Source organism: Candidatus Symbiopectobacterium sp. 'North America', from assembly GCF_015762685.1.
Classification (GTDB): domain Bacteria; phylum Pseudomonadota; class Gammaproteobacteria; order Enterobacterales; family Enterobacteriaceae; genus Symbiopectobacterium.
The window spans coordinates 1-57,671 of record NZ_PEHF01000059.1; the positions used below are offsets into that span (position 1 = coordinate 1).

The 57,671-nt window shown below is 51.3% G+C and carries 43 protein-coding genes and 13 pseudogenes (1 of these 56 running past the window's edge); 18 read left to right on the forward strand and 38 right to left on the reverse strand.

Annotated elements, in window-relative coordinates; genetic code table 11:
* Window positions 1-102: transposase (locus CS369_RS13220; RefSeq protein ID WP_139594303.1), on the reverse strand; the 102-nt coding region annotated here is incomplete at its 3' end.
* Window positions 103-354: 252 nt separating this feature from the next.
* Between CS369_RS13220 and CS369_RS13225 the strand changes: the two genes are divergently transcribed.
* The 8 genes from CS369_RS13225 (at window position 355) to CS369_RS13255 (ending at window position 6,932) form a co-directional block, all read left to right on the forward strand.
* Window positions 355-903 carry a fimbrial protein gene (locus tag CS369_RS13225; protein ID WP_196907458.1) on the forward strand — a complete coding sequence of 183 codons (549 nt, stop codon included), beginning with the start codon at window positions 355-357 and terminating at the stop codon, window positions 901-903.
* A 314-nt stretch (window positions 904-1,217) separates the two neighbouring features.
* Window positions 1,218-1,373, forward strand: coding sequence for a hypothetical protein (locus tag CS369_RS13230; protein ID WP_196907459.1), 156 nt, complete (start codon window positions 1,218-1,220; stop codon window positions 1,371-1,373).
* A 176-nt stretch (window positions 1,374-1,549) separates the two neighbouring features.
* Complete coding sequence (locus CS369_RS13235) at window positions 1,550-4,045, forward strand: fimbria/pilus outer membrane usher protein (RefSeq protein WP_196907460.1); 2,496 nt, start codon at window positions 1,550-1,552, stop codon at window positions 4,043-4,045.
* Window positions 3,982-4,833 carry a molecular chaperone gene (locus tag CS369_RS13240; protein ID WP_244664990.1) on the forward strand — a complete coding sequence of 284 codons (852 nt, stop codon included), beginning with the start codon at window positions 3,982-3,984 and terminating at the stop codon, window positions 4,831-4,833. The genes CS369_RS13235 and CS369_RS13240 overlap by 64 nt, the downstream gene beginning before the upstream one ends.
* A gap of 135 nt (window positions 4,834-4,968) precedes the next feature.
* On the forward strand, window positions 4,969-5,529 hold the full coding sequence (locus CS369_RS23680) for a hypothetical protein (protein ID WP_244664991.1): 561 nt from the start codon (window positions 4,969-4,971) through the stop codon (window positions 5,527-5,529).
* Complete coding sequence (locus CS369_RS23685) at window positions 5,526-5,954, forward strand: hypothetical protein (RefSeq protein WP_244664992.1); 429 nt, start codon at window positions 5,526-5,528, stop codon at window positions 5,952-5,954. Before CS369_RS23680 ends, CS369_RS23685 begins: the two co-directional genes overlap by 4 nt.
* A 115-nt stretch (window positions 5,955-6,069) precedes the next feature.
* The gene (locus CS369_RS13250; protein WP_196907461.1) at window positions 6,070-6,546 is read left to right on the forward strand and encodes a fimbrial protein; all 477 of its coding nucleotides are present in this window, start codon (window positions 6,070-6,072) and stop codon (window positions 6,544-6,546) included.
* A gap of 200 nt (window positions 6,547-6,746) precedes the next feature.
* Window positions 6,747-6,932 (forward strand): hypothetical protein, encoded by a 186-nt coding sequence (locus CS369_RS13255; protein ID WP_196907462.1) that lies wholly within the window; start codon window positions 6,747-6,749, stop codon window positions 6,930-6,932.
* A 192-nt stretch (window positions 6,933-7,124) separates the two neighbouring features.
* Here the strand turns inward: CS369_RS13255 and CS369_RS13260 are convergent, their stop codons facing one another.
* The 9 genes and pseudogenes from CS369_RS13260 to CS369_RS13300 all read right to left on the reverse strand — a co-directional run bounded on the left by CS369_RS13260 (window position 7,125) and on the right by CS369_RS13300 (window position 15,068).
* Window positions 7,125-7,595: a DUF2501 domain-containing protein gene (locus CS369_RS13260; RefSeq protein ID WP_196907505.1), complete on the reverse strand. Its 471-nt coding sequence runs from the start codon at window positions 7,593-7,595 to the stop codon at window positions 7,125-7,127.
* Window positions 7,596-7,721: 126 nt separating this feature from the next.
* Window positions 7,722-9,023 (reverse strand): anaerobic C4-dicarboxylate transporter, encoded by a 1,302-nt coding sequence (locus CS369_RS13265; protein WP_196907463.1) that lies wholly within the window; start codon window positions 9,021-9,023, stop codon window positions 7,722-7,724.
* A gap of 117 nt (window positions 9,024-9,140) precedes the next feature.
* Window positions 9,141-10,574, reverse strand: coding sequence for an aspartate ammonia-lyase (aspA, locus tag CS369_RS13270; RefSeq protein WP_196907464.1), 1,434 nt, complete (start codon window positions 10,572-10,574; stop codon window positions 9,141-9,143).
* A gap of 310 nt (window positions 10,575-10,884) precedes the next feature.
* A complete protein-coding gene (locus CS369_RS13275; protein ID WP_196907465.1) occupies window positions 10,885-11,883 on the reverse strand; it encodes a LysR family transcriptional regulator in 999 nt (332 codons plus the stop codon).
* A gap of 467 nt (window positions 11,884-12,350) precedes the next feature.
* Window positions 12,351-12,779 (reverse strand): TraR/DksA C4-type zinc finger protein, encoded by a 429-nt coding sequence (locus tag CS369_RS13280; RefSeq protein ID WP_244664993.1) that lies wholly within the window; start codon window positions 12,777-12,779, stop codon window positions 12,351-12,353.
* A gap of 211 nt (window positions 12,780-12,990) precedes the next feature.
* Complete coding sequence (locus CS369_RS13285; protein WP_196907466.1) at window positions 12,991-13,845, reverse strand: alpha/beta hydrolase; 855 nt, start codon at window positions 13,843-13,845, stop codon at window positions 12,991-12,993.
* A gap of 62 nt (window positions 13,846-13,907) precedes the next feature.
* Window positions 13,908-14,344: pseudogene (locus CS369_RS25230) on the reverse strand (chorismate-binding protein).
* On the reverse strand, window positions 14,229-14,678 hold the full coding sequence (locus CS369_RS25235) for a chorismate-binding protein (protein WP_374191066.1): 450 nt from the start codon (window positions 14,676-14,678) through the stop codon (window positions 14,229-14,231). Before CS369_RS25235 ends, CS369_RS25230 begins: the two are co-directional and overlap by 116 nt.
* A 6-nt stretch (window positions 14,679-14,684) precedes the next feature.
* Complete coding sequence (locus CS369_RS13300; RefSeq protein WP_196907469.1) at window positions 14,685-15,068, reverse strand: hypothetical protein; 384 nt, start codon at window positions 15,066-15,068, stop codon at window positions 14,685-14,687.
* A gap of 704 nt (window positions 15,069-15,772) precedes the next feature.
* Between CS369_RS13300 and CS369_RS13305 the strand changes: the two genes are divergently transcribed.
* The 3 genes from CS369_RS13305 (at window position 15,773) to CS369_RS13315 (ending at window position 17,993) form a co-directional block, all read left to right on the forward strand.
* Window positions 15,773-17,164 (forward strand): hypothetical protein, encoded by a 1,392-nt coding sequence (locus CS369_RS13305; protein ID WP_196907470.1) that lies wholly within the window; start codon window positions 15,773-15,775, stop codon window positions 17,162-17,164.
* Between the two features lie 123 nt (window positions 17,165-17,287).
* Window positions 17,288-17,662, forward strand: coding sequence for a YidH family protein (locus tag CS369_RS13310; protein WP_196907507.1), 375 nt, complete (start codon window positions 17,288-17,290; stop codon window positions 17,660-17,662).
* Complete coding sequence (locus CS369_RS13315; protein WP_244664995.1) at window positions 17,655-17,993, forward strand: DUF202 domain-containing protein; 339 nt, start codon at window positions 17,655-17,657, stop codon at window positions 17,991-17,993. Before CS369_RS13310 ends, CS369_RS13315 begins: the two co-directional genes overlap by 8 nt.
* 47 nt (window positions 17,994-18,040) lie before the next feature.
* On the opposite strand, the pseudogene fdhE reads toward CS369_RS13315, so the two are convergent.
* The 9 genes and pseudogenes from fdhE to hutW all read right to left on the reverse strand — a co-directional run bounded on the left by fdhE (window position 18,041) and on the right by hutW (window position 27,987).
* Window positions 18,041-18,973: pseudogene (fdhE, locus tag CS369_RS13320) on the reverse strand (formate dehydrogenase accessory protein FdhE).
* Window positions 18,974-18,994: 21 nt separating this feature from the next.
* Window positions 18,995-19,632, reverse strand: a pseudogene (fdoI, locus tag CS369_RS13325) (formate dehydrogenase cytochrome b556 subunit).
* Complete coding sequence (gene fdxH / locus CS369_RS13330) at window positions 19,589-20,536, reverse strand: formate dehydrogenase subunit beta (protein ID WP_196907471.1); 948 nt, start codon at window positions 20,534-20,536, stop codon at window positions 19,589-19,591. The pseudogene fdoI and the gene fdxH overlap by 44 nt, the downstream one beginning before the upstream one ends.
* 12 nt (window positions 20,537-20,548) lie before the next feature.
* Window positions 20,549-23,593 carry a formate dehydrogenase-N subunit alpha gene (gene fdnG / locus CS369_RS13335; protein ID WP_196907472.1) on the reverse strand — a complete coding sequence of 1,015 codons (3,045 nt, stop codon included), beginning with the start codon at window positions 23,591-23,593 and terminating at the stop codon, window positions 20,549-20,551.
* Between the two features lie 477 nt (window positions 23,594-24,070).
* Entirely contained in the window at window positions 24,071-24,817 is a 747-nt protein-coding gene (locus CS369_RS13340) for a glutamine amidotransferase (RefSeq protein WP_196907473.1), read from the reverse strand.
* A gap of 96 nt (window positions 24,818-24,913) precedes the next feature.
* Complete coding sequence (locus CS369_RS13345) at window positions 24,914-25,396, reverse strand: YlaC family protein (protein WP_196907474.1); 483 nt, start codon at window positions 25,394-25,396, stop codon at window positions 24,914-24,916.
* A gap of 246 nt (window positions 25,397-25,642) precedes the next feature.
* Window positions 25,643-26,128, reverse strand: coding sequence for an NAD(P)H-binding protein (locus CS369_RS13350; protein WP_280514790.1), 486 nt, complete (start codon window positions 26,126-26,128; stop codon window positions 25,643-25,645).
* 33 nt (window positions 26,129-26,161) lie between these two features.
* Complete coding sequence (gene hutX / locus CS369_RS13355; protein WP_196907475.1) at window positions 26,162-26,656, reverse strand: heme utilization cystosolic carrier protein HutX; 495 nt, start codon at window positions 26,654-26,656, stop codon at window positions 26,162-26,164.
* 12 nt (window positions 26,657-26,668) lie between these two features.
* Window positions 26,669-27,987 (reverse strand): annotated as a pseudogene (gene hutW, locus CS369_RS13360) (heme anaerobic degradation radical SAM methyltransferase ChuW/HutW).
* Window positions 27,988-28,399: 412 nt separating this feature from the next.
* Between hutW and CS369_RS13365 the strand changes: the two are divergent.
* The gene (locus tag CS369_RS13365) at window positions 28,400-30,565 is read left to right on the forward strand and encodes a TonB-dependent siderophore receptor (protein ID WP_196907476.1); all 2,166 of its coding nucleotides are present in this window, start codon (window positions 28,400-28,402) and stop codon (window positions 30,563-30,565) included.
* A gap of 10 nt (window positions 30,566-30,575) precedes the next feature.
* Window positions 30,576-31,342 (forward strand): annotated as a pseudogene (locus tag CS369_RS13370) (hemin ABC transporter substrate-binding protein).
* A 132-nt stretch (window positions 31,343-31,474) separates the two neighbouring features.
* Here CS369_RS13370 and CS369_RS13375 read toward each other — a convergent pair.
* The 17 genes and pseudogenes from CS369_RS13375 to CS369_RS25240 form a co-directional block, all read right to left on the reverse strand.
* On the reverse strand, window positions 31,475-32,716 hold the full coding sequence (locus CS369_RS13375; protein WP_196907477.1) for an Ig-like domain-containing protein: 1,242 nt from the start codon (window positions 32,714-32,716) through the stop codon (window positions 31,475-31,477).
* Window positions 32,709-33,389 (reverse strand): Ig-like domain-containing protein, encoded by a 681-nt coding sequence (locus CS369_RS13380; RefSeq protein WP_244665000.1) that lies wholly within the window; start codon window positions 33,387-33,389, stop codon window positions 32,709-32,711. Before CS369_RS13380 ends, CS369_RS13375 begins: the two co-directional genes overlap by 8 nt.
* A 9-nt stretch (window positions 33,390-33,398) precedes the next feature.
* Entirely contained in the window at window positions 33,399-33,869 is a 471-nt protein-coding gene (locus tag CS369_RS13385) for an inverse autotransporter beta domain-containing protein (RefSeq protein WP_196907479.1), read from the reverse strand.
* A gap of 4 nt (window positions 33,870-33,873) precedes the next feature.
* The gene (locus CS369_RS13390) at window positions 33,874-34,806 is read right to left on the reverse strand and encodes an inverse autotransporter beta domain-containing protein (protein WP_196907480.1); all 933 of its coding nucleotides are present in this window, start codon (window positions 34,804-34,806) and stop codon (window positions 33,874-33,876) included.
* Window positions 34,807-35,102: 296 nt separating this feature from the next.
* Window positions 35,103-37,367: pseudogene (hypF, locus tag CS369_RS13395) on the reverse strand (carbamoyltransferase HypF).
* Window positions 37,368-37,630: 263 nt separating this feature from the next.
* Window positions 37,631-38,589, reverse strand: a pseudogene (hypE, locus tag CS369_RS13400) (hydrogenase expression/formation protein HypE).
* 67 nt (window positions 38,590-38,656) lie between these two features.
* Window positions 38,657-39,875 (reverse strand): annotated as a pseudogene (hypD, locus tag CS369_RS13405) (hydrogenase formation protein HypD).
* On the reverse strand, window positions 39,769-40,056 hold the full coding sequence (gene hybG, locus CS369_RS13410) for a hydrogenase maturation factor HybG (protein ID WP_196907481.1): 288 nt from the start codon (window positions 40,054-40,056) through the stop codon (window positions 39,769-39,771). The pseudogene hypD and the gene hybG overlap by 107 nt, the downstream one beginning before the upstream one ends.
* A pseudogene (gene hypB, locus CS369_RS13415) lies at window positions 40,047-41,128 on the reverse strand (hydrogenase nickel incorporation protein HypB). Before hypB ends, hybG begins: the two are co-directional and overlap by 10 nt.
* Before the next feature lie 31 nt (window positions 41,129-41,159).
* Entirely contained in the window at window positions 41,160-41,489 is a 330-nt protein-coding gene (gene hypA / locus CS369_RS13425; RefSeq protein WP_196907483.1) for a hydrogenase maturation nickel metallochaperone HypA, read from the reverse strand.
* A gap of 1 nt (window position 41,490) precedes the next feature.
* Entirely contained in the window at window positions 41,491-41,901 is a 411-nt protein-coding gene (hybE, locus tag CS369_RS13430) for a hydrogenase-2 assembly chaperone (RefSeq protein WP_244665001.1), read from the reverse strand.
* 3 nt (window positions 41,902-41,904) lie between these two features.
* Window positions 41,905-43,516, reverse strand: a pseudogene (hybC, locus tag CS369_RS13435) (hydrogenase 2 large subunit); the annotation flags it as partial.
* On the reverse strand, window positions 43,494-44,693 hold the full coding sequence (hybB, locus tag CS369_RS13440) for a Ni/Fe-hydrogenase cytochrome b subunit (protein ID WP_196907485.1): 1,200 nt from the start codon (window positions 44,691-44,693) through the stop codon (window positions 43,494-43,496). The gene hybB and the pseudogene hybC, both read right to left, overlap by 23 nt.
* Complete coding sequence (hybA, locus tag CS369_RS13445) at window positions 44,680-45,726, reverse strand: hydrogenase 2 operon protein HybA (RefSeq protein ID WP_196907486.1); 1,047 nt, start codon at window positions 45,724-45,726, stop codon at window positions 44,680-44,682. Before hybA ends, hybB begins: the two co-directional genes overlap by 14 nt.
* 3 nt (window positions 45,727-45,729) lie before the next feature.
* The gene (hybO, locus tag CS369_RS13450; RefSeq protein ID WP_196907487.1) at window positions 45,730-46,857 is read right to left on the reverse strand and encodes a hydrogenase 2 small subunit; all 1,128 of its coding nucleotides are present in this window, start codon (window positions 46,855-46,857) and stop codon (window positions 45,730-45,732) included.
* An 838-nt stretch (window positions 46,858-47,695) separates the two neighbouring features.
* On the reverse strand, window positions 47,696-49,288 hold the full coding sequence (locus tag CS369_RS13455; protein ID WP_196907488.1) for an ABC-F family ATPase: 1,593 nt from the start codon (window positions 49,286-49,288) through the stop codon (window positions 47,696-47,698).
* 119 nt (window positions 49,289-49,407) lie between these two features.
* Window positions 49,408-50,198, reverse strand: a pseudogene (locus CS369_RS25240) (ParB/Srx family N-terminal domain-containing protein).
* A 266-nt stretch (window positions 50,199-50,464) separates the two neighbouring features.
* Between CS369_RS25240 and CS369_RS23700 the strand changes: the two are divergent.
* The 5 genes and pseudogenes from CS369_RS23700 to CS369_RS13485 all read left to right on the forward strand — a co-directional run bounded on the left by CS369_RS23700 (window position 50,465) and on the right by CS369_RS13485 (window position 55,910).
* The gene (locus CS369_RS23700; RefSeq protein WP_244664998.1) at window positions 50,465-50,752 is read left to right on the forward strand and encodes a hypothetical protein; all 288 of its coding nucleotides are present in this window, start codon (window positions 50,465-50,467) and stop codon (window positions 50,750-50,752) included.
* 12 nt (window positions 50,753-50,764) lie between these two features.
* Window positions 50,765-51,010 carry a GNAT family N-acetyltransferase gene (locus tag CS369_RS23705; RefSeq protein ID WP_244664999.1) on the forward strand — a complete coding sequence of 82 codons (246 nt, stop codon included), beginning with the start codon at window positions 50,765-50,767 and terminating at the stop codon, window positions 51,008-51,010.
* 447 nt (window positions 51,011-51,457) lie between these two features.
* Window positions 51,458-52,876, forward strand: a pseudogene (gene treB / locus CS369_RS13475) (PTS trehalose transporter subunit IIBC).
* Between the two features lie 156 nt (window positions 52,877-53,032).
* Window positions 53,033-54,450, forward strand: a pseudogene (gene treB / locus CS369_RS13480) (PTS trehalose transporter subunit IIBC).
* A gap of 47 nt (window positions 54,451-54,497) precedes the next feature.
* The gene (locus CS369_RS13485; RefSeq protein WP_196907490.1) at window positions 54,498-55,910 is read left to right on the forward strand and encodes an alpha,alpha-phosphotrehalase; all 1,413 of its coding nucleotides are present in this window, start codon (window positions 54,498-54,500) and stop codon (window positions 55,908-55,910) included.
* Window positions 55,911-56,172: 262 nt separating this feature from the next.
* On the opposite strand, the gene elaB is transcribed toward CS369_RS13485, so the two are convergent.
* Together elaB and nuoN are read right to left on the reverse strand one after the other, a co-directional pair.
* Window positions 56,173-56,484, reverse strand: a complete 312-nt coding sequence (elaB, locus tag CS369_RS13490; RefSeq protein ID WP_196907491.1) for a stress response protein ElaB — start codon at window positions 56,482-56,484, stop codon at window positions 56,173-56,175.
* 197 nt (window positions 56,485-56,681) lie between these two features.
* Window positions 56,682-57,671, reverse strand: the 3' portion of a protein-coding gene (gene nuoN / locus CS369_RS13495; RefSeq protein WP_196907492.1) for an NADH-quinone oxidoreductase subunit NuoN. It continues 468 nt past the right edge of the window; 990 of the gene's 1,458 nt are visible here — the last part of the coding sequence; the start codon falls outside the window, past its right edge; the stop codon is at window positions 56,682-56,684.

Genomic DNA, 57,671 nt, shown 5'->3' on the forward strand with positions numbered 1-57,671 from the left:
AGATATTCCCGCTTCGCGGCAAACGTCTTTGACGGTACGTCCAGCTTCAACAGACTTCAAAACGGCGATGATCTGGTGTTCGGTGAACCGGGCTTTACGCATGGCGATCTCCTCAACAGGACATAATCAGTATGTCAGAAGATCTCTAAAAGTGAATGGTTCGATTTACCAGGATACTTACAAGAACACTATCTATATTTAACTAAAATAGTTATTATGTTGTACTTATCAAAGAACTAACCCTATTATTGGTACCGTCATTTTAGCTTTGCTGCACAAACGGTTTTTCTGACAACGTGATTTATTATTGTGTTCGTTAAACCCAAACATATTAACAAGGTATGGAAATAACTTATGAAATTAACTAAAGCCGCACTGGCCTCAGCCATCGCCATGACTTTTATTCTTAGCGCCAATGCTGCCGACACACATAATGGCACTGTGACATTTAATGGAACAATCATTGATACGCCATGCTTTGTCGATCAGGATGATTTACATCAGACCGTAGAGTTTGGTAAAATCAGCAAAGCTGTTTTGGAGAATGGTGGCATTTCTGACATTAAATCCTTTGATATTGTATTAAAAGATTGCAGCCTTGATACAGCCACAACGGCAAAAATCGTTTTTAATGGTGGTACCGCTGCGGGCACCAACAGTGAATTACTGGCATTGAACGGCGCTGCATCTGGTACTGGTATTGCCGTTAAATATTCTGGAAGCAAGATCAAGTTTGATGGTGTCACTCCGGTAGTCAATGCTTCCCCGCTGTCAAACGGTGATAATACGTTCTCTTTCTCTACCTATGTAGAGAAGCTCCCTACGCCGCAATCTGGCACCGCTGTTGATATCACTACCGGTGAATTTACCAGTACAGCAAACTTTGTTGTGTCTTATCAGTAACGGTAAGTAATTAGGGAAACAATGGCACGGACGCCGCTTTAAACAATGTCATTGTGGAGAAATAGGGTGAAAAGATTTTTTTATACCGTGTGATTTATTTCATTCTATTTTACGTCCCTGTTTATTCCCATGCCGAATGGGATGAGCAAAGAGGTGATGTGACTTTTGGGGGCAGCATTACGGCAACCCCTTGTTTTCTCTATAATGAATCTATTTATCAACGCATTGATTTTGGACAGATCAATACCAGTTCTCTGATCCCCTCATTCTCAGCAAAGAGAATGATTGAAATAAAACTGTTAGTCTGATCCCTCGTGGCAGAAAAAGATATCAATAAAGCAGGAAGCAGTGCAAAAATTACTTTTTTCGGTCAAAAGAGTCAACAAAACCCACAATTATGGGCTGTTTCTGGTGAAGCGTCTGGTATTGCATTACAACTTTTGACAGAGACAAATACACCTATTCCTTAGGGTAGTGAAGGCAGCGACTTTCAATTAATTGAGGGTGATAATACGCTTCGCTTTGCTGTAAAACTTATTGCCAGTATGGACCAGATAACCGTCGGTGAGTTTTACTCCATTATCAACTTCACAATTTCTTATCACTGATATTTCGCATGTCTTATCAAATTACCGGTCTAACGATTATGTTAAGAATACTGTTCAGCAGAGAAAAGAAGCGGATTCTATTACGTTTTGGCATTTCTATTTTTTCGTTGAGTGTTTCAGCGTTGCATGCAACAGAATTTAATATTAACGTGTTGGATGTGGATGAGCGTCAAAAAATCGATCTCAGCCACTTTTCCGATCCGGATTATGTCACGCCGGGGGAATACCTGCTGTCCATCAGAATCAATGCCCGAAAAATTCAGCAAAGTAAGGTACAATTTCTGCCGTCGGGGCCAAATAATAACAAACCGACAGCCTGTATCACACCTGAAATTGCTAACAAACTGGCCTTAACAAAAGAAGCCAGTCGCATGATCGTTTTATGGAACAACAATGAATGTGCCGATCTAACGCCGATTTCTGGCGTAAAAATATCTAATCGTATCGGGATGGGCGATTTGGATATCACCATTCCACAAGCCTGGCTACGGTACAGTGACACCAATTGGACACCACCTGAACAATGGGATGAGGGCATCAATGGTGCATTGCTAGACTATAATCTGGTCGGTACGGCGCGGCGTAATATCAATAATATGGGCTCAGATCGTTATCTGAGCAGCTATGGTACGGCAGGCTTCAACCTGGGAGCCTGGCGATATCGCGCTGACTATCGCTATTTCCGGCAGCAATCTCGAACAACCGAACGCGATCAGTTCTTTTGGGATCAATTTTACGCATACCGCCCACTGCCGATGATATCCGCGGACTTGCGGCTGGGCGAAATGTTTTCGGGCAGTAACCTGTTCGATAGCTATCGCTTTACCGGGATTGCGTTAGAAAACAACGAAAACATGCTGCCACCGGCAATGCGTGGCTATGCGCCTGAAATTCGCGGGGTTGCTCGTTCCAACGCCCGCGTCACCGTCACCCAGAATGGGCGCGTAATTCATGAGACCACCGTACCGGCCGGTCCTTTCGCGATCCAGAGCCTAAGAAGCGGTATCAGCGGCACGCTGAATGTTGAAGTCACAGAGGAAGATGGCTCGGTTTCACGTTTTCAAACGGAAGCCGCCAACCTGCCCTACCTGACGCGACCGGGCCATGTGCAATACAAACTGTCAGCCGGGCGGCCATCGAATAACGATCACCATTTCGAGGGTCCGGCGTTCTCTTCCGCAGAGGCCTCATGGGGTCTGAGCAGTTCCTGGTCAGTGTACGGCGGTACGCTGCTTTCTGACAGCTATCAATCCTGGGCAGCAGGCGTGGGGAAAAACCTCTATTTGCTGGGCGCACTCACGGCGGATGTCACACAGTCACGCACCACGCTGGAACAAGCACCCTCGAGGCTGATGGGACACTCTTTTTCTCTGAACTGGTCAAAATTCTTTGACAGCATCGAGAGTCAGGTCAGCTTTGCTGGCTATCGTTTTTCTGAAAGAACGTTTATGAGCATGCCGCAGTTCTTGTCAGCACTGAATTATGACAACGCACTGTACAGTGAAAAAAAGCGCTATAGCATAACGGTATCAAAAAACTTTTCCTCAGAGAATACCAAATCCCTGCTGAGTGGTATGTCCACCTACCTAACCTATACCCACAGCACATTTTGGAATGCTGCTGAGCAGGACCGCTATGGCGTTTCGTTAAATAAATATTTTGATTTCGGAGAAATAAAAGGTATTTCCGCCAACCTTTCTGCTTATAAAACCACGTATAACCAGCGTACTGATGACAGTATTTATCTGAGCCTTTCGATCCCTTTACGGGACAAAGAACGCGTGAGTTATAGCGCAGGCAGTTTCAACAGCGATGTAAACCAAACCCTGACGTACACCAACAACCGTGCGCCGGACAGTAACTGGAATATGAGCACGCGCTATAACGACCAGGAAAACACCTACCTTAGCGGAAATTACAACTACCTGGCCTCGACCACCGATGCCAGCGTCAGCGCGGCCTGGCAGCAAAATCGCTACACCTTCCTGAGTGGTTCATTGCGCGGCGGGATCACGGCAACCCAACACGGTGTTGCTGCGCATCCGAAGGGGAACAATGGCGGAACCCGTATCATGGTGGATACGAACGGGCAGCCCGATGTGCCCTTTGCCCAAAGCCGAGTCACCACTAACCGAGCTGGACTGGCGGTCATCGCCAATACCAGTAGCTATTATGACGTGTCCACGCGCATCGATGTGCAAAAATTGCCAAAAAATGTCGAAGCAACCACCAACGTAGTGCAAGGCACGCTCACCGAAGGAGCCATTGGCTACAGAAAATTCACCTTAGTCAGCGGCGCGAAAATTCTCGCCAGCATTATGTTGGAAAATGGCAAATCGCCCCCCTTCGCCGCTCGCGTTAAAAACAGCAAAGGCCGCGATGTCGCTATGGTATCCGATCAAGGTCAAGCCTATATCACCGGCGTCTCTGAGAATGAAACACTCTCTGTTTTTTGGGAGGGTAAAGCCCAGTGTCAGGTAACATTACCGAGCACCCTCAGTTATTTAGATCAATTATTACTGCCCTGCAAATAAAACAAGCACAGCTATTCATTTGCGTTTTTTGGAGAACAAACATGAAGATATTTTCCCCCTTTCGTATCATAGGGTTGTTTATCAGCACGATGCTGGCAGCGCCCATCGCTAACAGTGCTATTAACCTTGATCGCACCAGGGTGATTTTTAACGAAAATGAGCAATCAACTACGGTAATGCTCTCGAACCAGAATGTAGAGAATCCTTTTCTGGCACAATCCTGGTTAACGGATGAGAATCGCAACAAGATTTCTACACCATTATTAGTGCTTCCGGCATTACAACGTATCGAGCCCAAAGGACACAGTTTGATCAGTCTGGTAAAAATCGGCCAATTGGCGCATTTACCGAAGGACAGAGAGTCGCTGTTTTATTTAAATGTGCGGGAAATCCCCCCAAAACCAGAAAAAGCGAACGTATTGCAAATTGCAATTCAGTCGGAAATAAAAGTTTTTTTCCGCCCGCAACAGATCACCCCGGCAAAAGGTGAAGTCTGGCAAAACAAACTGAGAATTACCAAGTCCGGCAAACAACTCAGGATTGAGAATCCTACGCCCTATTACATCACGGTCAGCAATATTTTACAGCAGTCCAAAAATACGCATCAGAACCCGACGCGCCTGTTGGCAGGCAATGCTTTTATGGTTTCTCCGAGAGGCAGTATTGATGTAGACGTAACGGACAACAGGGCGAATCAATTTTTCCTGTATTACGTTAACGACTTCGGTGGTCATATTGAATTGCCTTTTACCTGTACACAAAACCGGTGTCAGCCTGTCACGTTGTGATGTTGTTAGTAATGAACGTCGTCTGTGCATTATTCACCGATGATACCCCGCTTAATTCGAAAGCTATAAACAGAGGACTGGCATATGCCTTTTCTACCCACCAATAACCTCCGTGCACTTATTTTAAGCGGAGGTTTGCTTCTGCTCAGCACATTCTCATTCGACGCTAATGCGCTAGAGTGCAGTTTAGGCACCACGACAGGTCCGGTAAACTACTACGAAAACGTAGGAACATTAAAAATTTCCGCCACCTTGCCAGTAGGTAGTCGCCTGTGGACGTCGCAAAATTATACCCGCAACCTGGCCTGCTGGTCTTATAAAATTGTGGAAAATAACGGTGAAATGTCTTACTTCTACCCTAACCCTGAAGGGAAAGTCATTGGTGAAGGTATCGGTATCGGGATTATCTATAACGGCCAGGACCTCGGTATTATCACCAATGGCGGTACTAGCGCTTCACGCATCTCCACCGGAAGCTGGATCGCCCCGGGGCCGTCCGAAACCCTTCCGCCCGCCAATCCCACCATGCTAAACGTGACGGTACAACTCTATCTGGAAAAAACCGGGAATATTACTGACTCTACCGCTGGCGTTGATAGATTAAAGGTCTTTCAGATTGATGGCGTGGGGGGATCAATAATAAACCGGACAGTAACTACGGCCTTACGCTCTCAAACTTACACGGTATCGAAGTGATGCAGTGCTCCGCGGGGATCACCGTTTTCCACGACAGCTACGTCGATTTTGGCACGATAAGGTCATGGAATGATGCCAATGCCGGTGTTGTAGCCCAGTCAGTATTTCGCATTAACACCTCAACGGACGGGGGGGAAGATTGCGGAAAAGGGTTTAATTTGAACGTTAATTTCGATGCGGCGGCACAGGGAAATGCACTGGTCGGCCTTGATGGGATGGATATGGGGAACGGCTCGACGCTGAAAATTGAAGAGCAGCAGACCGCAAGCAATGTGACGTTCAACCAGTTTATTCCGTTTATCAGCCAGCTGGCCTCAGCAAATGGCGTAGTTGAACGCGCTTACACCGCGCGTTTGTATGCCTCAGGCCCCGCGGTTATCGGTGATACGGAGAAAAATATCATTCTGCGCTTTAACTATTATTGACCGATGCTGCACGTTTGCGGCCACGTTTTATCAAGAGGAACAAAATGAACATCCACGCTATTCGGCTAGCACCTCTGTCTGCATTCTGCCTATCCGCGTTGGCGTCAGTCATGGCATGGCATGGGGGGATGTACCGTCCAACCTGACTGATGCTACCGTGACTTTCCATGTACAGGTGGTCAGTTCCCCCTGTCACTTTCAGGACAATACTGAGATTATTGTTGAAATGGGTGAAACCTCTACACGCACACTGCAAACTCAGCAGTATGGGGACTGGCACACCTTCACCTTAGGTTTTACTGAATGCAATACCGACACCTTTCAAAATGTCGCCATTCAGTTTTTAGGCACCGAAGACACGCACCTTCCCGGCCGCCTGGCACTGGATAGCAGTTCGGGAGCCAAAGGCGTGGCGATTGTGATTTATTACGGCAATAGCCTCGTTACCATCAACAACAACTCAGCGTGGATCCCCTTGCAGGTTGGCGATAATCTTCTCTCTTTTTCAGCACGGATTGAGAAAACGGCAGAAGATACGCTGCGATCCGGCGACTACACGGCAACGGCACACTTCAAACTTAGTTATCTCTGAACAGTGCGCGCTAGCGCACCTGAACCGGTCAATGACAGAAAAACGACGCATTGGTGACTAATGCCACAAAACACATCGCATGAAAAAAAACAAAATAAAAATATTTTATTAGCAAATCTCTAACATTTTAATAAATGTCTTAAAGTTATTTCTGAAGAGTCCGTTGTTTAATATACGTAGGGTTGTTTGGAAATATCATCATGAGAGCATTGCTTCTGTATGGCGCACTTCTGTCATGGGCGGGTTTTTCACTGCCTACCGCGATTGCCTCTTCAACCATCAACATCGGCGTTATTCATATTGTTGGCACCATTGTTGAACCCCTTTGTGATATTTCAACGCAATCACAGCAGGTGACGGCGCAGTGTTTTCGGCAAGGACAATAGCACACCCTCACCAAGCTAACGCAACAACACGCGTTGCCCCAAGGCGTAGGCTATATTGCCCCCCTGTCCTTAAGCGAAACGGTCAAAGTAGTGGTGATCAGTTACCAATAACGGCAGACGAGCGTCTGCCGCAAGGCACAATGTTTATCACGATCTTCTAGCCCAACAGTGTGACCTTCACGGGCCACACCTTCAGGAAAGAAAGGCCATCCCTTGCTTAAGCACCAGATCGCAGGCTTTGGTTTTGACTTTTTCGGCCAACGGCGTGCTACCAATATTGTTGAGGTTTAGCGCCTGTCCATCCTTGGTCTGCAACATCCCAGCCATTCCCTGGGTGTAATCCGTTTGTTTCTGTTTTTCCGTGCTGTTCAGCCCTAGCTTATCGAGCAATTTATCTTTGATATTTTCAGTATTAGTAGCAGATACCAGCTTCTGCTTGATGCAGTACTGTAAAATGCCTGCGGCATTGCCCATGCTGCCCGCACTCAATGCCTGCGTGCCACCGCCGAGCAAACCGGCTAAATTGGTGGTTGAGCTACCGTTTTGCCCAAGCTGGCTGGCACCACTGGACAGTGTATCCTGCCAGTTGGCTGCCTGAAGGTTTCCAGTCATTAGCAGGCTGGAAAAAACGGTGCAATACAGGGTGCGATTTATCAGATTCATCACGCGGTCACTCTGGTTTATAAAAACGGGTTTAGGAAAACAGGTTCAATAAAAAAGGAGGTACACTGCCGAGCAGTATACCTCCTCTTTCGGGCAGCAACATCAGCGGTTGCCGGGCATTTTCCGTTACAGCACGATATTACCGACCACAAAACCGAATACAACGGAAAGCGTAATCGTTAACACCCCTGGCACCAGAAACGCATGGTTAAAAACATATTTGCCGATGCGGGTCGAGCCGGTATCGTCCATTTCCACCGCCGCCAGCAAGGTGGGGTAAGTTGGCAGAACAAACAGCGCCAATACCGCAGCAAAAGAGGCTACTAGCGTGACTGAGGAAACGCCAAGCACCAGCGTGGCAGGCAGTAATGCCTTCGCTGTCGCCGCCTGAGAATAGAGCAGCATCGACGCAAAGAACAGCACAACGGCCACCATCCAGTGATAGCTTTGCAGCAGTGCACCCGCAGTGCTCTGGATATCATTGATGTGCGCTTTGACAAAGGTATCCCCCAACCAGGCGACGCCCATGACGCACACGCAAGCACTCATACCCGATTTAAAGGTGCTGGCAGAAAGTACTTTGCTGGTATCAATTTTACAGGTGATGGCAATGAGCGTAGCGATGGTCAGCATGAACACGACAATAGCTTCGTTACACGGCAACACCGGGTTAGCAATCAACTTCACCGTATCGCTGATTGCCGTGGCGTAACCCACAACGGCAACAATCCCAAGCAGGAACAGCAACACCGACAGTTTCGCCCCCGGCTTGATCTCCAACGTACTGGCGGCACGCACCGACACTTCGCCATTTTTAAGCCGCTGTTGATAGACTTCATCATCTTTCAGCTCTTTACCCAGAAAGTTGGTGACAACCGCCGTCAACAGCACGGCAGCAAGCGTGGTGGGGATGCATATTCCCAGCAGCATCAGATAACTGACACCGTGCGGTTCCAGAATACCAGCGGCAAAAACTACCGCCGCAGAAATCGGCGAAGCGGTGATCGCCACCTGAGAGGCGACAACGGCGATGGAGAGAGGACGCGACGGACGAATCCCCTGCTCTTTCGCCACTTCCGCAATCACTGGCAACGTTGAAAAGGCGGTATGCCCGGTGCCCGCCAGCAGCGTCATAAAGTAGGTGACCAGAGGCGCAAGGAAGGTGACATATTTAGGCTGACGGCGTAACAGTTTTTCCGCCAGACTGACCAGATAATCCATGCCCCCCGCTACCTGCATGGCGGTGATGGCAGCAATGACCGCCATAATGATTTCGATCACATCAAACGGGATGGCTCCCGGTTTGATATGGAGACCAAGCGTCAGCACCAGCACCCCTAACCCACCGGCAAAGCCTATACCGATGCTACCAAGACGCGATCCTAGATAAATGGCAAGCAGAACGACAAAGAGTTCCACGACAAGCATACAATGCTCCTTAACGATGGTTAAAAGTCGTGCGATGGTATTGTTGTTATTATCTTTTTTTATGAGTAGACATCAGGCACAGGGCTAACCTGTGCCTGCGGTTAATCAATCGGAGAGTTAGGCGTTTTCGTCGGTATAACGCTTTGCTTTGTAGGCCGGATGCATCAGGTTTTGCGTGGAGAAAACGTCATCCAGTTCACTTTCGGTCAGCAAGCCACGCTCCAGCACCACTTCACGCACGCTCTTACCAGTTTCGGCGCAAATCTTGCCGACAATGTCGCCATTGTGGTGACCAATAAACGGGTTGAGGTAGGTGACAATACCGATGGAATTGAAGACATAAGCTTCACAAACGGCTTTGTTGGCGGTGATGCCGTTGACGCATTTTTCCAGCAGGTTGTAGCAGGCGTTGGTGAGGATCTGGATAGACTCGAACATCGCCTGACCGATGACCGGTTCCATCACATTGAGCTGCAACTGACCCGCTTCAGACGCCATGGTGACGCAGGTGTCGTTGCCGATCACCTTGAAGCACACCTGATTGACCACTTCCGGTACCACCGGATTGACCTTGGCTGGCATGATGGACGAGCCTGCCTGCAATTCCGGCAGGTTGATTTCATTGAGGCCAGCGCGCGGACCGGAAGAGAGCAGGCGCAGGTCGTTACAGATTTTCGACATCTTCACCGCCAGACGTTTCAGCGCACCATGCACCATCACGTAAGCGCCGCAGTCGGAGGTGGCTTCGATCAAATCCTCGGCCGGTACGCACGGTAGGCCGCTTACTTCCGCCAGGCGTTGTACCGCAAGATGCTGGTACTCATCCGGCGTATTCAGTCGCGTGCCGATGGCCGTCGCACCCAGATTCACTTCCAGCAGCAGCTCTGCGGTGCGCAGCAGGTTTTTGTTCTCTTCTTTCAACAGTACGTAGAAAGCATGGAATTCCTGACCCAGCGTCATCGGCACCGCGTCCTGTAGCTGGGTGCGTCCCATCTTCAGGATGGTTTCAAATTCTTTGGCCTTGTGCTCGAAGCCATCCGCCAACTGAGTAATGGCTTCAACCAGTTTCAGGATGGAACTGTACACCGCAATACGAAAGCCGGTGGGATAGGCATCGTTGGTGGACTGGCACTTGTTCAGATGATCGTTGGGGTTGAGGTACTGGTATTCGCCTTTGTTATAGCCCATCAGTTCCAGACCAATGTTGGCCAGCACTTCGTTGGTGTTCATGTTCACCGAGGTGCCCGCGCCGCCCTGATAGACATCAACCGGGAACTGGTCCATGCATTTGCCGTTGTTCAATACTTCATCGCAGGCGCGGATAATGGTATCGGCGATCGGGCGAGGAATAGTTTTCAATTCACGGTTTGCTAGGGCAGCCGCTTTTTTAACCATCACCATCGCGCGCACAAATTCAGGAATATCACTGATTTTATGATTACTGATATAAAAGTTCTCGATGGCACGCAACGTATGAATACCGTAGTAGGCATCGGAGGAAACTTCACGGGTACCCAACAGATCTTCTTCAATACGGATGTTATTTGACATAGTCACTATTCCTTTTTTTAATTCATGAACCGTTTTTATTGTTGACCCACCGGTTCACGCTGCTTACAAATAGGGTCCATGGATTCATCGGCCAATAAAAGGCCGCACGATATTTCTCAATATCGACTAATATTAACGTGTTGCGAATGCTGTGATGAGCGAGCTAAAGACGTTACTCTGGTCACTTTACCAATTCAGCACATTATTCAGGGTATACAACGCACCACATCAGAGATGCGTATTTTATTTTTCGGTAATAGCGCCTGGCGCTATTTCATTACTTTTGGTTTTTTACTGAAATTCGTTGTCCTTATTCCGATGTTTCATCGGCATTGATTGAAACCAATTTTTCAATACCGCGATGCAGGCTTTCCAGTTTAGGAATAAATACCGTTTCGATAATTTCACGCGTCACGTCACAGGCCTCCTGAACAAAGGCGCTGTATTCATCACGATGTGCCAAAATATACAACGAGCGCTTCATGTTCAGCTGTTCAGGCATATGGGTCAGCACCTGGCGGGAATACGCTTCCGATTGTAAAAAGCTGATCGGTGTGGTCACCGCCCATCCCAAACCTGCGGCAACCATGGCCGTCAGGGTATCCGCATTATCAAACTCAAGCTGATTAGGTACACGGATATCAATCCGGCGCAGATAACGCTCAATCTGCATGCCAATCTGAGAGTTGCGGTTAAAACGTACCAGAGGCATGGTGACCGAAAGCTCGCGAAGATCTTCAATCGTCCTGATACGTTTACGATAATCCGGAGGCGTGATAATGAAATAGCCTTCAGAGAACAGGCGATAACGCACCACGCTGTCGCTGTCCATCAGCGGATCGCTGGTCACGATGAGATCCAGTTCACGCCGAATCAGTGCTTCACCTTGTTGGGGGCTCAGCCCGGTTCTGATTAACAACTGCGACGAGCTGCTCAATAAGCGTTTGGTAAATACCGATCCGCAGGTGATCGCAAAAGAATCCACCAGGCCGATACGCAGGTCCGGTTTGATACCCTTACCCGCTTCCAGCACTTGTGCTTTCAGGTTGGCAATTTCCTGCGTCAGCACCTCACCGCGATTTTTCAGTGCAATGCCATAGGGCGTCAGCACAAACGGACGGCGTGTGCGGTTAACCAACATCACGCCAAAATCATCTTCCAACTGGCGAATGGTTTGCGACACAGCTGATGGCGTCAGCCCTAACCGGGAAGCGGCCGCTGTCATGCTTCCCTCTTCCGCCACGGTCACAAAAACCTGAACGGCATACATATCTATCGATTTATTGGCTGACATTGTTTTTTTAACCATTGAATATCGTCCGCGTTTTCATCACCATCAATCCGGTTCAGCACGCGATGGATCTGACGTTCTTTCACATTGGCGAGAGCCGCAGACCTTGTCACTGAGACCAGCTTAGAGAGCCGAGCATAGAAAAAATGTAAAACAAGTCACTGATTAATTTTTTCTTATAACTAGATTTAGCTAAACTAAAGGTATCACATCGTGATAATTCACTGTAGTAATCGAATAATTCACTATTTTTTCTGCCACAACCCGCCTGCAACAGAGAACACTTCTTTGCGGGAATTTGCGCTATCCTTGCGTCTTTTATAGAGATTTGCCCCAACGCTGCGTCAGGGCAAGGTGTGTCGTGGTGTGTATTGCACGTGTTATCGGCGACAGATGCAAGGCCGATTTAAGGAAGACAGGCATACGCCATGCGTTATCAAGGTGGGCAAACAGCGTAATAGCATACAGTGCCAACTGCGGGCAGGTTATTTCACCTTGCGATACTGGGGCTCACGCTGTTCTTGCGTCTGTTTGGCATCAATACTGCGTTCCGCCGTTGGGCGCAGCAGCAACCGGCGCAGGCCAATGGGCTCTCCGGTTTCAATACAATAGCCATAATCTCCCATTTCGATACGGCGCAACGCATCATCGACCTTTGGCAGCAGACGACTTTCTCTGTCGATTTGTCTGAACAACATGCGTAGTTCTTCTTCATGCGCCGCTTTGTCGACATCATCACCACTGTTATCGTAGCGATAGATCTCTCCCTTCAGTTCCCCAATGTGCGCCAGAATAGTCTGCCGCTCCATTTCCAACCGCCTACGGAAAAAATCCCGCTGAGCGCTATTCATATAGTCTGCTTCTGACATGGCAAGCAGCGTTTGTTCATCAATAGGCTGAGTTGAATCGTTCATTCAGGCTCCTCATGTTGTTCTATCTCCACGCTGTGTAATCCATTCAACATCCACAGCAAGGTGCGCAAGCCACACGCCAAATACGTTATAACATAACATTAATTATTTTGACTCTTTATGTAATAACAAATTCACCCTGCGCAAACTGTGTTCATTCACATAAAATAAGAAAATAGCTTCATGATTCGCCCGTTTCGTCACTGACTCTGTGTTATAAGCGCTGAAAATGGTGCATAAACGCCTGCTGTAAGGAAAGCAGCGGGACGGATTGATGAGATTGCCCAGAATGAATAAAAAGTGAAACGTCGAGCTTATCGCGGCCCGCCGCCTGTAATCGCCATGACAGCTCACGAACGCCATCAACCATTCGACGCTGGCATCGGTGCTGCCGCAACGCTTCGCGCTGTACCTCGGGTAACGCCAATTCCCACCGCTCCAGCGATTGCTCCCACTCTCCCACGGATAAAAACAGCACGGGCGCAGTGGGATGAGCCTCTGTCACCTCAACCTGTAAAAAGTCTGTCGCAGTACTATTGATATACCCCTCGTTCCACCACACCGAAGGGCTGGAGGCATAATAGTGTTGAAAGGCATGGCGGCAGGTAAACAAGGTATTGAGCGTAAACAGCCCACCGTAGGTATGGCCGAATAAGGCTTCTCTCTTGGGATCGACAGAAAACGCTTGCCGGATATAGGGCTTCAGCTCATGTTGAATGAACGCCAGAAATGCCTCTGACTGCCCAGCCAGCCCGATCGGGTAGTATCCGCCGCAAGGATTTGGCTCAGGAACCCGCTGCGCCACTGCCGGACGATAATCCCGTTCACGCAGCGTCCCTTCCTGATAACCGATCGCCACCACGACCCCCGGCGTCATACAACAACGCGGACGCGCTAGTGTCCGCATCAGGGTTTCCACCACCGGGAAGTGTACATCTCCATCAAGCAGATAAATCACCGGCCATCCCTTCTCTGGCGCTGGCTCATCGGGCCAGGCGATAAACAGCTGGTAGTCCCCGCAGGTGGAAGAAGTGAAAATCTCCTTCCGCGTTGGATAATGCTGATACAAAAGTGACACTCCTCTTATTCTGTTTCCTGTCCTGACCCATTGTGAGGCTGAAAAAAAACAGCTCAGCCCGGTAACTGTAATCCCAGCGCACGCAGCATAGTCCCCAGTTTCCCCGCGATCTCTTCCCACTCTTTTTGCGCATCAGAACCTTCTACGATCCCGGCGCCGGCGAAAAAACGCACCTGCTGCTGCCGGATGATGGCACTGCGGATGATAATAGCCCATTCACCATCGCCGTGTTCATCGCTCCATCCCACAATACCGCTGAATAATCCGCGATCAACTGTCGTGCGGCTGCCGTCGGCGTACCACACATCGCCGGAGTGGGGTGCAGTAAACAAGCCAACTGGATGACACTATTATCCGTTTGGCACAGCTCACCTTCAATAGGCGAGGAAAGATGCCACATGGTGTTGGTTGCTAACAGTGAAGGGGTAGACGGTGTGACTAGTTGACGGCACAGAGGGCGTAAATGCCGGGCAATATCGTCCACGACCATGCGGTGTTCCAGCTGATTCTTTATGCGAATCCAGTAATTGCTGACACTGAAGTTTATCGCGCTGTGGGTCTTGATGGCGACAAATTGAACCAGCCAAGGGGTTACTCCAGATACGTCGCGCATTTTTGCGGATTAACAATTCTGGACTGGCCCCGACTAAAACGCCGCCCTCCGGCAGAGGCAGGGAAAAGTGATAAGCATGGGGATTTTGCACCCGCAAATTGTTCATCACAGCCGAGCAATCTATAGGCTGTGCAGCGTCCACATCCAACAGACGCGATAACACCACTTTGCGAATTTCCCCCTGACGCACACAACGTAGTGCAGCCCCTATGGCAGATTAAAAATGCCGGGCATTAGGCATGCTGTTTACATGTGTGATCGTGGTCGTTGGGCTCACACAGTTGCAGGATGCGAGCGAGGCATCAGCCTGTCTGAGGGAGAAATGGTAGTACTGCGGAATGAACAAGCAGGATGGACGGCGGATATCAAAAGGAATCGCACCGACCACAATTGGTGCGGACACGCCTTGTGCCCGTGCTCGCGCCATGGTGGCTTGTATCTTTTGCCACAGCGATTGACCATTATCACCGTCGGTTTGTACAGGTTGTGAAATTCGTTCAAAAATGCCCGATGCGATCACACACCGGTGCGCGGAGTAATAGGAGAAATCTACCGGTCTTTCCGGCGGGTTACTGGCTTGGGTTACAATAGCATTAAACATCGTGTCACCTTAAATGATGAAATAAAACACACCTGATTGATCTCATGCGGATACTCACATCTTGTGAAACGGATCGTTATTTTTCGCACACCTTCAAGCAATTTATAAATATCAATCATCAATAAAACGATTTTTTGTTTTAAAATCCATCTCTACATACAAAGTCACATTCCCCCCCTCCAGCCCGAGTAGAGCGTTGCATGGTTCCCACGCTAACAGGTTATTCTAATTGAGAATTATTATCAATAATGGGCGTTAAGCGATAATAGTGTTGTCATGAAAACAGAAATAAAAAACGAGAGATAGGGAGGTAAAAAGACATGTCAATATACAATGTGCACTAATAATCTTTGACACGGCATACAAAAATATACTTGTAATCTGGGATTGTTATATCAAATTATTATTATCATCGCTATTTATCATCGTTATTCATCACACAGCATTTGCATCGTAGGAAGGCAATCACTGAATAAATACCGATGTGCTGAATGAAGGTGGATGAATGCAACTAACAGCGCAATCACTTATAAAAAGACCTATATAATAAAGAAGGAAACGCCTTCGCGGCGAGTGTACTTTTTTTACTTATTAAAAAGACCCAATATCCTCTGATAGATAAACGTAGCGTTATTTGTAATTAGCCAATAAATTCGCGTGCTACGCTTCAACAAGTACCTTATATATCATCGTTGGATAATAAAATGCTACGTATACTCAACGCCAATAGCACAACCTACTACGCGAATACCATCAAAAAAAGTGATGGTAATCAGGAAAAAAGAAACAGACTAATCCCTATGCTTCAGAATCTTCTATTGATAAAAAATGCAGCGACGGAAATAAACATTGCAAAACACACCCAAAAAATCCCATTCAATGTTGATTTACTAGTAGATATTGCTGAAACCAAAAGTCATTTGCTAGCATCAATAAAACTGCTTAAAGGCCGTCTCGATCAGAAGGAATCTCTTTTATTAAAAAACCGACTGTATTACAACAAAACGCTGCATCGCCTTAAAAATAAATTAATTGTCACACTGTCGCAGAGCAACCGAAACATCCTTCGTATCAACAATAAAATCCCGCGCTCCGAGAATAAAATAGCATTGAGTAGTTCCGCCTTTATCCCACAGGAATATGATGGTTATATCACGGACACGCTCTCCGGTGACAGAATGACCATGAACGACTGCCTGGCACTTACCCGAGAAATGGCAAATCAAGCGAAGACAAAATTTGAAGATACAACCACACAATTGCATTATATCTTTACCACCACAATCAAAGAGACCCAGCAAAGTATCGATGAAATTAACAGCCAGATCACCGCTTTGAATACCGTGCTGGAGCAACAGCAGTCCTCCGCCGAGGATGTCCTGCGCCATGTTGACTCAAACTACACCCACAATAAAGCCATCAAAAACCTGAAATTGATGTTAAAGCAGGTTAAGAAACAGGAGAAATATAATCACAATGCGGTAACAGCACTGAACGCCTCGTCCGGCCCATCTGCTACCAGTGAGAATGCAACAGCCGCATCGGATATGGATATTGCCGGCATCACAGTCATTATCAGAGAAAATCAATCCATTAACTCTGCATCCCGCCAAAACAGGCAACCGATTACTTATACCTTAATCAAGCAAGACGATGAGGCCATGTTGATCTCGCTGACTCAAAATCTGGGCAAAGACGTCATCAGCAATGAATTTAAACATGACATCATACACATGATGGCAACGCTAAAAGCAACGGCGAGTGAATTACTCCCTGACATTGACGTTCGCGATAAATTTAATGAAATTCTGAGCGTGCTTGACAGTGCCAGCACGATGACACCCGCGTTGATAAGCGAAGGGCAATATGTGGCATTGGCACAAAAACTGCTGCTTGCCTACAACGCTCAAGAACCGACCCGGCTGGCTTTATTTAATCAGGCTCAGGAGATCTTACAGCCAACGCCTCCCACCTCCACGCTGAGCAGTGAAAAAATCAATACGCTATCTGACTACGGGTGGCCTACAAGACAATTGACCCTCATTCTAACGACTGCGGTAGCCGTTTGGCCTTCTCGCTCTACCGTTCCGCAATAAAGCCATTATCACACCTGACAGATGCGACAACGACAGGTAAAATGGCCGCACCCCATGAACCGGTGCTGCATTATACCGTTCAGCCTGGCTGCGTTAGCACCTATCAAATCGTGAAGAAGAATGATGACCACACCGCCATCACCATCAGAGAAAAAGCCCTGGTGGCAGCAAGGAAAAACCCCCGATTACCGTTTTTCTCTGGCCAACGAGCGTACCTTTCTTGCCTGGATTCGAACCGCTCTGGCCTTTTTGGCGGGTGCTATTGCCATCGATCAGTTCACCGTCAATCTGGCAACCCCACTGGTTCGGCAAAGTCTGGTGCAGTTACTGGTGCTGAGTGCCGCAGTGCTCGGTGGATTGGCCTATTTTCGCTGGGCGCGCAGCGAAAATGTCATGCGCCAGGAACAAGACATGCCATACAGCCCGCTACTGCTGCTGGTGACGCTGTTTGTTACCGCCATAGCGTTGGTGCTGGCCGTGGTGGTTATCGTTGGTTAACCGTATGCCCGTTGCTCCCGATCCGGGGCTACAACCCCAACGAACCGGCATGGCCTGTTCACGGTCTGTGCTATTGGCACTGATCGTCAGTCTGCTCTGTTTTCGTTTTAGTCTAGATCGCGACTCAGGGTTAGCCCTATTGTGCAGCGTGCTGCTGGTGATACTCGCCGTGGTGATGGTGGCGATGAGCATTTGGCGCTTACGCTTTACGCATCAGCGCCCGGCATCAGGCGCCACAGTGGTTCGCTATGCCATCGCGTTTTGTTCCACCTCGGTGGTCGTGACGGCATTAGTGCTTGCGGGAGACTTCTTGCACGCCTTGTCACACTGATGCGCCTTGAAGCTATGCACCGTTACGAATAACGGTGCGCTACGACATCAATCCGCCGTGGTGTATTCAGGAAACAGGAAGGGGTTGATGCTGCTGCGAGAGAATCCCTCTTCTTCCATTTTGATATCCAGTACCAGTGAGGCGAGATCGTCTGCTACCGCTTCGACACGGCGATCTTTCTCCTGATACAGCAGCTTGATATAGGTGCCACAATCACCGCAGCCTTCTGCCTTGATGGTTGACTCTTCACTGTCTAACGACCAATAGTTGCCGTTTGCCTCGCAGTTACTGCATTTCACGCGCACCATGTGCCATTCACTTTCACACAGGTTGCAGTGCAGATAACGCAGGCCGCTGGTGGTCCCAAGTTGCACCACGCCAGAAACAGGAATACCGCCACACACCGGGCAGAACTGACGGTGCTCCCCCACTTCGGTTTTCGCTTTCCCCGGCAGTTGCGTCGCCATCTGCGCCCAATAGAGAGAGAGGGCGGCTCAGATGAACGGGGCTTTATCGTTATCTTCATCGTTAAACTGATGAGCCAGCAGGCTGTCGGCCAATGTTTCCCACTCCTGCTCCGGCATTTTCTTCAGATTTTCCAGCGTAGTCAGCACCTGACCGTTGGCGGCAGGCATTAACTCGTCGATCAACGCATGCAGCAGCGTATGCCAGTGCGCATCACGCGGAAACACGCTGGCATCCAGCGGCAGGCGGTTGTTCTGCTGCGCCTGTGCCAACACATCGGTCAAATCGACACGCAACGGGTTATCGTGCAGCACCTTCTGCTGTGCCTCAACCATGACAGCAGCAAAATTCAGGTAATCGCTGAGCTCATGGTCAGCCGCCAATTGGCGCAGACGCTCTGCACGGCTGCTGTACAGGCTCTTTAAATTAGTGAACAACAACGGCGGGATCACGTCCACCGTTGATGATTTTTCATTATTTTCCAACTGATCCTGAGGGACAATGCGAATACTCATCCGGGTGATTTATACTGTTGTTTACGGTTGTTTTTCTTGTTTTTTTCGTTGAATCTCTCGATACCAGCGTGGATGATGCTTCTTCGACCACGCCGCAGGTACCCAGCCTTCTACCATAGCAGTAATGGTTCCTTTCACCCATAGCGCCGCATACACATGCACCATGATGACAAGGATCAGACCAACGGCCGCCAGCGAGTGTACCAGCAGGGCCAAACGAATCACCGGGATAGGGAACGCCGGAGCAAAGTAGGGACGCCACATCACAATCCCACTCGCCAGCAACAGCACCAGGCAAATGATGGCCAACCAGAACACGCACTTTTGCCCGAAATTATAGCGACCTGTGTCACCGACTTCCTGATTTCTGGCAATTTTATGGATATTTTTGGCCCATTCATGTCATCACGCTGGATCAGGTTGTGTTTCCAGTAGCGCAGGAACATCAGCAAAAAGGCCACAAACATCACCACGCCAACAAACGGATGCAGTATACGCGTCAGTTGTGGCGTACCGAGAATATGCAGTAACCAGTTCAGCGAAGGGAACAAAAACCCTAAACCGCTTATCGCGGCAAACACGAAGCAGAATGCCACAATCCAGTGGTTAATACGCTCAGGCGCGCTGTAGCGCTGAATGCGAATGCTGTTTACCCTCATGCTGTACTGTGGTTGCCTCATCCTTTACCTCGTCCTCGTCGTCCTCTTCTTCGACGCGATTGGGTCCGACGCCGACATAGTGGAAGACGCTGGCGGCAAAGGTCGCAGCAAAACCAATCGCGGCGAGCGGTTTCCAAATCTCCTTCCAAAAGGTCACGGTGGGGCTGATAGCCGGGTTATCCGGTAAACCATGATAGAGCTGCGGCCTGTCGGCATGGTGCAACACGTACATCACATGCGTACCGCCTACGCCTGCCGGATCGTACAGCCCGGCATTTTCGTAGCCGTGCTCTTTGAGATCGACCACACGTTCTACCGCCAGGGGTTTCATATCGTCTTTAGTGCCGAAATGGATAGCGCCCGTCGGACAAGTTTTAACACAGGCTGGCTCCTGCCCTACAGCCACGCGATCGACGCACAGCGTGCATTTGTAAACGCGGTTATCATCTTTATTCAACCGCGGCACATCGAACGGACAACCAGCGATACAATAGCCGCAGCCGATACACTGTTCAGACTGAAAATCAACTATGCCGTTAGCATACTGAATAATCGCCCCCTCTGCCGGGCAGGCCTTCAGGCAGCCCGGATCCGCACAGAGCATACAGCCGTCTTTACGAATCAGCCACTCCAGCTTGCTGTTTTCCTCAACTTCCGAAAAACGCATAACCGTCCAGGATTTGGCCGTCAGATCGATAGGATTGTCATAAACACCAATGTTGTGGCCTACCTCATCGCGAATATCGTTCCATTCGGAGCAGGCGACCTGACAGGCCTTACAGCCGATGCAGGTAGTGACGTCGATCAGCTTGGCGACTTCTGCCTGATGGTCGCGGGCCTGCGGCGGCGGGGTGAAAGCGCTGCTCGCTGAGCGACGAATAACATCTTGTGATTGCATTGCCATGTGCTGTCTCCCTTACGCCTTTTCCACGTTGACCAGAAAAGCCTTGTATTCCGGGGTTTGGCTATTGGCATCCCCCACATGTGGCGTAAGAATATTTGCCATATACCCTTTACGCGTGGTGCCCTCAAACCCCCAGTGGCAGGGAATACCGATGGTCTCCACTGTTTGCCCGGCTACCGTCAAGGTGCGAATACGCTTGGTCACCACCGCTTTGGCTTTGATAAAACCGCGCTTGTTGCTGACCTTCACCGTATCGCCTGCACGAATGCCCTTCTGCTGCGCTAACCCTTCGCCAATTTCGACAAACTGCTCGGGCTGCGCGATGGCATTCAGGCGCGCGTGTTTGGTCCAGTGGCGGAACAACTCGGTGAGCGAATAGGTGGTCGCCACATAAGGAAACTCGTCCGGTATTCCCATACGCTGACGGTCCACGTCAAACAGACGCATGGCCGGGTTGTGCATCACGTTGGCATGCAACGGGTTCTGTTTTAACGGTGATTCGACAGGCTCGTAATGTTCCGGGAACGGACCATCGACCATTTTGGTCATGGCAAACAACCGCCCTAACCCCTCCTGATTCATGATAAAGGGACCGACACCGCTGTTTGGTGTCGCTGTGCTGTAATCCGCCACATCACTGCCCGTCCAGCGTTTTCCATCCCAGCGCACCACTTCTCGTTTCGGATCCCACGGTTGCCCGCTTTCATCCGCCGACGCGCGGTTATAGAGAATGCGACGATTCTGCGGCCATGCCCAAGACCAACCGGGCGTATTGCCCAGGCCAGAATCCGCGTTGTCACGGTTGGCCATCTGGTTGCCCTTTTCCGTCCAGCTTCCGGCGTAAACCCAGCAGAAACTGGCGGTAGTGCCGTCATCACGCATTTGGGCGAAACTGTCGAGCAGTTGGCCTTTTTTCAGAATCTGCTTGCCCTGATCGTCAAAGACATCCTCAAGCGCATAGCCGTTGGCCTCTCTCGCCACTTCCTCCGGTGTAGGATCTTCCGGGTCCGCGTAGTTCCAGGTCATGTTTAGCAGAGGCTCTGGATTGGCCCCCCCTTCTTTGGCATACATCTCACGCAGGCGCAGTAGAATACCGGAGAGAATAACCCCATCGTGCAACGCCTCACCCAGGGGCTGCGCACCAGCAAAGTGCCATTGCAGCCAGCGGCCGGAGTTGACGATAGAACCGTTTTCTTCAGCAAAACAGCTCGACGGCAAACGAAACACTTCTGTCTGAATCAGGGCGGGATCCACATCGTTCAGTTCGCCGTGGTTTTGCCAAAAGTTACTGGTTTCGGTCGCCAACGGATCGATAATCACCAGAAATTTGAGTTTTTTCAGTGCCTCACTGGCCTGATTGGAATCGGCAAATGCCGCCATCGGGTTAAAACCCTGAGCGATATAACCGTTCACCTTGCCAGCCAGCATCAGACGCGAATAGCTGAGCGCGTCATAGCTCTTGTCCCACTTCGGAAGCCAGTCAAAGCCCCAGTCGTTCTCCTTCTGTGCCTTGTCGCCATACAGACTTTTCATCAGGCTAATAAAAAATTTGGACGTGTTCTTCCAATAATTGACCTGATCCGCCAGCAGCGTTTTGGGGGTAATTTCGTTCAAATATTGTTGCAGCGTGGTCTGCTTCTCGGAGGGCAAGTCCATGTAGCCGGGTAAGCGCAGCGACAGCAACCCAAGATCGGTATAACCCTGAATGTTGGAGTGCCCGCGCAGCGCATTTACCCCGCCGCCCGCCATGCCGATATTGCCTAACAACAGCTGGATCATGGCGGCCGTGCGGATCATCTGTGCGCCGGTGGTATGTTGCGTCCAGCCCAGTGCGTAGAGGATCGTGGCCGTTTTATCGGGTACCGCGGTGGTAGCCAGCAGTTCACAAATCTTGATGAAATCGTCGAGCGGCGTACCACACACCTCGGTAACCAACTGCGGCGTGTAGCGACTGACGTGCTGTTTCAGTTGCTGCCATACGCTGCGCGGGTGCGTCAGCGTCATATCACGCTTGGCAAAGCCGTTTTCATCCAGTTCATAGTTCCAGGTCGTATTATCGTATTTACTGTCTTTCTCGCTGTAACCGCTAAACAGGCCATCGGTAAAGGCAAAATCCTCCCGCACCAGCAGACTGGCGTTGGTGTAGAACAACACGTATTGATGCTGAATTTTATCTTGCGTGATCAAGTAATTGACCACGCCGAGCAGAAAAGTGATATCCGAACCGGCCCGGATCGGCGAATACATGTCAGCGACGGCTGCGGTACGGTTAAAGCGCGGATCGACCACCACCATGCGAGCGCCGTTTTTAACCTTAGCCTCAACCGCCGATTTGAATCCCACCGGATGCGCTTCTGCCGGGTTTCCGCCCATCACCAGAATCACATTGGGGTTTTTGATATCAACCCAGCTATTGGTCATCGCACCGCGCCCAAAGGTCGCCCCTAGCGCAGCGACCGTCGGCCCGTGGCACAAACGCGCCTGCGTATCCATCCCCAGCATGCCAAGTGAACGGGCGAAGCGATAATCCAATTCGCCGGTTTCATTACTGGCCGCAGAAGAGCACAGCATCCGGGTGGTGAGCCAACGGTTAACGGTGACGCCTGCGCTGTTTTTTTCCACAAAATTTGCATCGCGATCCGCTTTCATCAACTGAGCAATGCGATCGAAGGCGTCATTCCAACTGATGGGCACCCACTTATCAGAACCTGGCGCGCGGTACTCTGGCTGCTTCAGCCGTTGGTCGCTGTGGATAAAGTCAATCAGCCCAGCCCCTTTTGGGCATAGAGATCCGCTGCTTACCGGGTGGTCCGGATCGCCTTCGATATGGAAGATGGAGGCAACCGCATTTTTGGCTCCGTCGCCACGACTGTACATCAAAATACCGCACCCGACGGAGCAATAGGTACAGTTGTTTCTTGTCTCTCTGGCACGCAACAGTTTGTATTGTCGGGTTTCTGCGAATGCCGTGGCGGGAGAGAAACCTAATGCGGTTATCGTGGTTCCCGCCATGCCGCCCGCACATATTCTAAAGAATTGTCTTCTGCTGACTTGCATAAAAACTCCTAAGCTCACATTGCTCAAAAATTGGTGGCACAAATAGCATTTCGTTTTAATTAATAAATAAGATAGAACCGGATTGGGGATAAAACCATATACTTATTAAGTATTATGCATTGAAATATAAAAACCGCAAATCATTATCAATACAGAAACAAAAAAGTTACATTAACGTCCGATAAATCACCAATTAGTGCATCGCATCACAATTAATAATAATAATTATCAATAGCATCAAGGATAAATCCTCTTTAGTTATATAATTTTTTACATATCGTTTTTTGCGGGAAAATAACGAAGTTCAAAATCAAACAAATCAAAAAGTAATAACGAATTCTCGGATTTTATTAATAGCGTATTGATGTTGAAGGCAAGGAAACGCAATTACGCTGCACAAGGAAGGGTAGTTATTAAATAAACGGGTTGAATTATCGCAACCCGTTATTATCTTTCAATATGGTGGGTTGTTGCCTGTTAAGCCGCAGGTATGAAGCTCGCATCGCGATCATCAATTTGTGCCACAAAATCGAGCAATAGTCGACACGCCCAGAGTGGCTCCCGCTCAAGCTGGAGCAACCGATCAACATCATGCCCAGCGGCCCGTAATGCATTGGCACTGTTACGCACACACTGCGTCATGATCGCCGCGGTAAATTCCGGGTGGAACTGCACCGAAAGCGCATGGGGGCCATAACGTAAAATCTGGCACCCATCCTGTTCTGAATAGGCCAGCACCTGTGCTACCGGAGGTGGAATCAGTACTGATTGCTGATGTGTCAAATAAGCGTCAAAGTGCGCGGGGTGATCACGCAGCAACGGGTCGTTCACCCCCTGCGCTGTCAGCGTCACCGTTTGCAGCCCAATTTCTTTTCCCTTGGGATTATCCGCAACCGTTCCGCCAAGCACATCCGCCAACAGTTGGTGTCCATAACATACGCCCAACAAAGGCAGTTGAGCCTGATACGCCTCACGTAGCCAGGCCGCCGTTGACTCGCTCCAGTCTAACCGGTCAGTCACCATCGACCAGGAACCGCTGATCACCGCCCCGGCAACCGCATCAGGCTGGGGTAAGCGTTCCCCCCGCTCAGGGCGAACTACCAGCAACTCACGCGGTTCTACGGCCAGTGCAGCACTAAACCAGAGGCTTTGTTCACCAACCACTTGGGCAATCGACTGCGGCGGCACGCCCATTTGAATAATCAATAACGGCTTTTTATCCATGTTATGCTTACCTGCTTCTCAATACGCGGATCGTTACCGCTATTCCTTTTGAACCCTACCATGCCGCCGAAACACTGTCACGAGACGGGCATCTGGTCACACCGTCGAACCCTGTGACTTCAGATACACCAGCGCATACACATCAAAAAAAGTCACTTTCCCCTTGGCCTGCTGAATCTGCGCCGCGCCCTGCTTCACCTCGGCGGTAACCTCTGCGCTCGATTGAATTTGTGCATACGCCTGTTGCGAAATACTGCGCTTATTAAACCACTCACCGTTATAGCAGACGCGCAAATCCATCTGGTCAGTATCGTCAAAGTGGTAGCGAGGACTCACATGGCAGGAAAGCCCCAGTGACACGCCCAGCACAAACAGCGTGAACCCCACCACATACCTGCTACTTAAATAGTCGGCAAACCCCAAAATCAGCATCACCGGGAGGTAGCACAGCAACATGCCGCCAAAAAGATAAGGGTGTTTACGGATAAAACCGGGATTAAAGCGAATCTTGTTATCGCGCTTCTCTTTACGATTGAGCTGTTCGATGTCATCACTCAGAATACGTTTAATCTCATCCATCGGGATACTTCCTCTCCTTGCCGCCGGATTCGTCGTATCGACGCGCACCATGCTACGCCGTTGTCTATCAGTATAGCCGCACCGGCGTTAACGAAAAAATAGCATTCCAGCCAGGCCAGAGAACACGCCGACAAGACGAAAGGGAAATAGCGGGTTTGTCAAAGAGAGCCTTGTTTACCAAAGAGATGGCATTGCGTGTGCCATCACGGCGGCACACGCAATAAAAACGACGGTAGGACCGCGAAACTAGCGTACCGCAGGCATTTCGAGATCGGGCTCGATCAGGTTGTAGATTTGATTGCCAAATACCGGTTGCAGCAGCAGTTTCTCCAACGCGAATGCCACATCCTGACGTGAGATAAGCCCCAATGTTGCAGGCCCTTGCGTCAGTTGGCCGTTATGTGTTGCAACCACATCCAGCAGCCCGCCAGGGCGAACAATGGCGTAATCGAGCGAACTGCTTTGCAACCAGCATTCCGCCAGCGATTTCTCTCTCACCGCCAGACCAAAGGCGACTTTCGCCCGCGTGGAGAGCAACAGCCAACCCTCACCGCAGCCCAGTGAAGTCACCAGCAGCATACGCTTCAGGCCAGCCTGTTCTGCGCCATCGATGAGCGTTCGGTGTCCCAGATAGTTCAACGAGCCGCCGCCCAGCTTGGAGACAATTACCGCATCCGACCCTGCCCTCCGGCAGGCTTCTGTAACCACCGCAGGCTCGCAGGCACGCGCCAACGCCGCTGCTCGCACCGAACAGCAACCAAGGCGTCACGCTGCCACCGCCCGCAGTTTATCGGCCAGCAAACGGAATGCGATAACCTGATGTGCCAGCAGTTGGCGGTGATCGTTGAGGCCAAAGAAAATTTTGAACATTGCATCACCCGCCGCATTGAAAAACACGACGGAAGCGGTATCCATCCCCATAAACTTACGTTCAATAAGCGCGATGTGCTCGCAGCGAGTGGCACGGATGTGGCCACTCAGTCCATTTTTGCCACGCAGATTAAAATAACCGTGGCGATGCGTACCGGTCGGCAACACGCTTTTGAATTCCAGAATGGCATCAGCCGTGTGACTGATAAGCGTCACTTCCCCCCATTGGGTAATGGTATCCCACACGCGATCGAACTGTCCCCCCGCTACCAGCGTACGCTGCGCTTCCGGCAATGCTTTGGTGACCGCAAACAGACTGGTCTGGTATTGTTCCGCGATCGCCTCTAAGGTACCATCCGAATTTGTCGCCAATAATTCTTGTAGAGTCATTATCTTCTTCCCTTAATGAGGCAATGATTCCCCAGCATTGAGCTGAGGGATAAGTTGTTGTAGCGCCTGCATCAGATTATTTGCCCAGAAACGTCCATCGTTGGTCAACCGCAGGCAGGTTGACGCATAGCGGGTTAACCCGGCTTCGTGCCATTGGCGCAGTAGCGGTGTCAGCACATCTGCCTGCGGTGTCAGCAGCGGCAGGGCAACACGGCCAATTTCAATACCGGCTTGCAAGCGGTGCTGCCAGGCTCCGGCTTTACTGGCAGGCGTCATCATCGTGATCGGTTTCTCACTGTTATCCAGCTTCGCGTAGTAGCGTTCCAAATCGCGCTCCATCATATACGCCTGGCCGTTGACGTTGCCGCCCGCGCCGCTGCCCATTGCCAGACAGTCAGCACCTTGTTTAATAAGCAGGTTATAGAGATTGCGTTCCCGGGTGGTTTTTGCCCAGTGGCTGTTGCTCAACTGATGCCAGCCTGCATTAGCCAGAAAGTCGGCCCCGGTGTGATAAAAATCGCGCCGTTCCATCACTGCCAGCAGCGTCACACGCTGGTTCTCTGCCGCTTTTGCCAGCGGAGTGGTTGGTAACAGGTTCAACGCATAAAGATCGACACCGTCAAGCGGCAGATCGCTGACAATCGCCAAATCTTCGCGCCAGCTTTCTGCGGTTTGTCCCGGTAAACCGAACATCAAATCACACACCACGGTAGCCTTGTCACGGCTACACAGGTTTTCCAAAAAGTGGATGAGTTGCTGGCGGTCAAACAGGCGTGCCATGCATTGGCGTATCCGACTATCAAAGGTTTGAACACCGATGGAGAAGCGGTTTGCTCCCGCCTCCAAACAAGCATCGATGCGCTCGTCATCAAACCCGGCGCTGCGGCCCTCAACGGTTATTTCACAGTCAGGCGCCAGCGGCAAAGAGGTCCTGATGGCACGAATAATCTGTGACAGTTCGTCAGCGGGCAGCGCCGTCGGCGTACCACCGCCAAAATAGACCGCATGAATGGGGGCGGACTGATGCAGCGTGCTTTCCGCTTCCAGCGCCAGTTCCTGTAGCAGATAGCGGGTATAGGCGGTGGTGCTGTCATCGCGCAACTTGTTCTGATAGAAGCCGCAAAAGGTGCAGTGCGTGGCATAGAAAGGAATGTGTAAATTAAGAGCAGATGCTTGCACGCCGGCACCGTTTGCTGACGCAAGGTTTGCCAGCTTGCGGCAATCTGCTCTGGAGAAAGCGGTACATGATTACGCCAGGGCATCGCCATACGCCGTGCGGCGAACGGTTGCTCGCCGGGCTGGGCGTAATACGGCGTTAAATCAATGTTCATCTCTTCTTTCATCCTTTCTACTTCTACAACGGTAAAAAGATTAGATGATAACTATTTGTATTTAGCAACACGCCCCGACGTGAATTGCGGACCAAACGGAAACCTGCCTCAAGACTTGCGGTTGTATTAACGCATTTTTCGCTTTTTTGTAAAAAAACGAATCTAGAACAAACATTAATAACGCAATTAAAATCAATGTATTAAAAATAAAAGTTAATAATATTGTTATATCAATGATAAATATTATCACTTCATTAAGTTTACTTAATTTAATACAGAAAAAATCAAGTGTTTATTAAAAATAATTTATGAGATTCATCACATAAATATAAAAATATTTTGATAAAAGTTTCATTTAAAATACAATAACCATCAATGCAAATGAGAATTGTTTTCTTTTCAGGGATAGCAAATGAAAAAAATAATGACGCACACAGCGGTATGTTTACTGCCACTAATTTATGGCCATACCTCACTGGCTGCCGGACAGGAAGACGAAATCACGGTTATCAGCGCCGGGCGTACTGAACAGAATCTGTGGGAAAGCCCGGTCAGTATGCAGGTTATCGACAGTGAAAAACTGAGCCGATTTACCGGCGATCAGATGGCGGAAGCGCTGCGGGATATTCCCGGGGTGGATATTGTCGACAGCTCGTTAGCCGGGCGTAAGCAGATCCGTATTCGTGGCGAAGAAGCCTCGCGCGTGTTGGTGCTTATCGATGGGCAGGAAGTGACCTATCAGCGCGCCGGGACAAATTACAGTCTGGGCCTGCTGATCGATCCGTCTTATGTCGAGCGCGTGGAAGTGGTGAAAGGGCCGCACTCAGTGCTTTACGGCTCCCAGGCCATTGGCGGAATTATCAATTTTATTACCCGCAAAGGGGGAGACTTGCCCATCGGTGGCAAAATTAAAGTGATGTATGACAGCGCGACCGCAGGCTGGCAACAATCAGCGATCGCTTACGGTTCACTGGGGGATTTCGAATATCGCCTGAGCGGCAGCTACAGCGATCAGGGTAATAGCAGCACGCCGGATGGCCGCCTGCCCGGTACCGATTTTCGTAGCAACAGCCAATCTGCCTGGCTGGGCTATCGCCTCGGAGACCATAACTTCGGGCTGTCGTTGGACCGATATAAAGTCAGCACTCAGACCTACAACAGCTCCACCGAATATGACAGCTTCAGCGTGCGTATTCCCAATTTGGAACGCGATAAAATCGGTCTGTTCTACGACTGGAACGTCGGAAATAGCCTGCTTAAAAAAGTGCATCTGGATGCCTACCGGCAAAACATCAAGCGGGAGTTCCGCAACGATTTGGTGCAGAGCGGCGTTGATTACAGCTACCAAGGTTGGGCAATGGCCGATTCGGTGATGGCATTGAAAACCGGCACCAATGATAAACAAGTTAGTGACGGTATCACGGTGCAAACCGATCTCCCCCCCTGGGATAATCACCTGCTGATTGTCGGTGGACAGTGGTCACGCGATGATGTTAAGCGAACCGCATCAACCAACGTCAATATTGGCAAGACGATCAGCTTCTTGGGCAGTCCGTACAACATCAATATCAATCCCAATACAAACTCTGACGCCCACTGGCAGCAAACGCACTGGTCGTCATTCGCTCAAGATGAATGGAAAATCACCCCGGATTGGACCTGGACCTTGGGAGCTCGACAATACTGGGTAGAATCACTCTCTTCTGGTAGCACCAGTAATGGCATTATTACTCGCTACGGCTTCCCTGCCATGATTGGCGTAAACGGTTCTGTTAATACTAACAGTGCCAAAGCCAGCCAGCGCGAACACGACAGCACCACCGTAACCGCGACCACGCTGCGCTATTCAGGCTTTACCAATACACAATTACGCGCCTCTTATGCACAGGGTTACGTTTACCCAACCTTAACCCATAAGTTCTACGATACCAGCGCAGGCGGTGGCACCACGTACGGTAACCCGAATCTGAAAGCGGAGCGTTCGGACACCTATGAACTGGGCGCTCGCTATAAAAATACAGAGTGGTTGCTGGACGGTACCGTGTATCACTCACGCGCTAAAGATTACATCACCACGCTCAACTGCGCGGGCAACGCTGCCTGTGCCGGCAGCACCGATGCCAGCAGTCGCTATTATGCTAACGCCAATCGTGCGAAAACCTACGGACTGGAACTGCATGCGGAATATCTGGGCTGGGCGGTATCCCCTTATGTCACTGGGAACGTGATTCGCCGCGAGCTGGAATTGGAAAACCGCAGCACCTTTGACACTGGTGAACCTACACTGACCGGGCGCTTTGGTGTGAAGCATGTCGCCCTGTTCAACCAGTTCTCACTGGAGTCAGATGCCTTCCTGCGTGCAGCAACGCGTGCCAAAGACAGCACCGCCGATCAGGAAACCCAACATGCTGGCTGGACAACGGCCAATCTGGCGTTTACCGTCACCTTCGGCAAGGATGACCAATATCAGGTGAACTGGGCGCTGAACAACCTGCTGGACAAACGCTACACCACCGCGCATGAAGGCATTCCGGCCTCAGAGTTCAGCACGGTGATTGGCGCTTCCATGGCATTCTGAGAGAAATAACATGTTAAGGGTGATATCTGCGCTGTTTATCAGTTGCCTGGCATGTAGCCTACCCGTACAGGGGACATCAGTTCCAGCACGCATCGTAGTCGCTGGCGGTGCTTTGGCGGAAATCGTCTATGCCGTAGGGAGCGGCAGCACAGTGGTAGGGGTGGATCAAACCACCACCTACCCGCCCGAAACACAAACGCTCGCCAAGGTCAGCCACTGGCAGCAGCTAAACGTGGACGGCATGCTGTCTTTGCAGCCCTCGCTGGTGGTGACCTGGCAGGACGCCCAACCGCAGGGCGTGCTGGATCAATTACGCCAGGCGGCTAACCTGTTACAAAAGATCGAACAGGGAGAAGCGCTGATCGCACAAATTAACGCGGACCTTCAGGGGATAGAGAGAACAGCGGGACAAAAAACGCCGGTCAAGGTGCTATTTTTGCTTAGCGTCGCTGGCAACGGGGTCATGGTGGCGGGTAAAGGCACCGTCGCCGATGGCATGATTACGCTGGCAGGGGAAAAAGTGTGGCAACCCACCCTCAATATCGGCCCTACGGCAGTGAATCGGTGATCGCCGCCGATCCGAATGTGATCGTGGTGACATCACAGAGTATCGCGGGTGGGTTGGACACACTGGCTGCGGTGCCTGGCATCACACACACTCGCGCTTGGCGTCAGCAGCGTATTGTTGCCATCGATCAGGCGCTGGTGCTAGGCATGGGACCCAGAGTGGCACAAGCAGTGCAGACACTGAGTGCCGGGTTTTATCCGGGGCTTTGAATCGTTAGGGCAACGCAGAGCATCCTGGCCCGTTTTATACCAATAAAAAGGAGCAGCCATAATAGCTGCCCCTTTACTCATATCATCAAGACTCAACTATAAAACTCGATGAGCCTATGAGATGGAGAAATATCAAAGTCCCTGATGGTAGATCACTCCCCGAGGGGTGCTATGTGTACTGCTGTAGAAAGAACCAAAGCTGATATTAACATAATAATTATTGCCTCCAGTCCCTGTTCCATCTGCTGTCCAATACTCAAATCCAGAAAACCCTGAGTCAGTATAATTACGCAAATTTCCCCATTCCGCCCACAAGGCTCCAACGCGACGGGTACTACTCGAAGTATGATTATATTGCGCCCTAGTTAGATGGTTAAACCCTGGCTGCTGGTTGCAGTATTGGTTAGCCTCTGTCCAGTTTAACGTCGTCGAGCCGTCATTAGTAAACCAACTGTTGACTGTAAACGAGTAACTCAACACCTCTCCTAGCCCATTTGTCGGGGTTGCGGTGATAGTCACAGACCCAGAAGGTGGATTGTTCAGTGTTATCTGACCATTATTTATCGTTACCGCGCCAGGTTGATTTGAATTCCATGTATAAGCACTCGCGTTCCCACTGACGTTTAACGTAAATGTCGCTGCATGAAATCCGGTAGTGGGAAATCCATCGTCAATAGTAAAGGTGTGACCGTTGGCAGAGATCCCCGTAAATTCAGCTCCCGGTTTAAACGTAGAGGTCTGTGCGGCTGTCGTGTGCGTGCCCACGGCCGCCGTAACCTGATTATCGCCTGCAGCCCAGCTTGTTAGCGTGGCCTGCGCCACGCCTTGCGTATTCGTCTGGGCTGTGGGAGTCGTTAACGTTGCGCTACCGCTCGTTAGTGCAAAGGTCACCGTGATGTCAGGAACCACATTTCCCAGACCATCTTTCACCACAACACTTAACATATTACTGTCAGTGCCGTTGGCAAGCGCACCGCTGGCTGCCGTGAAATCCGCATCAGCTATCGTCGCCATACTATTATCGGCGATAAAGACAGGTTTCAAATAGACGAGAGGGCCAAAAGTACCATTGATAAGCGTTCTTAAATCAATTTGTTTAACACCCGCAACCTTGCTTTTGAAGCGATGGGTAGAGATGCCATCAGTATCAGTCCGCGTTGAACCTAAGAATGTCACATTGCTGCTCCAGCTTGGTGATACCGTGACGCCCTCAACCACATTGCCATTTGCATCGATAACGCGAGAACGCAGCTCAACATAGTCTTCATCATCAGCAATAGCGTTGTCTTTTTCTACCCAGGCGCGTTCAATCACAGCAGTGTTAATATCACCGTTGAACCTTGGGTTTTTCTCTTGTGTGCTGGAGCTATTCACCGACGCCTTCACCAGGTTGTCGCCCGGCACCAGACTTGTCAGTGTGGTCTACGCCACTCTCATCCGTCTGGACCGCAGGAATCTTTAACGTCGCGCTACCACTCGTTACCACAAAGGTCACCGTGATACCCGAAACCAGATTGCCGTTTCCGTCTTTCACCACGGCTTTCAGTGCATTGCTCTGCTCGGTGTTTGCTGCCGCACCGCTACCCACTGTAAAGTCCGCATCGGCTATCGTTGCGGTGCTGTGATCGGCGATGAAAAGCGTGTTTACCATCTGGTCCTTGCCGTTTACCGTCGCCGTCACCACGCTGGTGCCTGCCCTGGTGCTGGTCAGCGTCGCCGTGGCGATACCGTCCGCACCGGTGGTGCCGATCACCGTGGTAAGGGTCGCGCCATTGTCGGCCGTAAAGTCGACCGACTGACCCGCCACCGCGTTACCGCTGGCATCCGTTACCAGCACCTGTACGGCGTTGCTCTCTATGCCGTTCGCCAGCGCGTTATTTGTCGTTGTTGTCAAATTGGCTTTAGTAATGCTTGCTGTACTTGGTTCTACAGAAATTTGCAGCGTTGAACGAGGAGAAGCATTTCCCCGACTGTCGTAGGCGACCGCAGTTAGCGTATAGACATTACTGTTGCTATTGCGTGCTGATTGATAAGGGGGCAATGTCATTACCACAGACTACGGTGAAACCTGAGTAAACTCACCGCCAGCCGCAACGAGTGGGCTACTGTTCCACTCGATACGATCAAGGCCATGCTGGCTGTCAACCTGCGCATTTACTGTTACCATTGCCCCTGCTTCACCGTTAATCTGAGCAGGAAGGGTCAGGTGAATAACATCCTGTTTCTGGTATTCCAGCACGATATTATTATTGAGCTCAACCAGATCGTAACTGCTGCCCGCCAAGGTACGGCTCGACGCTACCGCAGAAGGATCGATATGCGACTGCCAGGATGACCCGAGGCGATAATTGAGCTGGAGGTTAAGGCTACTGCCAGATTGTCCACCTTTACCAGCGCGATGTTCAGCCCCCACGGTAAATAACGGGATCGGAGTATAATTAAGTCCTGTCGTCAGGGCATACGGATCTTTCTGGCGATTATTTTTACCGAACAACGCGACATCATTGCCACGATAGTGTTCATACATGAGTTTACCCCCCCAACTGTGGGTAGGCCGGTAAATAGGCTTCTGCACGCACATCATAACCGTTTGCGGGACGCTCATAATAATCAACAACGTCACGCGACTGATGCCAATCGGTCAGGCCAAAATAGCTGTTTGCGGACAATTTTACATAGTCAGCCCAAGCTTCTGCGCTTACACCAACCCGGCGATTTTTTCCGGTAATATCATTATCAAAAAAGGTATTAACACCGTACATCCAATTATCTTGAAAAGTACGGTAGCCAATACCCGCATTTAAGGTATTACGGCTATCTTTATTCCGCGCGCCTAACTGCGTAAACAACATATTTTTATTGTTATCTTTTAACGGCACCAGAACGTCTACCGCGCTACCATCGAGTTTGAAATCATCATTGACGTTTAGCTGTACGCGGGCAGTGCCGTACTGGCTCATCCACTGCTGTGCAGAATTGTTGATTTCGCTATTGGCTGCGGAGCGCGTCATCTGCTCTGCTGATTTGGCGGCATTTTTACTGGATAGCATCGTCGCCCCTGCCACCGCCTGGCTTTCGAGCCGATTGTCTGTCTCAACAGGCTGTTGGTTGTCTATTGAGAAAGGAGAGCGCTTACGAGGGACTTCAACTTCATCGCCCTTCGTCAGGGCTGAGAAGGGTTTAGAAAACGTTCTGTACTGGTTGATTTTTTGTAGTTCTTCAACAGAAACTCCATATCTTTTTGCAATGGCATCAACTGTTTCCCCCGGACCTAACACATACGGTTCAGTATCTGAAAAAGTATGCGTGGAAGCAGAGATAGCCGCAGCCATCTCCGGAGAAAAAGAAATACTCAGTGGAAATAGCAATTGGAAAAAGATATTCACCCACACCATCACGGTGACTTTGCGAGAAACGTTTTGCTCAAATTTTCTTTTCTTGTAAATAAAATAGTTGTATGACATATGTTAATACTCAGGCTAAATAAAAAACCAAACGCTTAAGAAGTGATGGAAATTAGCGTTTGAGTTTTAACAAGACAAGAAATAAGTTCAATCAAATAATATTTTTAGGAATTTACCTTCATTGCAGCTAAAATATATTTACAATTAATTTCAATTCATTAAAAAACTTACTTTTAAGCGTTATTTAAAAGCAATTTAAATACATACAAACTGTTTTATTTAATATTAAACCCATCAGCACGCATTTCAAAATGACACATATGTCACGTAACAATATATTGACATTAATCTCACACTTATTCACGCACCGCAGCAATCAACGCCTGTCCCAATGAAAGACCTCCATCGCCCGCAGGCAAACGCCTCGGTTGCAATACGGTAAAATCAGACAGTTCCCGATGCAGCAATGTACTGAGCAGTCGATTGTGCAGAACACCGCCAGAAAGCACGATGGTATGGGTATTTTCCTCACGCGCAACCTGCCGGGCCAACGCAGCCAGGCCTTGCGCCAGCGCCACATGAAAGGCGTGCGCGCGCTGCGCGGGCGCAGCCTGATAGGCCAGCCATTCGTGCCAGAATGTCTCCAGATCTAACAGGTTGCCGACAAGCGGCATTGATACCGGATGAAACTGGACATCGCTTTGCCATGCCAGCGCTTCCAACTGGCAAGCGGCTTCACCTTCCCAGCTTTGTTCATGCACGCCAAATCCCGTTGCCGCCGCAACCGCATCGAACAAACGTCCGGCCGAAGAACTGTGCGGCGATTGCACACCGCGCTCAATCGCTTTGATCAACAAAAGAAGCGCATGCTGAGGAAAATGCGCCGCCTGCGGTTGTTCTCGCCAGTCAGGCACAAAATGTAGCCACTGCGCCAGCAAGTTACGCCACGGCTGGTGGGCTGCCAGATCCGCACCCGGCAACGCAACCGCAGGCAGCCCGCCCCGATGAGAGCAGGAGCGGTAATCGGCCAGCAAACATTCACCGCCCCACCATTGGCCCTTTTCGCCATAACCAATGCCATCCAGCGTCAAGCCAACAACGGGTCCGGCATTGCGCGGCCAGCCGTGCTCCGCCAGACAGGCGGTAATATGGGCATGGTGATGTAACACTTCATGGCAGGCAATACCGGCATTTTGGGCACGCTGATGCCCGAGGCGGTGGCTGATATAGCCAGGATGGGCATCCACGGCAATCGTTGTGGGCGTGAAACGATAGATGTCCTCAAAGAGTGCTATCGCGCTTTTATACTGCTGCTCAACATCGCTATCAGTGAGATCGCCCAGATGCTGGCTGACAATGGCATACCCATCGCGCAGCAGGCAAAAGGTGTTCTTGAGATCGGCGCCCATCGCCAACAGTGCGGGCTGGTGTTCAAAACCGGGCGGCAGCGTAAACGCATCAGGTACATAGCCGCGAGCACGACGCAGCATTTCCGCTGCGCCGTCATGACAGCGCACCAGCGAATCGTCGACACGTTGCACGATATCACGGTTATGCAGTAACCAGAGATCGGCCAAACTGTTAAGATCGTCCAACGCTTGTGTATTGGTCAATGCAGGCGGTTTGCCGCCGGCATTACCTGAGGTCATCACCAGAGGGCGATCCGCGAATGCCAGCAGTAGATGCTGAAGCGGGTTGGTGGGCAGCATCAGCCCTACTTCACTCAATGCGGGCGCAACGGCATTACACAGTGCGCCATCGCGTCGCAACGGGCAGTAACACAATGGGTGCCGCCGCACTTTTCATCAGGTTGATGGCGGGCGTTTTATCCGCCAGTTGCGCACAGCGCGACAGCCAGTGCTCATCAGGCAGCATCACTGCCAGCGGTTTACCGGGGCGACGATTACGCTGACGCAATTGCACTACCGCATGTTGTTGCGTGGCATCGCACGCCAGATGAAAACCACCCAGCCCTTTGACCACAACGATCTGCCCCGCTTGCAGTGCTCTTGCAGCCTGTTCCAGCGCCGCATCGCCTTGAGCCAGTTCATTGCCGTTGGCATCGCACAACCACAGGTGTGGCCCACAATCTGGGCATGCCGTCGGCTGTGCATGAAAGCGTCGGTCGGCAGGGTTTTGGTATTCACTGGCACACGGCGAACACAGAGGAAACGTTGCCATCGCTGTATTAGGCCTGTCGTAAGGCATATGGCGAATAATGGTAAAACGCGGCCCGCAGTGAGTGCAGTTGATAAAGGGATAGTGATGCCGGGCGTCATCAGCTCTTGCTGACAGGCAGGACAGGTTGCCGCATCAGGCACCACCTGCGTATCCATCGCACCGGCACCGCTGTGGGCAATGCTAAAGTCGGTGGGTTCCTGCTCCCATTCATAAGGGTGTGATTCGATGCTGTCAATATGGGCTAACGGTGGGCATTCGCGGGCAAGGTCGTCAAGGAACAAGACAATCTGTGGAGACATCACCAGATGAATCAACACCCCTGGGCTGTCATTGCTGACATTGCCGCACAGTTGATATCGATGCGCCAGTTGCCACACGTAAGGGCGAAACCCTACCCCCTGAACTTTGCCTTTAACGCGGATGCGAATACCGTTGCTCATAGTCGGAGCTAAACTCCATAGGCTTAATAAATTACAGAGTAACCACTACAGCACTGAAATTTGCTGTAAAACGTATTTCTGTGTGCACCGAGAGGGTTTCGTGCGCGAAAAGCAAAGCCGTTTTCTGCTACCTGCGTATCACGCGCCCGGCGCGGCGCTGGCTTTCGCGGCATTCATGCCGCTCACCCGGCGGCCCCGCACACTTCAGCGGGATCCTTTACGCGAAGCAAAACCCAAAAAACAAAAGGGTCCGCGTTGTTGTGTTAGCAGATGCGCGGCATGGGCTCGTTATGCGGCAGGTCCAGCAGTCGTGACGTGCCGAATATGCCGCGCAGGCGCACCTGAGTGGATGCCGTCGCTTCGCCAATGCTGACAGCCTCTTTGCCCAGCTGATGTACATGCAGTGCATCAAGCACCGCCTGTTCCGCCTGCGGGGCCACAGCCAACACCAGCTTACCTTCATTGGCAAAGTTTAGCGCTTCCAACCCCAGAATTTCGCAGATACCGCGCACCGCCGATTTCAGAGGCAGTGCCGCCTCGTCAATCACCATGCCGCAGCCGCTGGCTTGCGCATATTCGTGCAGGATGGCCGTCACACCACCGCGCGCAGCGCACGCACACCGTCAATCGTGCGCAAAGGTGCAATCATCGGCGTCAGAGCAGCACAGTCGCTGCTGAGTTCGGCTTCCAAGCCCAATTTTTCGCGCAGATTAAGGATGGTCGCACCGTGATCGCCCAAGTTCCCGGTGACGATGATTTTATCGCCGGCACGGATCTGCGATGCACCCCAGTTGATCTCAGCAGGAATAACACCGATCCCCGCCGTGTTGATAAACAGTTTGTCGGCGGCACCGCGCGGCACCACCTTGGTATCCCCGGTCACAATCTGCACACCCGCCTGCTGCGCGGTGTGCGCCATAGACGTCACAATACGCACCAGATCCTCGCCGGAAAACCCTTCTTCAATGATAAAGCCGCAAGAAAGATAAAGCGGTTGCGCACCACTGACCGCCAGATCGTTGACCGTGCCGCACACGGCCAGCTTGCCAATATCGCCTCCGGGGAAAAAAATCGGATCAATGACATAGCTGTCGGTAGTAAACGCCAGACGATCGCCCTGCTGCGTTAGCGGGGCCAGTGGCATACGCGCTTGATCTTCCCGTTGTCCGAGCAGCGGGTTATCAAATGCGGTTAAAAACAATGAGGCAATCAGTTGTTGCATGGCTTGACCGCCGCTGCCGTGCGCCAGCGTTATCTCTTTCGGCGGTTTGCAAATATTCACTTAAACGTCATTCCCGACGGGACTTTCTTCCCGGCGATATTGATAATAGGCAGCACAGGCCCCCTTCTGACGATACCATCAGTGCGCCAATGGCGTTCTCTGGTGAGCAACACGAGGCAAACAGCGGACAATCCGCCGGTTTGCAGCGGCCGGTCAGTACGTCACCACAGCGTGACAGCGGTTCATCGGCCACCCGCTGTTGACGGGTTGAAAGCGACGTTCGGCATCATAGTCATGATAGGCAGCGCGCAATTGCATGCCGGAATCGGCAATCTCACCCAGTCCGCGCCATTCGCTGCTGGCCTTGATTTCAAACACCTCATCGATCGCTTTTTGCGCCAGTCCGTTACCGCTATCCGGCACAATGCGGCGGTACTGATTCTCTACCTGGCAGCGTGCTTGACGCAGTTGGGTCAACAGCATCAGCAACGCTTGCAGTATATCGAACAGCTCAAACCCGGTGATGACAAACGACTTATGAAACTCATCGCACAGCGGTTCATAAGACGAGGCGCCGATCACCATGCTGACGTGGCCCGGTGGCAGAAAGCCGTCGATACGGATATCCGGCTGCTCCAGCAAGCTGCGCAAGGTGGGGATAATGGTAATGTGTTGACAAAAAGTGAGAAATTGTGAATGCCGCGCCGTTTGGCCTGCTGTAGTGTCAGCGCCGTGCTGGGCATGGTGGTTTCAAACCCCAGCCCGAAAAACACCACCTGGCGCTCTGGGTGTTTCTCCGCCAGCGCCAGCGCATCCAGCGGCGAGTAAACAATACGCACATCTGCGCCGTGACGGCGAGCATCCAGCAAGGAGCCGTTGCGTCCCAGCACGCGCATCGCATCGCCGAAGGTGCAGAAGATCACTTCCGAGTGCGAGGCGATTTCGATACAGGCATCAATGCGTCCCATCGGCAGCACACACACCGGGCAACCGGGGCCATGTACAAATTCGATCTCCGGCGGCAATAGCCGATCCAACCCAAACTTGAAGATGGCGTGGGTGTGCCCGCCGCACACTTCCATCAGTTGCAGCGGATGTTCACGCCAGTGCGGCATCGCCGCCACCTGCTTTTCAATTTCCCTCAGCAGCGTTTTGGCTAATTCAGGATCGCGAAATTCATCAACGTACTGCATAACCGTCCCCGTGCTGGCGCATTTCGTCCAGCTCCAGTCCAACCGCCTGCATGGATTGCAATGCGTCCAGCGTATCCTGAGCCTCCTGCTCATCCAGCAGGCTCATGGCAAACCCGACATGCACCAATACCCACTGGCAGATCAATTCTGCCGGTTCACCTTCGCTCACCAGCGCGATATTCACCGCACGCTGCACACCGCACACATCCACCAGCGCCGGTTGGTGAATATTTTCACCGACCGATACCACTTTACCCGGAATGCCTAAGCACATTGTTGTGCCTCCAGCCAGGCGAACCATTCATCCATCCCCTCGCCACTGCGGGCAGAGAGGGCAATCACTTTAATATCCGGGTTCACGCGGCGCGCATAGGCGATACAGGCATCCAAATCGAAATCCAGATACGGCAGCAGATCGATCTTGTTGATGATCATTGACGCGGCAGCAGAAAATATATTCATATATTTCAGTTACTTACCTTCACCTTTCGTCACAGAGAGCACCGCCACTTTATGGCGTTCGCCGAGATCGAACCCGGCCGGGTACACCAGATTGCCGACGTTTTCGATAAACAGAATGCTGTTATCCGCCAGTTGCAGACGATGCGCGGCATCATGCACCATTTGCGCATCCAGATGGCAGCCTTTCCCGGTATTCACCTGAATGGCACTCACCCCTGTTGCACGAATACGTTCAGCATCGTTGGTCGTCTGTTGGTCACCTTCGATGACAGCGCAAGGCACATGGCTTCTGATACGATCAAGAGTGTGCGTCAACAGGGTGGTTTTGCCGGAACCGGGGCTGGAAACCAGATTGAGCGCCAGGATGTTTTGTGCAGAAAAATGTTCGCGGTTATGTTCAGCCAGCGCATTGTTTTTGCTCAGCACATCCATTTCAATCTGCAACAGACGCTGTTGTGCCATGCCCGGTGCATGCGTTCCCGCTTCCCCCTGCCCATAGTGCAGATCTGAACCGTTCACTTGTGGCTGAAAAGCGACCTGTTGATGCGAATCATGGTGATGATCGTGATGGTGGTCGTCATGATCATGATGGTGTGCATGCGCGTGTCCATGTTCTACGCTGCGCTTTGACACCACTTTACTTTCGCCGTGATAGTGGTGATGATGAGTCACCACATAGCGTGGCGAGCCAGCCTCTTCCGACATGGCGTCATCAGCGTGATGGTGCGGGTGATGATGAGCATGGGCATGTTGGTGCGTATGCGCTGATCGTGCCCGTGGTGATGCCCATGATGATGCGCGTGGGTATGTTCATGAGCATGATGGTCGTGCTCATCACCTTCAATTCTGCGTTCCCCTTCGCCGCAGCCACATGTGGTACACATAGGAACTGACTCCTTACGGTATTGAACCACGTTACTCTACTGCTAACTGTTTCAATTGCAGGCTATCGCTTTCATCAATTAGCAGGTTATAGCTGCCACACTGCGGGCAACCCGCACCGTGGCGCGAAATGTCAACCACCGCGCTGCACTCCCAGCACCAGGCCCGGGCCGCGCGCACGGCAACGTGTAACTCGCATCCTTCCGCCAGCGTTTGTCGGCAAATGGATTCAAAGCAAAAGCGTAATGCGCTTTCCTCAATGCAGGACAGCGCACCGATTTTCAACCATACGCCAGTGACTTTATGTGCGCCGTGTTGCTCAATCAACTCTAGCGTGCTGTAGCATAGGGATATTTCATGCATGCTACGCGTTCCCTCTCAGGAACAGCGCACGACGGCTGAGATTACGCGGCGCATTGGCATCCACCACCGGGAGCGACAGCGCCATGCGCGCACTCTGTTCCGCCAGCGTTAACGCCTGCTGCGCCGACATATGGGGAGCGATAGGCGACATCAGTGAACAGGAAAGATATTGGTGGTTTTGACCGCTCACGTCGGCAATTTCGCTCACCATAAACGTGACATTGCCACACGGTAATTGCAGCGCCAGACGCTCACCGGCCGTGCGCCGTGACCACACCTGATCCGGACCGGGCAACACCAGCAGACTCAGCGTCCAGGGCGTTAACAAGCAACCGACCCACTGCTGTTCAAACAGGGTGAAACCGCATGTTTTTACCGGAATGGCGGCACGATAAAACGGTAGGGTTTGCATATCACTGTGAGCGACGCGCGTAAACGCCGCTTCCAGCGGTTTGTGCGGATCGGCCACCGGCGTACGGCCCAGGAATCCCTTCAAAGTTACGCGGCCCGGAAGTCCAGGTTGAAGGCACCACCGCCTGATAGTTGGTGATCTTGCCGTTCTTGAACACAATCCAGTGCGACAACATACCACGCGGCATTTCGCCAAACCCGACGCCACGGTACTCTTTGTCCGGGGTAAACTCCGGCTTGATAAAGGTCTGATGGTCACCTTTACCAATATTGGTCACCAATGCCTGCCACTGCTGCGCCAAAGTATCTTTCAGCACGCAGCAATGCACGGTGCGACCAATCACACGGCCTAACGTAGAGTGCAGCTGCTTCTCTTCCAGCGTTTTACCGGTCAGCGCTTTATACAGGCCAGCTACCTGCGCGAAATGGGTTTCAGTATCTTTATGTTTGGCCACCAAGCCGCACAGCAACCAGGCCAGTGGCCCGACTTCGACGGTTTTACCGTAGAAGGTCGGCGCTTTCACCCAGGTATATTTGCCGTCATCCTGCCAGCCAGTGTAGTTGGGGCCTGTCAGCCCTTCCCTCGGTGCCAGTGGCTCATCATCTTTATACCAAGCATGCTTACCACTTTCTTTGATGCCGTCTATCAAAAACGCATCGTTGTGGCTGGTGATCGGACGATATTTGCTGAAATCACCGTTTTCCAGATAACCGCCGGTCAGCAGGAAGCTGCCGCCTTTGTTGTCGGTGGGTAATTCAGGCACGCTCAGGTAGTGATCGGCCCCTTTACCCAGCGTCAGCCACTCAGGGTAGTGCGCAGCGATAACCGCGCAATCCACTTTGTAAACCTGCTCGATAAAATCGCCCAGACGATCGATGAACGATTTCACGTACATCAGGCGTTCCATGGTCAGCACCGCAGGGGCATCCAGGTTGATCGGGTTTGCCACACCGCCGACCGCCAGGTTCTGGATGTGTGGCGTTTTGCCGCCCAGAATGGCAACGATGCGGTTCGCATCACGCTGGCATTCCAACGCTTGCAGGTAGTGAGTAACGGCAATCAGGTTCGCTTCCGGCGGCAGCGCCATGGCCGAGTGTCCCCAATAGCCGTTGGTAAAGATCCCCTGTTGACCGCTGGCCACCAGATCTTTGATCTTCTGCTGCACTTTGGTGAACTCTGCCGCGCTGTTCAACGACCAGGTAGATGCGCCTTTCAGCAGGGCTTCCGCCTTGTTCGGATCCGCATTCAACGCCGTCGTCACATCGACCCAATCAAGCGCCGACAGCTGGTAGAAGTGGACAATATGGTCATGAATGCTGTGTGCGGCCAGAATCAGGTTGCGGATGTACTGTGCATTGACCGGTACGTTCAACGCGAGCGCGTTTTCCACCGCGCGCACTGAAGCGATAGCGTGCACGGTGGTGCACACTCCACAGATTCGCTGCACAATCATCCACGCATCGCGCGGATCCTGACCTTTAACGATTTCTTCCATTCCCCGCCACATGGTCCCGGAAGACCAGGCTTTAGTGACTTTCCCTTGCTCAATTTCGCAATCAATGCGCAGGTGCCCTTCGATACGGGTAATAGGATCAATGGTGATGCGTTGGCTCATGCTTTACCTCGGCCTGATAATTCTTATGAACGCTTCCCAGTGCGGGAAGAACCGGCAACAACCGGATTAACAAGATGTATGCGCACACTTCAATGGCGACAAATCCCATGGAGATCAGCATTTCTTGTGCCTCAGGGAAGTAGTGGTAGCCACCGCCGGGATTGAACGCCAGCAGTGAGTAGCTCAAACGCCACAGTGCCGCCCCGAAACAGCATGCTGAGCCCGCCGACGAACAGCCAGCGCGAATCTTCACGCGCCCCGGCAACCGGAACAGCACCAGCGGGAACACCATCAGCGCCGCTTCACACCAGAACATGATGGAGAAGCGATCGCCGCTGAACAGATAGCCGGTTTTGTTGTGCCATAACAGTTTGCCAAAGCGCAGCACCAGGAACAACACCAGCAATACCTGTGTGACAACGCTCAACTTGGTAAACAGCGGGCGTTCATTGGGTCCGCGACCTTTCAGCCCGGCCTGCACCAACGATCCTTCAAACGTGACAATGGAGAAACCCATGATGAAGGCCGTCAGCAACGACAGCAGCGGTAGCAACTCATAGCTTTGCCACAGCGGATGCACCTTGTACCCGGCGGAAATCATCAGCGATCCCATGGAAGATTGGTGCATGGTGGGCAGCAATGCCCCGAGCGAGATGATAAAGAACATCACCTTGTTGAGGTGCTTCAGCGCCTTCTTCCATCCGAACCGTTCGAACACCACGGGCGCAAACTCCAACGCCATCACCCCGATGTAGATGGTCATACAGACGGCAGTTTCAAACAGTACCGAGTTGGTGTTGAAGAAACCGGGAATGTAGAAGTACGGCAGATTCCAGTAACGACCTACGTCGATGGTGATGGACAGCCCACCCAGCGAGTAGCCGAACAGGCTCGCCAACAGCGCCGGACGCACCAGGGGATGATATTCCCCACGGTTAAACACATAAACCGCCCAGGCCAGCGCCCAGTCGCCACAGGCAAACCCGGTACCGACCAGCAGGTCAAACGCGATCCACAGCCCCCACGGATAGCCCCCGTTCAGGGCCGCCACCGCACCGATACCAAAGATAAGCCGCCGCAGAATCAATACGCCGCAAATCACCGCAAGCGGTGCCAGCAGCATTACCGGCCAACTGACCAGACGCCCGCCCAGCAGGCTGGCTTTATGCGCCGTCATGATCGTTCTCCTGATCTTTCTTCTGATGATGCGGTTCGGCGTGATCTTCATCATCCGCCTTGCGTTCATCCCGAGTGTTAAGGTGCACCAACACGGAAAGCCCGGCTAACTCCGCCAGCGGCAACACCATTCCTTTATACAAGGTGTGCTGAACGTGCTCAGAGCGCGCGCCGGTAGACAGCTCATCCTGTTGCGGCAGATCCAGGTTTTGGTAGGGAACCCCAGCCATCACCAGTACCTGTGTGCCACCCGCCTCTTTTTCGCCGTAAATATGGCGATCGTAGGTCGGAATGGTGTGAAGGTAAGTATCTTTAGTCCCCAGCGTCTGGCGCGGATAGTGGTACTCATCGCCCGGTTTCATTGCCATACGGCGTTTGGCTTCATCAAGCAACTCTTCGCGGGTACCAAAGATCACCGCGCCGGTTGGGCACACTTCCACGCATCCCGGCATGCCGCCTTTATACAACCGCTCCAACCCTTTCTGGTTGCACAGTTCACACTTGTGCAGCTTGCCGAACGGATTTTCGTAGTCGTATTTGGGGATGTTGAACGGGCACGCCACCATGCAGTAACGACAACCGGTGCAAACACTGGCGTCATAATGCACGACGCCGGTTTTGGCATCTTTTTTCAGCGCGCTGACCGGGCAGACCGAGACACAGTTCGGATCGACACAATGCATACACTGCTTCTTGATGTAGGCATAACCGTTATCGACCTGGTCTTTGTTTTGACCTGTGCCGCTGCTCCATACCTGAATGATGCTGTTGGTGTAAGGGCTCAACTTGTCATTGTTGGACCAGGTAGGTGAACCACCAGCATAAATCTGGCTATCCGGTCGATAGGCCGATTCATTAACCTGCTGACACTCGGTCACGCATGCCTGACATCCTACGCACAGTGTAGAGTCGTAAAGCATGCCCAATGCACCAGGGATCGGCAGTCGATTGGTCGCCGCTGCCTTGGCGGCAAACGGCGTTCCCGCCATGACCGCACTGGCAGAGGCTAGCTTGAAAAAATTGTGTCTGTTCACGGCTTAGCCCTCCCGGGAATCGTTACCGGCGTCTTGCTGCCCCTGTTTTTGCTGAGCATTTTTCTGTTGACGCCCCAATTCCCTCACTGCCATCAAGCTGACGCCGCCGAGCAGGCCCACCGCCGTGGCAGAAACGTCACCCCCTTCGGGACGATCTACCGTCGGTTTCTGCGCACGCGGTGTAGGATTCTCCACATTCGCCAACTGGAAGATCCCTTTCTTAAAGCCGACACCCTCTTCGTTACAGCCATAGCACGGGTGACCGATCCCTACTGGCCAGATACCGCCACCGACGTCACAGAATTCAATGATCGAGCAGTTGCCGTAGGTTTCCGGTCCTTTACATCCCAGATGGTAGAGGCACCAACCTTGACGATGCCCGTCATCGCCAAACTCTTTGGCAAAGCGGCCCGCATCAAAGTGTGGACGACGTTCACAGTGTTCATGAATCAGGCGACCATAGGCAAAAGTGGGACGGCCTTTGGCATCAAATGCCGGCGCACGTTGATAGGTGATGATATGCGCCACGGTCGCTAAAAAGTTGTGCGGGTTCGGTGGGCAACCAGGGATATTGATAACGGTTTTGCCCGGCAGTACCGCTTCTAGACTGACTGCGCCGGTTGGGTTGCTGCCTGCTGCGGCGACACCACCCCAGGCAGAACAGGAACCGATGGCAATAATCGCCGCCGCATGTTCTGCTGCTTCACGGATATGATCGACGATGGGCTTGCCAGCCACCATGCAGTAGATGCCGCCATCCTTAATCGGAGTAGAACCATCCACCACCAGCACATATTTACCTTTGTACTGCTCAATAGCGCGGTGTTTGTTCTCTTCTGCCTGCTCACCAAAAGCGGCCGAAAGTACCTCGTGGTACTCCAGCGAAATGGTATTCAGGAGCAAGTTTTCAATCGTCGGGTGAGTCGCACGCAGCAGGGATTCGGTACAACTTGTACACTCCTGAGCGCCAATCCACAGCACCGGCGGACGTTGCACGGAGCCAATGGATTGCGCAATCTCTGCGGCAGCGGAATCCGCTAACCCCATCGATGCGGCAAGTGCTGCACATAACTTCATAAAATCACGGCGATTAACGCCATGATGGGAAAGCATTACATTTTCCCCAGTCATTTTTTATTATTCTCCTGTAACCAGAACGGAGCTTACCCAATGGATTTCGAAAGCAGGTACACGACTGCCTCGCGTACTCCCGAAAACTGATGTGGATAAGTCTGGCGGAGTAAGCAAGATAACCGACGCACCTGCAACTTCAACTGTGTGGAGTATAACACACAACATGTGTACGGGTATGGTAATGAGGACATTCATTTAACAGACTTGATCTTCATCAATCAGCGGAACATTAGCCTGCTTATTTCTGTTATAAGTGTGATTGTTTACGCATCATCCTTTTATTTTATTTATTCATACCGAATTTAAATGAGAAATAATCTCAATAACTAATTATCGCTATTTTTTGCATGCTACAAAACCGATGGTTAATTGATTAACCTTTAAAAGAAAAAATACAATTATTTGATTTAAAATAATAAAATATATTAATCATATCTTTTTCTAATTTATCTTATTTCTCTGATTTAAGCCGGTCAACATAGAATCTTTCAATGTTCTCTTTAAATAATTTAGTTAAATAAAAATCTTTAGCGCAAATTTTTTGAATTACATCACAACGCGAAATATATCGCTCATGTAAAGGAAAAGACAAAATGGCACCAATAGCCTACGGCTGGCTGACGAAAATAATAAATATCCGAAACTATAACTCTAAGGGAGTAGCGGAGTAACGATGCTCTTCTTAGCAAATCGTGATGGATGCAGCGATTGCAAGATCCTATGTATTGTGTAGCTGTGTATTATGGGGCTATCAGCGGGAAGCGAGCGAAGACGTTATACGGAACGCACGCTGCGCGCCAGTCGTTGCACACAGCGGGGTAACAGAGGCTATGGATTACTCAATACCCTGACTACGCAGGTACTCTTCATAACTGCCGGTAAAATCAACCACTTTGTTGGGCGTAATTTCCAGTACGCGCGTGGCCAATGAGCTAACGAACTCGCGGTCATGGGAAACGAACAGCAAGGTACCCTGATAGAGCTCTAACGCCATGTTAAGCGCTTCGATCGATTCCATATCCAGGTGGTTGGTGGGTTCATCCATCACCAGAATATTGGGGCGCTGCATCATCAGCTTGCCAAACAGCATACGGCCTTTTTCGCCCCCAGAGAGCACTTTCACTTTCTTCTTGATATCGTCCTGACCAAACAGCAAGCGACCCAGTACGCTGCGTACTGCCTGCTCATCATCCTTTTCCTGCTTCCACTGGCTCATCCAGTCAAACACGGTCAGATCGCCACCAAACTCGTATTCATGATCCTGCGCGTAGTAGGCGATGTTGACATTTTCAGACCATTTTACGGTGCCTTTATCCGCCGCCAACTCGCCCACCAGGGTTTTGAGCAACGTGGTTTTACCAATCCCGTTGGTCCCCAGGATGGCAACCTTCTCACCCACTTCGATCAGCAGATTGAGACCAGAGAACAGCGGGCCGTTATCAAAGCCTTTCGCCAGTGCCTCCACTTCCAACGCGTTGCGGAACAATTTCTTGTCCTGGTCGAAGCGAATAAAGGGGTTCTGCCGGCTGGAGACTTTCACTTCATCAAGCTGAATTTTTTCGATTTGACGTGCACGCGACGTTGCCTGACGTGATTTCGAGGCGTTGGCGCTAAAACGGCTGACGAAGGATTGCAGTTCGGCAATCTGCGCTTTTTTCTTGGCGTTATCTGACAACAGACGTTCGCGCGCCTGCGTGGCCGCCGTCATGTATTCATCGTAATTTCCGTGATAAACGCGCAGTTCACCGTAATCCAGATCCGCCATGTGGGTACACACCATATTCAGGAAGTGGCGATCGTGGGAAATGATGATCATGGTGCTGTTGCGTTCGTTCAACACATTTTCCAGCCAACGGATTGTGTCGATATCCAGGTTGTTGGTCGGTTCATCGAGCAGCAAAATATCAGGATTGGAAAACAACGCCTGCGCCAACAGTACGCGCAGTTTCCAGCCGGGAGCGACTTCACTCATCAAACCGTAATGCTGTTCCAGCGGGATACCCACGCCTAACAGCAGTTCCCCTGCGCGGGATTCTGCACTATAGCCGTCCATTTCGCCGTATTTGACTTCCAGATCGGCGACTTTATAGCCATCTTCCTCGCTCATTTCCGGTAACGCGTAAATGCGGTCACGCTCTTCTTTTACCGTCCAGAGTTCAGCATGTCCCATGATCACGGTATCCAGCACGCTGAAATTTTCAAACGCAAACTGGTCCTGACGCAGTTTCCCCAGACGCTCGTTGGGATCGAGGGCAACGTTGCCGCCACTCGGCACCAGATCGCCACCCAGGATCTTCATAAACGTGGATTTACCACAACCGTTAGCACCAATCAACCCGTAGCTGTTGCCGTTGCCAAACTTGACGGAGATATTTTCAAAAAGCGGCTTGCTGCCAAACTGCATCGTAATGTTGTTGGTACTTAACACGGCGTTGACTCAAATAAAAAGTGTGATTTAACGCCCATTATGCCACAGTTAGCGCCTCTGGTCGCCTGCCGTTTGCAAGCAGAAGAGCCCCCCGCACCGCACCGCGCTAGTACGTAGTTTCAGGAGCGAAATAGCAACGCCAGCTTACCGTCGGGGTTATTCAGCTTGTTCAATTTTTTATGATTAACCTCGCTCAGTTGCCCCAGTTGACTCAAGGTCGGCGAAGCAGAGTCGGGTAAGGTATGGGTTTGCGGTGATGCCAGTATCAGAAGCTGCGCCGCCTTTTGCAACAAAGCAAAGTATGCCTGCTGTGTTGCCGTATCCGCAGGCGTAATCGCCATCTGACTTTTCAGCCAGGCGCCTAGATAAAACTCTAAAAACGGGGGAGACGGTTCCGGCCGTTCATAGGCAATACCCCGTAGGAAATAGAGCACCGAGCGATAAGGATCGTCCTGCATGGCGTCGATACCCACTTGAGAGGGCAATTCCCGCGGTGCAATCTTGCCCGCAGGCCCCTCCAGCCACACCAGATGTGCTGTTGCATGTAATCCCAGAACACCGCCATTGAGGGCAAATTGCGCAAATCATCGGTAATGCGCAATGACAGCATGATATCGCTGTCCGGCGTGCTGGCGTGTAATGCGCTCACTGAGTGATGGCCGTCCGTCAGGTAAACCTGTCCATCCGGGGCAATCACCGCCGATTTTACCGCATCAGGGTGTGTCCCGGCCGGTTTCGCGCAGCGGAAACTCGTGGCTGTGGCAAGGGTCGACGAGTCCGAGAAATCAGCCACCTTTCCAGCCCCTTCTCCCTTACAGAAATCATCAAACAGCGCGCGCGGTTTTTGTCGGTAATTGGCGAGATCGTAGGCAACTTCTGCCTTGCCTATCGCGGGTTGGGTAGGGTGAATGGCTTACGCGTTCACGGTAATCAGCGTTGCGTTGGCAAATGCTGCTCCGCTCCAGGTTGCCATAAACATCACAATACCGGTGACGATCCAAGTAGCACGCCCGTGCGCTGGGCGCGTGCATTGTAAATGCCTTTGCTTCATAAAACCTCGCGATGGAAGACGTTGACCCAACAGATCAGCACAGTAGAATCATATACTATCGGATGGCAAGACTTTCACAGCATCCTCCCGATGCACAACACACAAAACAACAGCAGGGAGCTTCCATGTTACACACACTACACAGGCTACATCGCCCGCCACATCTCACGTTGTCATTGCAAGAAGAGCACGATGCTCCCGCGTTGTTTTCTCTGATACAACAGGAAAAGGCGCGTCTGCGTCACACCCTGGCCTGGCCAGATAGCGTGCGACACATCGAGGATACCCTGACAACTATCAGGGAGAATCGCGCGGATTTTTTTGCCGGACGCTCAGCGGTCTATCTCATCCACTGGCAGGGAGAAATGGCCGGTGTGGCATCCTTTAACAACCTGAAAGCCACCCAGGGATAGATTAACTATTGGATGGCTGAACGCTTTCAAGGGCAAGGCATCGCTTCACAGGCGATCCAGTTATTAATCGATTCATTCACTGATGCCGCCATACTGGACACCTTCATCATCAAGGCCGTTACCGTGAATCAGCGCAGCAATGCGCTGGCTCAACGCTTGGGTTTTGTGTTTGTCGAGCGCCTACTCGCCGCAGAAAACATTGGGGATAACGTTTACGATCAAAACCGTTATTGCTTGCAGCGCGCGGCGTCACGATAAGTCGACGCACGGTGGCGAATGTCGCCTTGGCAAAAAACAGTGACATTCGTCACAAAAATGTTGAAACACCATTCTCTTTGGGCTACTTTTTAAAACGTGATGAACATCACGCTTATTAACGAACCCAAGGAGACTGATTATGAAAATGTTCCGCGATATCAGTAAATTCTTTAAAAAAATGGGGAATGTCTATGTCAGCTACTGCGAACGTATCGGCTCAATCATCAGCCCGTTCTGATAACAGCCACTTTCCTCGCTAAGGCCGCTTTTTTTCATCAAGCGGCCTTCGTTTTTTCTCTGCTCGCACCTCACCCTCTTCTAAGAACCGATTATAACAGCGGCGATTATTTGATTGCGATCTCACTGCGGTTATCTCGTTCCCCCTGCTGCACGTTCATTACCTATCCTTAAACCTGTTCACTCTGGGTATTCACACAAGAACGCGCAATGAGCAAAGTACAACAACAAGATATTGAGCGATTAATCACGCAGCTGGGCGGAGCTGATAATATCGTCACGCTCACTCACTGTATTACCCGCCTGCGTTTCGTGTTGCAAGACCCTGCCCTAGCCGATGCCAAAGGTATTGAAACGCTACCGATGGTCAAAGGCTGTTTCATCACCGCCGGGCAGTTTCAGGTGGTGATCGGCACTTAGGTGGGCGATTATTTTCAGGCAATTAGCGCGCACACGGGCAAAGTCAAAGCCGACAAAGAGAGTGTGCGTCAGTCAGCACGCAATAACATGACGGTTCTGGAACGCGGAATTTCTCACTTTGCTGAGATTTTCTTCCCGCTACTGCATGCACTCATCAGCGGCGGGCTGATTCTGGGTTTGCGTAACGTGATTGGCGATATTCCGTTTTCGGACGGGCAAACCCTGATCCAACGCCACCCTACCTGGCAATCACTGTATGATTTCCTCTGGCTGTTGGGTGAAGCTATCTTCTTCTACCTTCCGGTCGCTGTTTGCTGGTCAGCTGTGCGGAAAATGGTCGGGACACCAGTATTGGGCATCATCCTTGGCATTACCCTCGTGTCACCACAATTGATGAACGCCTATCAGATAGGCCAGCAAATCCCAGACGTCTGGGACTTTGGCTGGTTTGCCATCGAAAAGGTTGGCTATCAAGCACAAGTTATTCCGTCGCTGCTGGCTGGCATTACTCTGGCGATGATCGAGACGCGGTTAAAGCAATGGGTGCCTGACTCACTCTATCTGGTCGTCGTTCCTGTCACCGCCCTGCTGGCCTCCGTTGCACTGGCGCATGCGGTGATTGGTCCGTTTGGCCGCTTGATCGGTGACGGCGTCGCCTGGGTGGTGAAAGGACTGATGACTGGCAGTTTCGCACCGATAGGGGCCGCACTGTTTGGATTTCTCTATGCACCTCTTGTGATTACCGGCGTGCACCAAACAACACTCGCTATTGATATGCAAATGATTCATAGCATGGGAGGGACTCCGGTATGGCCTCTGATTGCATTATCGAATATTGCCCAGGGTTCCGCGGTGATTGGCATCATTCTAATCAGCCGCCGACACAACGAACGCGAAGTTTCCGTGCCAGCAGCACTGTCTGCCATGCTGGGCGTTACTGAACCGGCCATGTACGGCATCAATCTGAAATACGGCTTCCCGATGCTGTGCGCCATGACGGGTTCAGCTCTGGCCGGATTGATATGTGGGCTTGTCGGCGTCACCGCCAACGGTATTGGCGTTGGCGGTTTACCGGGTATTTTATCCATCAAGCCCACTTTTTGGGCCATCTATTTGGCGGCAATGGTGATTGCCATCGTGATACCGGCGCTGTTAACCATGGTGGTCTATCGCCGTAAGCTGCGCAACGCGACCTTACCTTTCCAGTAAATGAGGCGTTCAACACGCCGCAGGCATCAGGCTTATCGCTTGGTGCCTGACAAATCTAATAATTCGCTCGTAATCCGCGTTCACTGGCGATTACTGACGCATCGTTGCCTATCCTTGATCCATCACTTCACCCCATCCAAAGAAAAGGGTAAAGAAATGAGCAAGGTACAGCCACAAACGATCGAAGACTTAATTAAGCAACTTGGGGGGAGACAGAATATTGCTACGCTGACGCACTGTATCACTCGATTACGCCTGGTATTAAAACACCCCGAACAGGCCAACATCGACAACATCAAAGCGCTTTCCATGGTCAAAGGGTGTTTTACCCATGGCGACCAATGCCAAATCGTCATCGGTACTGACGTTGAAGCCTATTACCAGGCATTACAGGCCGCCATCGGTAAAGCCCCTGAAAATCAGGAGGCTGCCCTGCACACCATGCGTCATAAGATGTCACTGTGGGACCGGGCTATTTCACATTTCGCAGAGATCTTCTACCCGCTGTTGCCGGCCTTGATTAGCGGTGGTCTGATCCTCGGCGTCCGCAACGTTATCGGAGACATTCCACTGGTTGATGGTCAGTCGCTGATCGAACGCAGCCCAATGTGCCACACGATCTATGATTTTCTCTGGCTGCTGGGTGAGGCCATTTTCTACTATCTGCCCGTAGCAATCTGCTGGTCAGCGGTGAAAAAAATGGGTGGTACACCGGTGCTGGGCATCATTCTCGGCATCACGCTCGTTTCCCCCAGTTGATGAATGCCTATTCTATCGGTCAGCAAATACCTGCGGTGTGGGACTTTGGCATATTCACGGTACAGCGTATCGGCTATCAGGCACAGGTTATCCCTTCTCTACTGGCGGGTATTGCGCTGGCAATGATTGAGCTACGTCTTAAAAAATGGATACCGGATTCGCTGCATCTGGTGAGTGTCCCAGTGCTGTCGATTCTACTGGCGGTATTTCTGGCGCACACGGTTATCGGCCCGGTTGGACGCATCATTGGAGATGGCATCGCCTGGGCGATCGCGAGCGTGATGACAGGCAGTTTTGCCCCAGCCGGTGCCGCACTGTTTGGTTTTTTCTATTCGCTACTGGTGATTACCGGCGTACACCAAACCACATTGGCTATCGATTTGCAAATGATCCAAAGTATGGGACACACCCCGGTTTGGCCACTGATTGCACTGTCAAACATCGCCCAAGGCTCCGCGGTGATTGGCATTATGCTGATCAGTCGCAAGATGAATGAACGTGAGACCTCTGTGCCAGCGGCGATTTCCGTCATGTTGGGCGTGGCAGAGCCCGCCATGTACGGTATCAACCTCAAATACGGCTTTCCCATGCTGTGTGCCATGATTGGCTCCGCGCTGGCGGCACTCTTGTGCGGCATGAGCGGCGTGATGGCCAACGGCATTGGCGTCGGTGGCTTACCAGGCATTCTGTCCATCAAACCCTCATTTTGGAGCGTCTATCTGGTCGCCACCGCGATCGCCGTCGTGATACCCGTGATACTGACCACCACGGTGTACCGGCGGAAACAACGGCTGGGCGCATTGCCCAATGGGTAATTGCGTCCTATAACTAGCTTACAGGTAAAGCGTAAACAGGTAATGGTATGACAGCACCGCTTCCTTGGTGGCGCACTGGCGTCATCTATCAAATCTACCCCAAAAGTTTTCAGGACAGCACCGGTTCTGGTACCGGAGACCTGCAAGGCATTATTTCGCGCCTGGAGTATCTGCAACAGTTAGGCGTCGATGCGCTGTGGCTTACGCCAGTGTATCCCTCACCGCAGGTGGATAATGGTTACGACGTTGCGGACTACTGCGACATCGATCCTGCCTATGGCACGATGCACGATATTGAAACGCTGATCGCGCAAGCACACGCGCGCGGCATGTGTATCATTATGGATATGGTGTTTAACCATACGTCTACGCAGCATCCCTGTTTTGTGCAGGCCCAAAAGCCTGACAGCGACTACCGCGCCTTTTACTGTTGGCGCGTGGGAACAGAAACCACACCGCCTAACAACTGGCGTTCAAAATTCGGCGGCAGCGCCTGGCAGTGGCATGCCCCCAGCCAGCAACATTACCTGCATCTGTTCGCGCCACAACAAGCCGATTTGAACTGGGAGCACGCACCGGTGCGCGAGGCGTTGCAAGTGGTCTGTCACATTTGGGCAGACAAGGGGGTGGATGGCCTGCGTTTGGATGTGATCAATCTGGTGTCGAAACAACAGGATTTCCCTTCGGATAGCGAAGGAGACGGCCGACGCTATTACACCGATGGGCCGCGCATGGTGGAGTTTCTTCACGAATTCAACCGCACCGTATTTTCACCGCGCGGACTCATGACCGTCGGTGAAATGTCTTCGACCATGTTAGAGAACTGCCAGCATTATGCCCCACTGGCGGGTAATGCATTGTCAATGACGTTTAACTTCCATCATCTGAAAGTGGATTATCCGGACGGAGAGAAGTGGACGCTGGCAGCCCCGGATTTCGTTGCGTTGAAAGCGTTGTTCAATACCTGGCAACTCGGTATGCATAATAAAGCCTGGAGTGCGCTGTTCTGGTGTAATCACGATCAGCCACGCATCGTTTCTCGCTTTGGCGATGAGGGCTGCTATCGCACACCGTCAGCCAAAATGTTGGCAATGGTGCTGCACGGCATGCAGGGCACCCCCTATATTTATCAAGTGGAAGAGATCGGAATGACCAACCCCGGCTATGACACCCTTGAGCACTATCGCGATATAGAAAGCCTGAATGTATACGCGGAACATATCGCCAAAGGTGAAACTCCAGCTCAGGTGTTGCGTATTCTTGCCCACAAATCACGCGATAATGGGCGCAGCCCGATGCAGTGGTCAGCTGCGCCGTCAGCGGGCTTTACGTCAGGTACGCCCTGGATATCCCCCGGAACAGGTTACGCGGAGATCAACGTTTCGCAGGCACTTGCCGATCCCAATCCCGAACCCAGGGCAGTAATACACTTATCCGTTAGTGATATTATTTACAGGTAAGAGTAACGTTAATGACGGCAACACAGTAGCAGATATGGTAGCCAGGAAGAAACAAAATCACCCACAGAAAAAACAAATGAGAATCTTCGCTTATCAAAAAGATATTTAGCTTCGATAAAAAAGTGACGGATTTATTCCGTTGAACACCTGCAATATAATAACAGCAAGATAATATTTTCCTGAATATAGTCAGCGTATCGATAAAGGTGAAAAAACAGCACGGCAATAATCACATTATTACCGTACCCATTGAAAAATCACGTTAACGGCGTGCCAACAGCAGGCCAAGCACTAACCCTAACGATGCGCCTACGCCGACACCGTGCCACGGTTTTTTATGCACATAGCCGTCCGCACGATTCGCAACTTGTTTTGCTTTAGCATAATAACTGTCGGAAATACCCAATCTCTCTTTAACTTCCAATAGGGCATTCTCCGCATTTTTCTTTAACGTTATATAGGCTTCATCTGCACTATCGCCAGAATAACGTAATATATCGTCCAACGTATCTGCTAATAATTTAGCGTCGTCTTCAATACGAATATCTTCAGCGGGTTGCTTTTTCTCAGCCATTATCTACTCCATGTTATTTCACACAACGGTAGATTAACTATAGTCAAGTTCTCAGAACCTTAGGGCCTTGATGACCACAGACCATTCTGAAAATAGAAATAAGGGTAAACATCAGACCGACATAACACCCTGACGCGCAAAAAAAGCCGCCGCAACCAGTAATGGCTGCAGCGGCTTTATAGCGCAACATTAGTGCATTACATCAGCGGCTGCGCCATCTGCACCAGTGAAATCAGCGGTTGTGGATACAGGCCCAGTAACAGCACCGCAATGGCGGAAATCAGCACTACCACGCCGCCAGCGGTCAGCGCCCAGTTATTGGGCGTATCACGCTGACGTTCTTGCGGTGCGGTTAGATAAAGACTGACCATGACACGCAGGTAGTAGTAGAGACCGATAGCGCTCCCCACCACTACCGCACCCGTCAGCCACCACAGCTTGGCATCAACGCCCACGGCCAACACATAGAATTTGCCGAAGAAGCCCAGCGTCATCGGGATACCAGCCAGAGAGAGTATCATCACCGTCATGACCGCAGACAGAATCGGTTTGTGCCAAAACAGTCCGCGATAAGAGAACAGGGAATCCGCGTCCGGTCCACGGTACGGGCTGGACATCAGGCTGACAACCCCGAAGGCGCCCAGGCTGCTGAACAGGTAACCCGCCAGATAGACACCCACGGTTTCTAATGCCAACTGGTGAGTTTGCACGGCAATCAGCGCCACCAGCAGGTAACCGAGGTGAGCGATGGAAGAGTAACCGAGCAGACGTTTAATGTTGCTTTGCGCAACCGCCATCAGGTTACCAAACAGGATGGAGGCAAACGCGATCACACCCAGTGCAGTTCTAACCGAGTCACTGTCAACCATCGGTGCATAAAGGAAAAGACGCATGACTGCACCAAAAATGGCGATCTTGCTGGCGGTCGCCAGGAAGGTCGACACCGGCGCCGGGGCACCTTGATACACGTCCGGCGTCCAGAGGTGGAACGGCACCAACGAGAGCTTGAACCCCAAACCGACAATCATCATACCGAGGCCGGCCAACAGCAGCGGCTCATGCAGCGTGCGATCCGCCATACGCGCGCCCAAGCTGGCAAAGCTCAGGCTGCCAGAATCGGCATACACCAGCCCCATGCCAAACAGCAGGAAGGACGAGGCGGCAGCAGATAGCAGCATGTATTTGAT

Excerpts from the sequence above, each read along its gene's own strand:
- aspA (WP_196907464.1), bottom strand. The coding sequence starts at position 10,574 with ATGTCAAATAACATCCGTATTGAAGAAGATCTGTTGGGTACCCGTGAA.
- CS369_RS13265 (WP_196907463.1), bottom strand. The coding sequence starts at position 9,023 with ATGCTTGTCGTGGAACTCTTTGTCGTTCTGCTTGCCATTTATCTAGGA.
- CS369_RS13260 (WP_196907505.1), bottom strand. The coding sequence starts at position 7,595 with ATGAATCTGATAAATCGCACCCTGTATTGCACCGTTTTTTCCAGCCTG.
- CS369_RS13275 (WP_196907465.1), bottom strand. The coding sequence starts at position 11,883 with ATGGTTAAAAAAACAATGTCAGCCAATAAATCGATAGATATGTATGCC.
- fdxH (WP_196907471.1), bottom strand. The coding sequence starts at position 20,536 with ATGGCAATGCAATCACAAGATGTTATTCGTCGCTCAGCGAGCAGCGCT.
- CS369_RS13280 (WP_244664993.1), bottom strand. The coding sequence starts at position 12,779 with ATGAACGATTCAACTCAGCCTATTGATGAACAAACGCTGCTTGCCATG.
- hybO (WP_196907487.1), bottom strand. The coding sequence starts at position 46,857 with ATGACTGGGGAAAATGTAATGCTTTCCCATCATGGCGTTAATCGCCGT.
- CS369_RS13380 (WP_244665000.1), bottom strand. The coding sequence starts at position 33,389 with ATGACATTGCCCCCTTATCAATCAGCACGCAATAGCAACAGTAATGTC.
- hybE (WP_244665001.1), bottom strand. The coding sequence starts at position 41,901 with ATGCAAACCCTACCGTTTTATCGTGCCGCCATTCCGGTAAAAACATGC.
- CS369_RS13250 (WP_196907461.1), top strand. The coding sequence starts at position 6,070 with ATGGCATGGGGGGATGTACCGTCCAACCTGACTGATGCTACCGTGACT.
- hutX (WP_196907475.1), bottom strand. The coding sequence starts at position 26,656 with ATGACTCTACAAGAATTATTGGCGACAAATTCGGATGGTACCTTAGAG.
- CS369_RS13390 (WP_196907480.1), bottom strand. The coding sequence starts at position 34,806 with ATGTCATACAACTATTTTATTTACAAGAAAAGAAAATTTGAGCAAAAC.
- CS369_RS13485 (WP_196907490.1), top strand. The coding sequence starts at position 54,498 with ATGACAGCACCGCTTCCTTGGTGGCGCACTGGCGTCATCTATCAAATC.
- CS369_RS13365 (WP_196907476.1), top strand. The coding sequence starts at position 28,400 with ATGAAAAAAATAATGACGCACACAGCGGTATGTTTACTGCCACTAATT.
- CS369_RS13340 (WP_196907473.1), bottom strand. The coding sequence starts at position 24,817 with ATGGATAAAAAGCCGTTATTGATTATTCAAATGGGCGTGCCGCCGCAG.
- CS369_RS13255 (WP_196907462.1), top strand. The coding sequence starts at position 6,747 with ATGAGAGCATTGCTTCTGTATGGCGCACTTCTGTCATGGGCGGGTTTT.
- CS369_RS13235 (WP_196907460.1), top strand. The coding sequence starts at position 1,550 with ATGTTAAGAATACTGTTCAGCAGAGAAAAGAAGCGGATTCTATTACGT.
- CS369_RS23700 (WP_244664998.1), top strand. The coding sequence starts at position 50,465 with ATGTTACACACACTACACAGGCTACATCGCCCGCCACATCTCACGTTG.
- hypA (WP_196907483.1), bottom strand. The coding sequence starts at position 41,489 with ATGCATGAAATATCCCTATGCTACAGCACGCTAGAGTTGATTGAGCAA.
- CS369_RS13300 (WP_196907469.1), bottom strand. The coding sequence starts at position 15,068 with ATGTTTAATGCTATTGTAACCCAAGCCAGTAACCCGCCGGAAAGACCG.
- elaB (WP_196907491.1), bottom strand. The coding sequence starts at position 56,484 with ATGGCTGAGAAAAAGCAACCCGCTGAAGATATTCGTATTGAAGACGAC.
- CS369_RS13345 (WP_196907474.1), bottom strand. The coding sequence starts at position 25,396 with ATGGATGAGATTAAACGTATTCTGAGTGATGACATCGAACAGCTCAAT.
- hybB (WP_196907485.1), bottom strand. The coding sequence starts at position 44,693 with ATGACGGCGCATAAAGCCAGCCTGCTGGGCGGGCGTCTGGTCAGTTGG.
- CS369_RS13305 (WP_196907470.1), top strand. The coding sequence starts at position 15,773 with ATGCTACGTATACTCAACGCCAATAGCACAACCTACTACGCGAATACC.
- CS369_RS13225 (WP_196907458.1), top strand. The coding sequence starts at position 355 with ATGAAATTAACTAAAGCCGCACTGGCCTCAGCCATCGCCATGACTTTT.
- CS369_RS13310 (WP_196907507.1), top strand. The coding sequence starts at position 17,288 with ATGACCACACCGCCATCACCATCAGAGAAAAAGCCCTGGTGGCAGCAA.
- CS369_RS23705 (WP_244664999.1), top strand. The coding sequence starts at position 50,765 with ATGGCTGAACGCTTTCAAGGGCAAGGCATCGCTTCACAGGCGATCCAG.
- hybG (WP_196907481.1), bottom strand. The coding sequence starts at position 40,056 with ATGTGCTTAGGCATTCCGGGTAAAGTGGTATCGGTCGGTGAAAATATT.
- fdnG (WP_196907472.1), bottom strand. The coding sequence starts at position 23,593 with ATGCAAGTCAGCAGAAGACAATTCTTTAGAATATGTGCGGGCGGCATG.
- CS369_RS13385 (WP_196907479.1), bottom strand. The coding sequence starts at position 33,869 with ATGTATGAACACTATCGTGGCAATGATGTCGCGTTGTTCGGTAAAAAT.